Genomic DNA, 56,081 nt, shown 5'->3' on the forward strand with positions numbered 1-56,081 from the left:
CTGACCGCGCGCGCGCGCCCCGGGATCCGCGGATCCCGGGGCGCGCTCGCGCGTGTTAGTCGGTGCCGAACTCGATGGCGGCGTGGTCCAGCAGCTCCTCGTCGGGGGCCTCGCCGCGCGAGGCGATCGCGAGGGCGCCGCCCGAGGGCATCGCGCCGATGAGGCCGGTGGAGGCGGCCTGCGCCGCGCCGATCATCGTCGGGTGGGCGCTGCCGACCATGCCGATCCCGGCGTACTGCTCGAGCTTCGACCGCGAGTCGGCGATGTCGAGGTTCCGCATGGTCAGCTGGCCGATCCGGTCGTTCGGGCCGAACGCCGAGTCCTCGGTCCGCTCCATCGAGAGCTTGTCCGGGTGGTAGCTGAACGCGGGCCCGGACGTGTCGATGATCGAGTAGTCCTCGCCGCGCCGCAGCCGCAGGGTCACCGTGCCGGTGACGGCCGTGCCGACCCACCGCTGCAGCGACTCGCGGATCATGAGCGCCTGCGGGTCGAGCCACCGGCCCTCGTACAGCAGCCGGCCGAGCCGCCGGCCCTCGGCGTGGTAGATCGCGAGGGTGTCCTCGTTGTGGATGGCGTTCACGAGCCGCTCGTAGGCGGCGTGCAGGAGGGCCATGCCCGGGGCCTCGTAGATGCCCCGGCTCTTGGCCTCGATGATCCGGTTCTCGATCTGGTCGGACATGCCCAGGCCGTGCCGCCCGCCGATCGCGTTGGCCTCGAGCACGAGGTCGACGGCGGAGCCGAACTCCTTGCCGTTGATCTGGACCGGCCGGCCCTGCTCGAAGCCGATCTGGACGTCCTCGGTCTCGATCTCGACGGCCGGGTCCCAGTGCTTGACGCCCATGATGGGCTCGACGGTCTCCATGCCGGTGTCGAGGTGCTCGAGGGTCTTGGCCTCGTGGGTGGCGCCCCAGATGTTGGCGTCCGTGGAGTAGGCCTTCTCGGTGCTGTCCCGGTAGGGCAGCCGCCGGTCGGCGAGCCATTCGGACATCTCGGTCCGGCCGCCGAGCTCGCTCACGAAGCCCGCGTCGAGCCACGGCTTGTAGATCCGCAGCGAGGGGTTGGCGAGCAGGCCGTAGCGGTAGAACCGCTCGATGTCGTTGCCCTTGTAGGTGGAGCCGTCGCCCCAGATCTGCACGTCGTCCTCGAGCATCGCCCGCACCAGCAGTGTGCCGGTCACCGCCCGCCCGAGGGGGGTGGTGTTGAAGTAGGTGCGCCCGCCGGACTTGATGTGGAAGGCGCCGCAGGCGAGGGCGGCCAGGCCCTCCTCGACGAGGGCGGCCTTGCAGTCGACCAGGCGCGCGATCTCGGCGCCGTAGGCCTCGGCCCGGCCGGGGACCGTGTGGATCTCCGGCTCGTCGTACTGGCCGATGTCGGCGGTGTACGTGCAGGGCACCGCGCCCTTCTCGCGCATCCAGGCGACCGCCACCGAGGTGTCCAGGCCACCGGAGAAGGCGATGCCGACGCGTTCGCCGACGGGGAGCGAGGAGAGAACTTTAGACATGGTTATGAGTATGCATGATGCTGAATTTTCATGCAACCCGGGGTGGGGGGCGTGTCCACGGGCCGGGACCGCGACCAGGCGCGATGCGCCGCCGCCATGGCGAGCCTCACTCCAGGGCACGCGAAAGCGGGCCGCCCCCGAGTGGGGACGGCCCGCTTTCGATGCAGATCAGACCGCGGACGAGCGGGCGGCCTGCTGCGCGCGGAGCGCGGCGAACATTGGCTTGCGGGACGGCGACTCCGCCAGGCCGCTGTGGAGGACCGCGGTGATGGCGACCGAGGCCGCGGCGTCGTCGGCGGCGGCCACCCCGGCGGCCACCATGTCGAGGATCTCGTTGGCGGCGGCCGACACCAGCTCGGCGTCGGCGGTCTTGGCCGCCCGGGAGAACCCGAAGGCCAGGTCCTTGTCGGCGGTGACGTTCCAGACCGCGCAGGTGTGCAGGCGCGTCCCGTAACCGGTGCCCTCGATCCAGCAGTCGACGGCGTACACGAACGTACGGGCATCGTGGTCCCACAGCAGCTCGGCATCGAGCATGTCCGACAGCGCGGCCAGACGCTGCGCCTTGGGATACTTGGACTCGATGACGGCTGTGGCAGCGTCGCTCGAGAGATAGCTGTAGGTCATCCTTCAACGGTAGCCGCCCCGGTGCGGGTTCCCGCAAAGCCCGGACCGCTCGTTTCGCCGACAAGGGTGGGTGCTTCCTCACCAGAGCCCCCGAAAACGGACACTAGGGCCTCTTGGACCGCATTTGCCCGCCCATCCATCAGGCGCTAGCCGATCACGTCGCAGTAGGGCTGGACGGTCTCGACGATGCTCGGGCCCTGGGCCTCCTCGACGCCGAAGAGCTCGGCGGCGTCGCGGGCGAGCTGCTCCTCGTCGGCGTTGGCCGCGATGTCGCCGCAGATGTCCTGCGCGTTGTGGAGGATCTCTTCGGGCGAGGCGTCGGGGACGATCGCCCACAGGTCGGTGGCGAGGTCCGTCGGGAGCTCGGAGGCGAGCTCGTCGAGGGACGACTCCCAGTCGGGGAGGGTGGGCGCGTCGCTGGGGATCGCGATGCCGCCGTCCTCACTGCAGGCGCTGAGCGCCAGGAGTGCGCCGATGGCGAGTGCGGCGAGGGTTCGTCGTGCCGTCATGGGGTGCTCCGTTCGCGTGATGTGGGGCCACGCTAACAGGCCGGGCCCGCCGAATTGCCCGAACTGCTCCCGGCTGACGCATACGTCACCGCCGCCTCGGCACGGGCCGGACGCCCGCGCCGTTCCGCTTGCGGCCCTGGGCCCGGGACCCCTACGCCGCTTCCCACTCGAAGCCGTCCGCGTCGGTGAACGTGCCTGCGCCGCTGCCGAAGACGATGCGGTGCGAGCCGGAGCCCTCGGGCGGGACGAACGAGGTCTTGGCGGCGAACTTGCGGCTGTAGAGCGAGAGCGACACCGCGTCGCCCGGGGCCTCGAACTCGACGTACTTGCGCCCGAAGGCCTTGGCGACCTTGAGTCCCTTGTCGATGTAGAACTGCTTGGTCGCGGCGACGTCCGCGACGCCGATGCCGACGTTGACCGACTCGACCTCGCGGGTCACAGGGCCGGTCTGCTTCTTCTGGGAGGTGGCGAGCTTCCAGATGTTGCCGAACGGGTCGCGCAGGACCGCGCCGTAGCCCCACAGGCTCTTCTCGGGGGCCTTGATCGCGGTCGCGCCGGCGGCGACGGCGGTCTCGGCGAAGCTGTCGACGGTGCCCGGCTGGGCGACCACGAGGGAGATCGCGAAGCCGCGGAAGCCGCTGCTGGCGTCCTTGGCGGGCCGCACACGCAGCCAGGAGTCCTCGCCCTGGTTGAACGGCACGTCGAACGCGGCGGCGTAGAAGGCTTCGGCGGCGGCGGTGTCCTCGACTTCGAGGGTGACGGTCTCGATGGCGTTCATGGTGTGCTCCTCAACGTTTGCGCTGGTCTTGCTCATGTCACCAACGATATTTCCGAGAGGGCCCCGGCGCTTCTCGATTCCTGACCACTCCCGGGCGGTCCCCGGACGGCGGCCGCTCAGCGGTTGAGGAGGAGCTCGAACAGGTCGAGCCGCCAGGCCGCGTCCCGGGCGACGAGGAAGCCGACGATGCCGAGCACCCAGCCGGTCGTGGAGGCGGCGTTCTTGACCATCCAGTCGTTGATCCGCTGCAGCAGCGGCTCGACGGCGCTGCGCGCGACCAGGCGGGCCCCCAGCAGCAGGAGCGCGGGCAGCACCATCACCAGGCAGTACCCGGCCATGGTGAGCGTGATCCCGCCGGCCCCGATCCCGGCGGAGGTGACCAGGCCGATCGCGGCCAGGTACGGCAGCATCGTGGCGACCTCGATCGTGGCCGCCGCGAGCGCGAGGCCCATGAGCGGCAGCACCGAGGCCCGCGTGCGGGTCGCGCCGTCGCCTTCGCCGGTCTCGATGCCGAGGGCCCGTTCGCGCCAGCGCGCGGTGCGCCCGCTCTCGCCCTGCTGCTTCTTGGAGTCGAAGCGGAAGCTGAGGACGAGCAGGCCGACGCCGAGGACGAGCTGGGTCCACAGTGCGGGCCGGGTGTCGAGGAGGGCGCCGATGTCATCGATGAAGGTGGTGGCGCCGACGGCGATGAGCAGGCCGACGCCGAAGTAGAAGACGGCGATGGTGGCGAGGTAGGCGAGCATGCGGCCGGCCCTGACGCGGCCGGGGGCGAGGAGCAGCCAGATCGGGATGAGGAGCGTGCCGAAGCTGGTCGAGTCGATGAGCGCGAGGGCCGCTAGGGAGGCCGCGAGTGCGAGGTCCATGGTCCGAGCCTAGGGAGGCGCGGGGGCGGGGGCGTCGGTCTCGGGATCGAGGTTTGCGTGGGGGCCTGCATCTTTGGTGGCACGCCGTTGGGTGCGGGCGGGGCCGCGCCGTCCTTGGATACCGCTTTCAGATAGTGTCGGGCGGCGATGCGTCCGCGCCGCGCGGACCCGCCGAAGGAGGCCCTCATGCCCCGGTTCGCCGATCCGGTCGTCGTCAACGACAACGGCGCATGGTGCTGGTTCCAGGACGAGCGCGCGCTCGTCGACCCCGATGCGCAGCAGCTCGTGGTCGGATCGATCGCGGCCGCCGAAGGGCCGGGCGGGAAGGCCCGCTCGGGCAATGTGGAGCTGGCGGTCGTGGACCTGCGCACCGGCTCCTCCGAGATCGTGGTGCTGCACGAGCGGTTCGAGACGGACGACCACGACGTGCCCGCGCTGTGGCGGCGCTCGGACGGGCGCTGGCTCGCCGTCTACACCAAGCACAAGAGCGACGACCTGACCCGTTGGCGCATCAGCGAACCGAACGATCCGACCGCGTGGGGGCCCGAGCGGTCCTTCGACTGGAGCCCGCACACCGGCGGCCGCGGCGTCACCTACTCGAACCTGCGGGCGATGGGCGGGCGCCTGTACTGCTTCGCGCGCGCCGTGAACGACGACCAGTGCGCGCTGGTCTCGGACGACGAGGGCGAGACCTGGGCGTACGCGGGCAAGCTCTTCACCCGCCCGAAGGTCGGCTACGTGAACGGCTACACGCGGTACGCCGCCGCCGGGGACCGCCTGCACCTGGTCACCACCGACCACCACCCGCGGGACTTCGACAACTCGATCTACCACGGGTACCTCCAGGACGGCGCACTCCACCGCAGCGACGGCACCGTCCTGGACCCCCAGGCGCTCGACGGCGAGGCGCCCTCGCAGGAGGGGCTGACGACGGTGCTCGAAGCGGGTTCGCGCTGGGGCGGCGTGCGGATCTCGCACTGCTGGACCACGGACATCCGCACCACCGCGAACGGCGGGGTCGCCGCGATCCTGACCGCCCGCGCAGGTGAGGACGAACTCGTCCTCGACCGGAAGCGGGCGGCGCCGGACCTGCGGTTCTTCTACGCGCGCATGTCGCCCGGCGGCGAGTGGACCGTGAACGAGCTGGCGAAGGCCGGGCCGGGCCTCATGCCGCACGAGGAGGACTACACGGGCCTGGCCGCGATCGACCCGTACGACGCCGGCTCGGTGTACATCTCGACGCTCGTGGACCCGCGCGACGGCGCGGTCCTCCCCCACCGCGAGATCTTCCACGGCCGCGCCGCGGCGGCCGGCCGGTTCTGGGCCTGGACGCCCGTCACCGAGCACTCCGAAGTGGACAACCTGCGGCCGATCGTCGCCCCCGGCGACCCCTCCCGCGCGCCGCTGCTGTGGTTCCGCGGCTCCATGACCGCCTCGCAGCACTACCGCTGCGAGGTCGTGCTCCTGGACCTCCCCAGGGTCACGGGCTGAGGAACGCGCTGAGCGCCTCGGTCAGCTGCCGGGGCGCCTCCTCGGCCATGTGGTGGCCCGAGTCGATGACCGCGGACCGCACGGTCCGCTCGCACCAGGGCCGCCAGATGGCCGCCGGGTCGCCGTAGAGCCGCTCCATGTCGTCGTGCCGCGACCAGATCGCGGTCGTGGGCGCGGCGATGCGCCGCCCGGCCTCGCGGTCGGCCGCGTCGATCACGGGGTCGACGGTGAGGCCGGCGCGGTAGTCCTCGAGCATGGCCCGCACGGTGAGCGGGTTCGTCACGGCCGCGACCATGTCCCGGTGGTTCTCGGCGCCCATCCGCGCCTCGTCCGGCCGGTACCAGGCGAGCGGGTCGGCCGTGATCACCCGCTCCGCGTGGGGTGCGGCGCCGTAGAAGAACCAGTGCCACCACCGTTCGGCGAAGCGCGCGTCGGCCCACTCGAGCGCTTCGAGGATCGGCACGCCGTCGCACACCGCGAGCCGCGAGACGCGGTCGGGGGCGTCGAGCGCGGTCCGGTACGCGACGTAGCAGCCGCGGTCGTGGCCGGCGACCGCGAACGTGTCGTGGCCGAGCGCCGACATGAGCGCCGTGATGTCGGCGGCCATGGTCCGGTCGCAGTAGGCGATGTGCCCGGGATCGGGCTCGGGCTTGGACGAGGCCCCGTAGCCGCGCAGGTCCGGGCAGACGACGGTGTGCCCCGCCGCCGCCAGCGCCGGGGCCACGCGGTGCCAGGTGGCGTGGGTGCGCGGGTGGCCGTGCAGCAGCAGGACGGCGGGCCCGGACCCGCCGGACCGCCCGTGCAGGGTGATCCCGGGGGCGACCGGGACGTCCCATTCGTCGAACCCTGGGAACATGGCCATGCGGTGCCCCTCTCGCCGTCGCGCCCGGATACCCGCGGCGCGGCCGGTCCATGCCCGGCGTTTACACCCGGTTCACACCGCTGCTCTTAGCGTTCGGTCCATGAGACGCATCTTCGCCATACTCGCGGCCGCCTTCCTGGCGGCCGCCTGCAGCGCCGAGCCCGAGGTCGAGACTGAGACCAACGCATCGGGCTGCGACGCCGCGTTCACCACCGCCCTCGGCAGCTGGGCCGACGCCGGGTTCAGCGGCGCGCTCGCGATCGGCGACGGCGCGGACCACGACTGCCGGGCCGCGTTCGGCGCGGCGGACGGGGACACCCCGAACACTGAGGACACCGTGTTCGCGATCGGCTCGATCAGCAAGGCCTTCACGGCCGCCGCGGTCCTCGACCTCGCGGACGCTGGCCGCCTCGCGCTCGACGCCCCGGCAGGCGACCTGCTGCCCGGCTTGGAAGGCCCCGCCGCGGAGGCCACTGTGGAGCAGTTGCTGCTGCACACGAGCGGTCTCGAAGGCGCCTACGCCGAGGACCACCAGCCGCTCGAGCGCGACGAGGCCGTCGCGCGGATCAGCGCCCTGACCTCGGCGTTCGAGCCGGGCACCGACTTCTACTACTCGAACGCCGGCTACTCGCTGCTGGCGCTCATCGTGGACGAGACCACGGGCGACTACCGCGCGTACATGGCCGAGGAGATCCTGCAGGTCGGCGGCGAGCGCATCGGCGGGTTCTGGGACGGCGAGCCCGCCGCACCCGGGCCGCGCGCGGTCGGCATCGTCGACGGGCAGCCCGCGCAGGAGAACGGGGACTTCGCCGGGCCGCACTGGGCGCTCGCCGGGAACGGCGACCTGGCCATGACCGCCGTCGAACTGCGCGACTGGACCAGGGGCCTGTTCACCGGCGCGGTCATCTCGCCGGACGCGGTGGACCTGCTGCTGGGCACCGCTTTCGACAACGGCGACGGCACCATGGAGCTCCCCGGCTGGGTGTCCGTGGGCCCCGAGATGTTCGGCGCTCCGTTCATCACCGCCTCCGGGGGCGGCGGGGACACCGGCCACAACGCGACGGCGGCCTGGCTGCCCGAGAGCGGCACGGCCCTCGCGGCCGCGTCGAACTCCGAGGAGGTCATCGCCGGTGAACTGGTCGAGGCGATCGCCCCGGCGCTCCTCACCGGCGAGCCCATCCCCGCCCCCGAGGGCCGCGCGGAGGTCGATCCCGCCGAGCTCCAAGCGCGCGAAGGCGTCTACACCACCGACGCCGGTGCCACCTTCACCGTCACCGCCATAGAGGACGGCCTCGAGGTCGCGGCCGACGGCGCCGAGGCCGTGGCGGCCCTGTTCGAGTCCGGCGACCACACCGCCGAGGACGTCACCGCCCACGAGGCCGCCGTGCTCGCACTCCTGAACGGCGAGACCGAAGTGGGCCGCGAGGAGCGCGAGGCGATCGAAGCCGACCTCGGCGCGATCGACGGCCTCGAACTCGCCGGGACCGTGGACGCGGACGGCGAACTGCACACGTACGTGCGGATCGATTCGGGCGGCGACACCGTGCTCGCCTGGTACGCGCTGGGCGAGCACGGCGACATCGGCGCCGTCTCGCTCGGGATCGAGCCTCCCGCGTTTACGCTGGTGCCCGAGGGCGACGGTGAATACCGCGGGGCCGACTCCGCCGGGGACGGCGAGGGCGTCCAGGTGGTCTTCGAGGACGACCTGATGACCGTCGAGGGCGCGAACGGCGCCCTCGAAGCCCGCCGCGGCGCATAGGAAGGGGGCGGCGTGCGCATCCTGCTGGTCGAGGACGACCGCGACCTGGGCCCGGTCCTCGCGCTGGGCCTGCGGAACGAGGCCTACGCCGTGGACCTCGCCCAGACCTGTGCCGAAGCCGAAGACCTGCTGTGCAGCAACGACTTCGACGTGGCCTGCCTCGACCTCGGCCTGCCGGACGGGGACGGCCTCGAGCTGCTGCGGCGGCTCGGCGCCGACCCCGCGCTGCGCCGCCCCCGCCGCGTGCTCGTGCTCACCGCCCGCGACGCCGTGGACGACCGGGTCGCCGGGCTCGACGCGGGCGCCGACGACTACCTCGTCAAACCGTTCAGCTTCCAGGAGCTGGCCGCGCGGCTGCGCGCGCTCTCCCGGCGCGCCGACGTCCGCGACGCGGTCCTCGCCGTCGGCGACCTGCGGCTCGACGCCGCCGCGCACCGGGCCTGGCGCGGCGGCGTCGAACTCGACCTGACCCCGCGGGAGTTCTCGATGCTCCGCTACCTCATGCACCACCCCGGGCGCACGGTGAGCGCCGAGGAGCTGCTCGAACACGTCTGGGACGCCAACGCCGACCCGTTCACCGCCTCCGTGCGCGTGATCCTCAGCCGCCTGCGGCGCAAGCTCGGCGAACCCGGCCCGATATCCACAGTGAACGGTGTCGGCTACGTCCTGCGGGCAACGCCGTGATCGGCGCGCTGCGATCCCTGCGCGCCCGGCTCGCGCTCACCGGCGCCCTCGCGATCTACCTGCCGGTGGTGCTCGTCTTCGCGGTGACCTCGATCGACCGGCACGAGGTCACCGAGACCGCCCCTGACGGCACCACCCGCCTGGTCTCGGCCACCGGCGTCGATCCCACCGGGTGGGCGTGGTCCACGGTGATCGCGCTGCTGCCGGTCACGGCGGCGCTCGCATGGTGGTGGTCGGGCCGGGCGGTGCGGCCCTTCGAGCGCATTCGCGAAGCGGCCGAACGCATCGAGGCCTCCGACCTGAGTCTGCGCGTGGGCGGCGGGGAGGGCACCACCGAGGCGATCGGGCTCGCCGCCGCGTTCGACGCGATGCTCGACCGCCTGGAGCGGTCGGCGCAGGTGCAGCGGCGGCTCATCGAGGAGACCAGCCACGAGCTGCGGACGCCCCTCGCGGTCCTGATCACCGGGGCCGAGGTCCTGCTGCGCCACCCCGACCCGGACCTGGCCCTCTACCGGGAGGGCCTGGAGCGCAGCCGGAACGCGGCCGAGCGGCTGCGCGACGCGGTGGGCGAACTGCTCGTCGACGCGCGCGGCAGGGCCCGCGTGATCGACCGCCGCCCCACCGAGATCACGGCCCTGGTCCGCGAGGTCTTCGCCGAAACCGCCGCGTTCGCCGCCTCGCGCACTGTCCGCTTGGAACTGCACGGCGACGCCGCCGAGGCCCCGGTCGACGGGCCGAGTGTGCACCGCGCGGTCGCGAACCTCGTCCACAACGCCGTCAAGCACGCACCTGCCAGTACCGCAGTCGCCGTGGCGGTCGAACGCACGGCCACCGGCATCGCGATCACCGTGAGCGACGAGGGCCCGGGCATCCCCGCGGCCGAACGCGACCAGGTCTTCGAGCGGTTCTGGCGCGGCGACCGCGCCCCGGGCACCGGCCTGGGGCTCCCGATCGCCCGCCAGATCGCCCAGGCCCACGGCGGCGAGGCCGAACTCCTCGACGCCGAGCGAGGCTGCCGGTTCCGGCTCACCTTCCCGATCCGCGAGGGGTGACGAGCGCTGCTCCTGCTCGCGCATGAGCGCGCGTCCCGTTCCGCCGCCTCCGACCGGTTCCGGTGTGAGCAGCCGTTCCCGTTCGGCCCGTTGGGCTTCGGTGCGCTTCGACAGGTCAGGCGGGTGCCGTTCGAGGCAGTCGAACAGGCCGGGGCGCGGCGGGGTCAGCGGGCGCGGCGCAGTTGGGCGAGGAGCGCGGGCCCGGTCCAATCGCGGAAGCCGCCGCGCTCGGCGGCGTGCACGAGCTCGGCGAGGCGGCGGTTGACGGGCGCGGCAAGGCCGTGCTCGGCGGCCAGGGCGACGATCTCGCCGTTGAGGTAGTCCACTTCGGTCGGCCGACCGGCTTCGAGATCGTCCCAAGTGGAGGATCGGGCGTGCGGGTCCATGGCGAGCATGCGCGCAGCGGCGCGGGTGAACAGCGCATCGGGCAGGCCGAGGAGGACGGGGAGCAGTCGCGGGTCGAGCCCGGCGGTCTTGGCGGGGCGGAGGGCGGCCGCCTTGTAGGCGGCGAGGGCTTCGCGCTGGGCGAGGGCGAGGCAGCGGCGGTAGGCGCGCTGCGAGAGTTCGGCCTTGAGCGGCAGGTCCGACAGGGCGTTGATGGCGTTGTTGAGGTTGAGCAGGAGTTTCGCGGCCTGGACGCCGCGGAGGTCGGCCTCGCGGGCGAGGTCGAGCCCGGCCCGCGCGAATGCCGGCGCGAAGGCGTCGAGCGCGGTGTGGTCCTCGACGCCGAGGTCGCCGTCGGTGCCCTGGTGGAAGCGGCCGTCGCCGGTGCGGACCACGTTGAAGCCGACGGTCCCCGCGAGCACCGTGGCCTCCGGCAGGTGCTCGCGCAGGACGGCCGCGTTCCGCAGCCCGTTCTGGAGGCTCACGACGACCGCGCCGGGCGCGAGGTGCGGGGCGAGCGCTGCGGCGGCCTCGGCGGTGGCGGCGGACTTGACGGTGACGAGCACGAGGCCGGCTCCGGCGGCGGCCTCCGGCGCGGTCGCGTACCTGGGCGCATCGAGGCGGGCTGCGGCGCCGTGCAGGTCGGTGAGGGTGAGCCCGTGCGCGGCGACCTCGTCGGCGAGCCGCCGCCGGCCGACGAAGACGACCTCGGCACCGGCCGCCGCGAGCCTGCCGCCGACATAGCAGCCGATGCTCCCGGCACCGTAGACGCAGATCATCCTCGGATGCTACTGCCGCTCATGGTCCTGCGCGAGGCGCGGCCGATGCCGCCTTTTCCGGCCGAATCGTTTCGGGATCGACATCGCTCGTTCAATATGGGGTCATGGGATGACCCCCCTGGCCAGGTGCAATACTCCTCACATATTGCTCGAATCCCTCGGCGCAGAAACTGGAGAGCCGCACATGACCGTCAACCGCAGAACCCTTCTGGGAGCATCGGCCGCCGCGGGGGCGGCCGCTGCCGTCGCCGCCGCCTCACCCGCCGAGGCCAAGCGCACCAAGCGGTACTCCTTCACCGTGATGGGCACGACCGACCTCCACGGCAACGTCTTCAACTGGGACTACTTCGCCGACAAGGAGTACGCCGACGCCGCCGGCAACACCCGCGGCATCGCCCGCATCGCCACCCTCGTCAAGCAGATCCGCGAAGCCAAGGGCCGCAAGAACACCCTCCTCATCGACTCCGGCGACACCATCCAGGGCACGCCCCTGGCGTACTACTACGCCCGCGTCGACCCGATCGCCGCCGAGGCCGGGCCCATTCACCCCATGGCCCAGTCCATGAACGAGATCGGCTACGACGCCGCCGCACTCGGCAACCACGAGTTCAACTACGGGCTCGACACCCTCCGCAAGTTCGAATCGCAGCTCGAGTTCCCGCTCCTGGGCGCCAACACGATCGACGTCGCGACCGGCCGCCCCGCCTTCCCGCCGTACCACATGGTCCGCATGCGCACCGGCTGCGGCAAGGACGTCAAGGTCGCCATCCTCGGCCTCTGCACCCCCGGCGTCACCATCTGGGACAAGGCCTACGTGGACGGCGTGCTCGAGTTCCCGAGCCTGGAGTCCGAGGCCGCGCACTGGGTGCCCAAGCTCAAGGCGATGGGCGCCGATGTCGTCGTCATCTCCGCGCACTCCGGCACCTCCGGCAAGTCCGCCTACGACACCTCCACCGGCCTCGGCGTCGAGAACGCCGCCGCACTCGTCGCCCAGCAGGTCAGCGGCATCGACGCGATCCTCGTGGGCCACTCCCACGTCGAGATCGAGGAGCTGCGCGTCGCCGACCCCGACGGCCGCGAGGTCGTCCTCTCCAACCCGCTCTGCTACGGCCAGCGCCTCACCCTGTTCGACTTCGAGCTGGTCCTCGAGAAGGGCAAGTGGAAGGTCGAGTCCGTGAAGGCCTCGATCCTCAACTCCAACGAGGTGGAGGAGGACGAGCGCATCGCCGAGATCCTCTCCGACGAGCACAACGAGGTCGTCACCTACGTCAACCAGGTGGTCGCCGAGCAGGCCGTGGTCAAGCTGACCACCGTCGAGGCCCGCTACAAGGACGAGCCGATCATCGACCTCATCGCGAAGGTCCAGGAGGACACCGTCAAGGCCGCGCTCGCGGGCACCGAGTACGCGGACCTGCCGGTGATCGCGCAGGCCTCGCCGTTCTCGCGCACGGCCGAGCTCCCGGACGCGAACGTGAAGATCAAGGACCTCTCGAGCCTGTACATCTACGACAACACGCTGGCCGCGAAGCTCATGACCGGCGCGCAGGTCCGGGCGTACCTGGAGTACTCGGCGCAGTACTTCGTCCAGACCCCGGTCGGCGCCGAGGTCGTCGTGGACACGGCCGCGAAGACGGACAACATCACCGGCGCCGAGGGCCGCCCGGACTACAACTACGACTACGTCTCGGGCCTGAGCTACGAGATCGACATCGCCCAGCCGGCCGGCTCGCGGATCGCGAACCTCAAGTACCAGGGCGCGGACCTGGCCGACGACCAGCAGTTCGTGATGGCGGTCAACAACTACCGGGCCAACGGCGGCGGGAACTTCCCGCACGTGGCGGCGGCCCCGGAGCTGTGGAGCGAGTCGATCGAGATCCGCACCAGGATCATCGAGTGGGTGACGGCGAAGGGCCGCCTCGACCCGGCCGACTTCGCCGCGGCCGAGTGGATCCTCACCCGCGAGGGCACGCCGGTCTTCTAAGGGCCGGTGCGGCGCCGCGGCCCGTCGGGCTGCGGCGCCGTTCGCGTTCGCGCCCGCGCAAAGGGCTGTCGCCGCACGGGCGGGACGTGGCAGTATTGCGGTCACCGGGCGGCTTGCCGTCCGGCTAGTTGATGAATCCCAATACGCCCAGGAGTGCACATGGACTTTCGGGAAGAGGCCGCCGCGATCGCGCCCGAGCTGATCGCGCTGCGCCGCGAACTGCACCGGATCCCCGAGATCGGGCTCGACCTTCCGAAGACGCAGGCGGCCGTGCTCGCGGCCCTCGCAGGACTGCCGCTGGAGATCACGCTCGGCCGCACCTCCACGTCGGTCACTGCGGTCCTGCGCGGCGGGAGTCCGGGGCCGGTCGTGCTGCTGCGCGGCGACATGGACGCCCTGCCGGTCACCGAGGAGACCGGCGTGGCGTACACGTCGGAGCACGTCGGCACCATGCACGCGTGCGGCCACGACCTGCACACGGCCGGGCTCGTGGGCGCGGCGAAGCTCTTGTCGGCGCACCGGGCCGAGCTGGCCGGGGACGTGGTGTTCATGTTCCAGCCGGGCGAGGAGGGCCAGGACGGCGCGGGCCACATGATCGCCGAGGGCGTGCTGGAGGCGGCGGGGCGCAAGGCCGATGCCGCCTACGGGCTGCACGTCATCTCGGACATGGTGCCGCGCGGGGTGTTCACGACGAGGCCGGGGCCGATGATGGCCGCATCGTCGGGCCTGTTCGTGAACGTGGTCGGCAAGGGCGGGCACGGGTCGCGCCCGCACGCGACGCTCGACCCGATCCCGGTGGCGGCTGAGATCGTCACGGCGCTGCAGACGCTCGTGACGCGGCGGTTCTCGACGTTCGAGCCGATCGTCATCACCGTGGGGACCTTCCACGCGGGGACGCGGCACAACATCATCCCGGACAACGCGAAGTTCGAGGCGACCGTGCGGACGTTCTCGGCCGAGGCGCTCGACCAGGTCGAGAAGGAATCGGTGAAGCTCGCCGAGGACATCGCGACCGCGCACGGCCTCTCGGCCGAGGTTCGGTTCGACCGCGAATACCCTGCGACCGTGAACGATGCGGACGAGGCGGCGTTCGTGGAGGCCACCGTGAAGGACCTCTTCGGCGAGGCCCGGTACACGGAGATGCCGTTCCCGGTGATGGGCTCCGAGGACTTCTCGCGGGTGCTCGAGAACGTGCCGGGCAGCTACATGTTCTACGGCGCGACGATCCAGGACGACCCGGACGACGCGGCCTCCAACCACTCCCCCAGGGCGGCCTTCGACGACAGCGTCCTCGCCGACGGCGCGGCCCTCCTCGCGGAGCTGGCCGTGCGGCGCATGGCCCGCGGCTAGCAGTTCATGCAAGAGTCTTGGAGGGGCGGTCCGCGCTGCGGGCCGCCCCTTGCGGCGCCTACGGTTCGATGCGTGCGAGCCGACCGGTCTCGAGCGCGACCCAGACCGCGCCGTCCGCGGCGATCGCCAGACCGTGCGGTTCACTGCCGGCCGCCGACAGGTCGTAGCCGCTGACCTGGCCGTCGGCGCTGACGTGTCCGAGGCGGTTGCCGCCCCATTCGGTGAACCAGCAGCCGCCCTCGGCGTCGACCGCCACGGCGTGCGGCTTCGCGCCCTCGCTCAATGCGAAGGCGTTGACCGTGCCGTCCTCGTCGATCCGGCCGATCCGGTCGCCCATGATGTCGGCGAACCACACGCCGCTCGCACCGGCGCTGATGCCGACCGGTGCGGCCCCGTCGAGTCCGAGCGGGATCACCGTGACCGCGCCGTCCGCGTTCACGTGCCCGACCGAAGCGGCGGCGTTGAGCGTGAACCACATGGCGCCGTCCGGTGCGGCCGCGATCGCGGACGGGAAGCCGCCCCGGTGCGGGATCGTGAACCGGGTCAGTTCCCCATCCGGTCCGATTCGTCCGATGTGGTCGGTGGCGGTCTCGGTGAACCACACCGCGCCCGAGCGGTCGACCGCGATGCCGTACGGCCCCGCGCCCTCCGCCAGCCGGATCTCGGTCGGCTCGCCGTCAGCGCTGTCGTCGCCAACGCCGATGCGGCCGATCTTGTCGGTCTTGTACTCGGTGAACCAGGCCGCGCCGTCCGGAGCGACGGCGACCACAGTGGGCTGCGAGCCGGCCTCCAGCCGGTGATACCGCGGCTCGCCGCCTTCGGCGAGGTGCCCGACCTGGGCGCCCTCGGCGACGGTGAACCAGGTCGACCCGTCCGGTCCGAAGGCGATCCCGTACGCGCCCTTGGCGACTTCGATAGTCCGCATCAGACGATGCCCTTCGCTCGCAGGGATTCGGCGATGGCCGCGATGCCGGCCGGGGTGCCGGACATGATCGTGCGCGCATGCTCGGTCACGACCGCGACGGGCCAGTCCCACCACGCCGCGTCGAGCATCAGGGCGGTGCCCGCCGCGTCGAAGCGGCGCTTGACCGGCTTCGCCGGGTTGCCGCCGACGATCGTGTAAGGCTCCACATCGGCCGTCACGACCGAGCCGGCGGCGACGATCGCCCCGTCGCCGATGCGCACCCCGGGCATCACGAGGGCGTTGTAGCCGATCCACACGTCGTTGCCGACCACGGTGTCCCCGCGGGACTCGACGCCCTGCAGCAGATCGGCCGTGCGGTCGGCCCACTCGCCGCCGAAAATCGTGAACGGGAAGGTCGAGACACCGGTCATCAGGTGGTTCGCCCCGGCCATGATGAAGCGCGTGCCGGCGGCGATCGCGCAGTACCTGCCGATGACGAGCCGCTCGGGCCCGTAGGCGTAGAGCACGTTCCGGGTCTCGAACTCGTCGGCCGCGTCCGGGTCGTCGTAGTAGGTGTACTCGCCGACCGTGATCCTGGGGTCCTTCACGAGCGGTCTGAGGAAGACGACCCGCGGAAAGGCCGGTATCGGGTGCAGCGTGTGCGGGTCGGGAATGGCGTTCGTCATCGCTCCCTCTCTGTCGCAACGAGTCGGCACCGAGTCGGGTGGAACCGGGCCGCTCAGAGCGTTCGATGATAACGAACGGCGGCCGGCGGGACCCCCTTGTGTCCCGCCGGCCGCCGAAGAGGCCGGTCCCTGCTCGCCGCTAGCCGGCGGCACCGGCGACGGCGAAGATCACCGCCGCGCCCGCGAAGCCCATGAGGCCGATGGTGGTCTCCATGACGGTCCAGGTCTTCAGCGTGGTCTTGACGTCCATGTCCAGGAACCGCCCCACGAGCCAGAACCCGGAGTCGTTCACGTGGCTCACCATGACCGACCCGGCGGACATCGCCAGCACGATCGCGGCCAGCTCGACCGCGTTGTAGCCGTTGCCGGCCACGATCGGCTGCACCAGACCCGCCGCCGTCGTCAACGCCACGGTCGCCGAGCCCTGCGCGACGCGCAGCGCGGTCGCGATGAGGAAGGCCGCCACGACCACCGGCAGGCCGATGTCCGAGAGTGCGCCCGAGAGCGCGTCGCCGATGCCGCTGGCGCGCAGCACGCCGCCGAACATCCCACCGGCGCCGGTGATCAGGATGATCGCGCAGACCGGGCCGAGCGCATTGTCGAGCAGGTCCTCGACCCAGGCGCGGGTGCGACCGCGCCGCTCGCCGAGCACATAGGACGCCACGAACACGGTGACGAGCAGCGCGATCGGCGTCGAGCCGAGCGCCCGCGCCACGGTGAACCAGGTCGCCTCAGCGTCGACCCAGCCGGCCGACCCGGCCGTGTTGAGCCCGGTGTCGAAGAAGATCATCAGCAGCGGGAGGAGCAGCAGCAGGATCACCGTGCGGGCCCGGGGCGGATTCTCGGCGTCGTCGGCCTGCGGCCCGCCGGAGAGCACGTCGGGCACCGGCAGCTCGATGCGCTTGCCGACCCACAGGCCGAACAGGTAGCTCGTGACGTACCAGGTGGGGATGGCGATCAGCAGGCCGAGCGCGACCACGAGGCCGACCTCGGCGCCCAGCAGCGTGCTCGCCGCGACCGGGCCGGGGTGCGGCGGCACGTAGATGTGCATGACCGAGAACGCGCCCGCGGCGGGCAGGGCGTACTTGAGGACGCCGCCGCCGAGGCGCCGCGCCACCGCGAAGATGATCGGCAGCATGACGACGAGCCCGGCGTCGAAGAAGATCGGGAACCCGAAGATCAGCGAGGCCACGCCCAGCGCCAGCGGGGCGCGCCGCTCACCGAACTTCGCGATGAGCATGTCCGTGAGCGCCTTCGCGCCGCCGGAGACCTCCACGAGCCGCCCGAGCATCGCACCCAAGCCGACGAGCAGGGCGACGTTCGCCAGTGTCGCCCCGAACCCGCTGGTGAGGGTCGGGATGACGTACTGGGCCGGGATGCCCGTCGCGAACGCGGTCAGCACCGAGACGGTGATCAACGCCAGGAACGCGTGGACGCGCAGCCAGATGATGAGCACGAGCAGCAGCGCGACGGCTCCGGCCGCGATCCCCAGGAGCGGTCCTGCTCCGAGGGTCTGTGTCCATTCCATTTCCATGATGGGTGGAAAGCTCCTTTGCTTCACGGGGTGTACTTCGGGCGGGGGCACCGGCGCGCTAGAGGCCGGGGGCTGAAGGGCGACCTCTCGACGTCGAGGTCGAGAGGTCGAGTTTTGGAGGCTGAGTCTTAGAGGTCGAGTCTTAGAGGTCGAGGTCGGCCACGACGCGGTCGACGATCTGGTCGGGGGAGGCGGCGACGTCGACGGTGACACCGTCCTCGTCGTCGCCGAGGGGCTCGAGGGCGGCGAACTGGGAGGCGAGCAGGCTGGGCGGCATGAAGTGCCCGCTGCGGGAGGCCAATCGCTCGCCGATGACCTCGCGCGTGCCGTGGAGGTGGACGAAGTGGACGCGGGCGCTGGCGCCGCGCAGCACGTCCCGGTACTCGCGCTTGAGCGCCGAGCAGGTGACGACGGTGCCCTGGCCCGCCTGGTCCTGCGTGCTGATCCAGTCCCGGAGCGACCGCAGCCACGGCCCGCGGTCGGCGTCGGTGAGCGGGATCCCGGCGCTCATCTTGGCGATGTTCGCCTCAGGGTGGAACTCGTCGGCCTCGGCCATGGGCCAGTCGAGCCGCTCGGCCAGGAGCCTCGCCACGGTGCTCTTGCCCGAGCCCGAGACCCCCATGACCACCAGACAGGTAGTCGCCATGGACCCCTCCTCATCGAAAGGTAGTACGTAATGAACGGAAAGGTAACACCAATTGCACTGCCATGCAAACCCGGACCGTATAGGATTCGGGGATGGGAGACAGGCATGGGGATACCCCGCATCCGCAGCATCGGCACCAGGCCGCGGCATGATCGAGCGGCGCAACCGGTCCGGCGCTAGCCTCCACGACCCCGTCCTCGAGAAACTCGGCATGGAGATCGCCGCCGGCGAGCTCCCGGCCGGGCACGTCCTCACCCTCGACGCGATCCAGGAGCGCTTCGGCATCTCCCGCACCGTCGCCCGCGAGGCCATGCGCATCCTCGAGTCCATGGGCCTGGTCGAATCCCGCCGCCGCGTCGGCATCACCGTCCGCCCCATCGCCGAGTGGAACGTCTTCGACCCCAAGGTCATCTGGTGGCGCCTCTCCGGCCCCGACCGCGGCGCCCAGCTGCGCACGCTCACCGAGCTCCGCATCGCCGTGGAACCCCTCGCCGCCGGTGCCGCGGCCCGCGCCGCCACCGCGGCCCAGCGGGCCCGCGTGGTCGAGCTCGCCGCCGTCCTCCGCAGTCTCGGCGAAGCGGCCGACCTGACCGAGTTCATGGAACGCGACGTCGAGTTCCACGCACTCCTCTTGCAGGCCAGCGGGAACGAGATGTTCGGCGCGCTCGCCGACGTGGTCGCCGCGGTCCTGCGCGGCCGCACCCAGCTCGGGCTCATGCCCCACAAGCCGGTCCCCGAGGCCATGGACCTGCACGACGCGGTTGCGGCGGCGATCGCAGACGGCCGTTCTGCCGAAGCCGAGGCCGCCATGCGGGCGCTCCTGGTAGAGGTCCGCACCGCGATGCTCCCGGGCTGAGTCCCGGCCCTGGCCCCCGCGCCACTCTGCACCGAGATCCTCACCCCGGCGAGGCCGGTGCCATGTGACATGGCACCGCAGCGCGGGTCCTGTGCCATGTGACACGGCACTGCGGGCGCGGCGTTGCCCCGCGCGACGACTTCCTTCGTGCGCATCGCCACACCGGACCGTTTGCAACTTGCTGTAGTACATCACGCGTCACATACCCAGAAAGGTATTCACGACACCCGGACAGCAAGCAGCAGACCGAAACCAGCCGCGATCCCTTGTGGCGCATGCACCCCGCGCAGGCGAGCCGACCGCGTCCGACCGGACCGTATTTGGGCGGCGACACGGCGTTTCTCCTGGTCTGACCAGTGAAGCACGGTCAGTAACCGCATAGCATGTGCCACAACACCGCCCCGGCTCACAAGGCCGCGACACCACCGCAGATCGGACCAGCCATGCCCGAGTTCGCACCAGTGCGATTGCCGCACTACGACGGCCAAGGCCCGCACTCGCTCCTCGCCGATGTCGCCGCCTGGACCGGCTCCGAGCCGATGCACCGGCTCCTCGCCCTCTTCGGCGGCAGCCTCCCCGGCACCGGCACCGCCGAGGACCTGGCCTACCTCGAGGCCTTCTCCGCCGACCACTGGGACTTCCGCGCCGGCCGCGAACGCCACGAGACCGCGCCCGAGCCGCTCACCCCCGAGCATGAGCACACCGCCACCCAGGCGGCCCTCGCCCTCGGACTCGGGGCCGCGGCGACCCCGCGCCTCGCGCATTACACGCACGTCCTGGTCCTCGGCGGCCTCGTCGCCTCCTGCCTGTTCCGCACCCGCTTCGCCGCCGAACTCCTCGAGAGCGGCATCAGCGCCGAGCACGTAACCGGCGTCGGCGGCTTCCGGCCCCTCGGCGAACGCGACCTCGAATCCGCGGCCCTCAGCGGCATCGACTGCGGCGGTTACGAAGTGGACGCCATCGAAGCGAGCCTCAAGCGCGCCTTCAACATCACCGGCGACCCGCTCGTCGACGAGGGCGGCGACCCGCTCCGCGACCCCGGCCGGGCCTGGAAAGTGGCGACCTACACGGCCGGACCGGCCACCATCAGGGCCGTCGCCGCGCCGTCCTCGCAGCCCGGCCGCCGCCGCGCCGACACTGTGGACACCTGCCGGTTCTGGGCCGACCGCGTCGCCGATCTCGCCCCCGGCGACAGCGTCCTCGTCGTCACCTCCGCGCCCTACACCGCGTTCCAGCACTGCGATGCGATCACCCATATGGGACTCCCCTACGGCTGCACGGTGGACACCGTCGGCGTCGACCCCGCCACCCTCCCCGAGGCGCACTTCCGCAAGCACCACACCGCGAGCGGCTACCTCCAGGAGGTCCGCTCGGCCATCCGCTCCATGCGCCAGCTCTACCACACCGCCCACGCCACGGCCCAGACCCCGATCCGCCCCGTCGAATCCGCGATCGGACGGCGTTTAACGCTCGACGATCGGCGCAGGCGACAGCGCCGCTCGCAGGACCGGTGAACGCAATCGCCGGCGCACCGAGATCGGTGCGCCGGCGACAGCAAATACATCTACGCCGATATATCTCATGAATTTCAATCGGCCGCGCGCACTGTTCGAATCGTGAACGGCACGGCAGTGTCGGGCCCCGATGCCAGGGTTGGAACCGGGGGCCCATCGCATCGGCAATAGCGCCTTCGGCGACCCCTGAAAACGGCGGAGCCGGGACCGCCTGGGGACGGTGCCGGCCCCGCCGTCAGGGGGCCCCTTGGGGGGTGCTCAGTGGCCGTTGGCGAGGAACCTCGTGTAAGCGGGAATCGTCAGGAACGTCGGGTACGCCTCGCCCAGCGCGCATTCGGTGAAGACCGCGAGCGCGTCGTCGAAGCGGTCGCCCTCGAAGCGCTGCATGCGCTCGAACTCGTCCTTGAGCAGCCGCTCGACCCAGCCGCGCGTCACCGTGCGCCCGTCGCCCGTGGTCGACCCGGCGTTGATCCACTGCCAGATCTGCGAGCGCGAGATCTCGGCGGTCGCGGCGTCCTCCATGAGGTTGTTGATCGCCGCCGCGCCGATGCCGCGCAGCCACGACTCGATGTACCGCACCCCGACTTCGAGGTTCTTGCGGATGCCGGCCTCGGTGATCTCGCCGGGCGTGGCGGCCACGTCGAGCAGGGCCGCCGCGTTCGGCACGACGTCCTCGCGCAGCTTGTCGATCTGGTTCGGCAGGCCGCCGAGGGTCTCGTCGAAGACGGCCATGGCCACGGGCACCAGGTCGGGGTGGGCCACCCAGGAGCCGTCGAAGCCGTCGTCGGCCTCGCGGTTCTTGTCGGCCCGCACCTTCTCCAGCGCGACCGCGTTCGCCTCGGCGTCCTTGCGGCTGGGGATGAACGCGGCCATGCCGCCGATCGCGGAGGCGCTGCGCCGGTGGCAGGTGCGCACCAGCAGTTCGGTGTAGGCGCGCATGAACGGCGCGGTCATGGTCACCTGGTCCCGGTCGGGGAGCACGAAGCGCGGTCCGCGCTCGCGGAAGTTCTTGATGACCGAGAAGATGTAGTCCCAGCGCCCGGCGTTCAGCCCGGAGGAGTGGTGGCGCAGTTCGTACAGGATCTCCTCCATCTCGAACGCGGCGGTGATCGTCTCGATGAGGACCGTGGCGCGGATGGTCCCCTGCGGCACGCCGAGGAGGTCCTGGGCCATGACGAACACGTCGTTCCACAGCCGCGCCTCGAGGTGCGACTCGAGTTTCGGCAGGTAGAAGTACGGGCCGCGGCCGAGTTCGATGAGCCGGCGCGCGTTGTGGAAGCAGTACAGCCCGAAGTCCACGAGGGAGCCGGCGACGGGGACGCCGTCGACCCGCACGTGCAGTTCGGCGAGGTGCCAGCCGCGCGGGCGCACGATGATCGTGGGCAGGTCGGTGAGGGCCTCGCCCTTGAGCCGGTACTCCTTGCCCTGCGGGCTGGTGAAGTCGATGCGCCGCTCGATGGCGTCGCACAGGTTCACCTGCGAGTCGATCACGTTGTGCCAGTTGGGCGTCGAGGAGTCCTCGAGGTCGGCCATCCAGCATTTCGCGCCCGAGTTGAGGGCGTTGATCGTCATCTTCCGGTCGCAGGGGCCGGTGATCTCGACGCGGCGGTCCTCCAGGCCCGGGGCGAGGGTGGCGACGCTCCAGGAGAAGTCGTCGCGCACCTCCTGCGTCTCGGGCAGGAAGCCGGGGTCGACGCCGTTGCCGATCTTGATGCGGCGTTCCTGGCGCAGTTGCAGCAGCTCCTGGCGGCGGGGCGCGAAGGCCCGGTGGAGGGCGGCGACGAACGTCAGCGCCTCCGGGGTCAGGATCTCGTCCTGGCGGTCGACGGCGGGCCCGTTGACCGCGATGCCCGTGTCGTTGCGGGTCTCGGTTGTGGTGACCACGTGGTTCTCCTCAAGTGGCGGTGCGGGAGCCGGCCGGAGCCGGCTCGTCGCAGCGGACTGGTCGCAGGGCAGCTAGTGGAATTGTCCCGCCTCGGTCGAGCCCGCGAGCGCGAGCGTCTCACTTTGGGGGTTGAGTGCGGCGGTGACGCGGTCGAAGTAGCCGGTGCCGACCTCGCGCTGGTGCTTGGTCGCGGTGTACCCGCGCGCCTCGGCGTCGAACTCGCGCTCCTGCAGGTCCACGTAGGCGGTCATGCCTTCGCGGGCGTAGCCGTGGGCGAGGTCGAACATGGAGTGGTTGAGGGCGTGGAAGCCCGCCAGGGTGATGAACTGGAAGGTGAAGCCCATGGCGCCGAGTTCGCGCTGGAATTTGGCGATGGTGTCGTCGTCCAGGTGGCGCTTCCAGTTGAAGGACGGCGAGCAGTTGTAGGCGAGCATCTGGTCGGGGTGCTCGGCCTTGATCGCTTCGGCGAACGTGCGGGCGGCGTCGAGGTCCGGTGTGCCGGTCTCCATCCACAGCAGGTCGGCGTACGGCGCGTAGGAGATGCCGCGGGCGATGCACGATTCGATGCCGCCGCGCACCCGGTAGTACCCCTCGGGGGTGCGGTCGCCGGTGAGGAACGGGCGGTCCCGTTCGTCCACATCGGAGGTGAGGAGGGTGGCGGCCTCGGCGTCGGTGCGGGCGATGATGAGCGTCGGCACGTTCTCGACGTCGGCGGCGAGCCGGGCGGCGTTGAGCGTCCGCACGTGCTGCGAGGTGGGGATGAGCACCTTGCCGCCGAGGTGGCCGCACTTCTTCTCGGAGGCGAGCTGGTCCTCCCAGTGCACGGCCGCCGCGCCCGCCCCGATCATGGCCTTCATGAGCTCGAAGGCGTTGAGCGGGCCGCCGAAACCGGCTTCGGCGTCGGCGACGATGGGCACGAGCCAGTCCTCGACGCTCTGCGTCCCTTCGGAGGCCTCGATCTGGTCGGCGCGCATGAGGGCGTTGTTGATGCGGCGCACCACCTGCGGGACCGAGTTGGCCGGGTAGAGCGACTGGTCGGGGTAGGTCTGGGCGGCGAGGTTCGCGTCGGCGGCGACCTGCCAGCCGGAGAGGTAGATCGCGTGGAGGCCGGCCTTGACCTGCTCGACGGCCTGCCCGCCGGTCATCGCGCCGAGCGCGTGGGTGTACTCGCCGTGGGCGGCGTCCTCGGTGAGCCGGGACCAGAGGCGCTCCGCCCCGCGGCGGGCGAGGGTGTGCTCTTCGGTGACGCGGCCGCGGAGGCGGACCACGTCGGCGGCGGTGTAGTCGCGGACGGTGCGGGCCCAGCGCGGGTCGGTGGCCCACTCGTGGGCCAGCCGTTCGGCGGCGAGGTTCGCTTCGCGGTCGCGGTTCGTGTCGTTCATCGTCGGCTCCGAGCATTCGGGGCCGCAGCAGCGGCCATTACTTGCAGGTAACAACAATCTTTCACTTGTATCCACGCCTGAGTAGCGGTTTGCGGTGGAAAGATCGTCAGTTCTTCGCAATACTGGGGAAATGACGAACCTGCCCGCGAACGCCCCCGGCCCCGCCACGGCCCCCGCCCAGAGCAGCGCCCGTGGCAGCGGTAACCCGACCGCCGCCGTGCGCCCCAAGGACGCCCGCACCGCCGAGAAGAACGGCGGTTCCGCCGATCCTGGCGCCGCCCGCCGCCCCTGGGGCGCGGGCGAAGCCGCCGAACTCGCCGCCGACGACGCCTCGGTGGACCTCATCAGCCTCGGCAAGCAGATCCGCCACCTGCGCAAGCAGCGCGAGATGAGCCTCGACGACCTCGGCGCGGCCGTCGGCTCCGCCGCCTCGCAGCTCTCCCTCATCGAGAACGGCAAGAAGGAGCCGAAGCTCTCGATGCTGCGGGCGCTGGCCCGCGCCCTCGGCGTCTCCTCGGACGAACTGCTCGGCGCGGAGCCGCCCAACCGCCGCGTCGCGCTGGAGATCGCGCTCGAGCGCGCCCAGCGGAGCGCCCAGTACCAGGCGCTCGGACTGCCGAACGTGAAGCCCTCAGGGCGCACCCCCACCGAGATCCTCGAGGCGCTCGTGGGCCTGCACAAGGAGGTCGAGCGCCAGGTCAACCTCCACACTGCCACACCGGAGGAGGCCCGGAGGGCCAATACGGAGCTGCGCCGGCGCATGCGGGACAAGGACAACTACTTCGGCGACATCGAGGCCGAGGCCCGGACCCTCCTCGCCGGCGTCGACTACGCGGGCGGCCCGCTCTCGCAGCACCAGATCGCCGACCTCGCCGCCTACCTGCGGTTCACGCTGCACCACGTGGACGACCTGCCGCACTCGACCCGCTCGGTCACCGACCTCAAGCACCGCCGGATCTACCTCACGCAGGTCGGCACCGGCTCGCACGACCCGCGCACCGTGCTGCTCCAGGCACTCGCGAGCCATGTGCTGCAGCACGAGGTGCCCCGCACCTACCTGGAGTTCCTGGGCCAGCGCGTGGCGACGAACTACCTCGCCGCGGCGCTGCTCATCCCCGAGTCGAGCGCCGTGGCGTTCATGCGCCAGTCGATGACGGGCAAGGAGATCGCGGTCGAGGACCTGCGCGACAACTTCGCGGTGTCCTATGAGGCGGCCGCGCACCGCTTCACCAATCTGGCGACCCACCACCTGGGCATCCGGACCCATTTCCAGAAGGTCCACAAGTCCGGGATCATCTTCAAGGCGTACGAGAACGACGACGTGGCGTTCCCGGCCGACCCGACCGGCGCCATCGAGGGGCAGCCGATCTGCCGCTACTGGACGAGCCGCCAGGTGTTCGACGTGCCCGACAAGTTCAACGCGTTCAACCAGTACACGGACACGGCGACGGGCACGTACTGGTGCACCGCCCGCACCGAGCGCAGTGCCGACGGCCTCTTCTCGTTGAGCATCGGCGTCCCGTACGAGTCCGCGAAGTGGTTCCGCGGCAAGGAGACCAAGGCCCGCTCGGTCTCCAAGTGCCCGGACCCGGACTGCTGCCGCAACCCGCCGCGGGTCCTCGCCGACGCCTGGTCGGGACAGGCCTGGCCCACCGCCCGCGCCGCCAGCTCCCAGCTCGCCGCGATGCCGATCGGCTCCTTCCCCGGCGTCGACGAGACCGAGGTCTACCAGTTCCTGGAGCGCCATTCGAAGGACTAGCCGCGACCCGTGTCGGACCCCCGTGTCAGGGTTGGAACGGGGGACCCATCAATGTCCGATTTGCGTAGACGCTCCGTTCACGTTGCTCCTACCGCGCTCACCATCGCGGTCGGCGCGGGGTCACGCGCTCTCGTCCTCTTCGAGTCCCACGGCGCGGCGCAGCTCCGCGCGGCGGTCCTGCATGTCGACCTTGCCGGGCTCGTCCGAGAGCTGCTGCATGACGTCGGCGAGGCCGCTGGCGATGGCGTTGAGCTTGTGCTGCAGGGCCGCGTCGTTCCGCGATTGGGTGTTCTGCAGCAGGGCGACCATGAGGAACGTGATGATCGTGGTCGTGGTGTTGATGATCAGCTGCCACGTGTCCATTTGGAGCCAGATGATCGTCGGCGCCCAGATCAGCACCACCAGGATGCATATCGAGAAGAACGGCGCGCGGGCGGCGAACTCGGAGGCCTTCGTGGCGAAACGGTCGAACCAGCCCAGCCGGGTGTCGACGTCTCTCGGCATGGTCGCTGTCGGTCGCTCGTTCTCGTGCTCCTTGGCTTTCATACCGGGGCGTTTTCCCAGTCCGGGCCCTTGTCAAACATGTGTACGCCGCGCCGCAGGCCAACCGGGCCACAAGGGATCCGGCGGGCGGTGTCGGACCGCGCAGCCCGAACATGTCAGGTTCAGGCCGTGCCTTGCGGTCCGTCCGTCGCCCGCCGGTGACGGCGGTCGAGACGGCACCGCGCGCACGGGCCGCCGTGGGCGGCCCTGTGCGCGCGGACGCGTCGCTAGCTCCTGGCGGGCCACACCGGTTCGTCGCCGTGCCAGACGACGCCCTTGTTGCGGCACAGGCAGAACGGGTGGCCGATCGGGTCCGTGTAGACCCGGAAGCCGTATCCTTCGGGCCCGGTGTTGTCCTTTTGCAGCGTCGCACCGAGGCCGGTGAGGCGGCGCTCCTCGGCGTCGATGTCGTCCACTTCGAAGTCGAGGTGGTACTGCTTGGGGTGCTCGCTGCTCGGCCAGGTCGGCGGCCGGTACTCGTCCACGCGCTGGAAGGCCAGTTCGATCTCGCCGAAGACGATGCCCGCCCAGTCGCCGTCGCTGCCGTCCTTGACCGGCCGGCCGGTGACCTCGGAGTAGAAGCCCGCGAGCGCCATCGTGTCCGGGCAGTCGATGATGAAATCGGTGAGTCGCAGCATCAGCCGATGATGTCACAACGCCGCCCCGCGGAACAGCCCTCCTGAAACTCTTTCAGGTCGGATGCGGTGGCGGCCTTGCGGAGCCGCGACGAGCGGCTGCACGGGCCGAGCGCGAGCCGCGCGGCGGGCTCCTGAGGCGCGGGGATACTGGGGTGATGCGCGCCGGTCGTCTCGTCTCGATGCTGCTCCTGCTGCAACAGCACGGGGGCATGACCGCCGAGCGCCTGGCCGGGGAGCTCGGCGTCTCGGTCCGCACGGTCTACCGGGACGCCGAGGCCCTTGCCGCCGCGGGCATCCCGATCTACGGCGAGAGCGGCCACGCGGGCGGGTACCGGCTGCTCGAGGGGTACCGGACGAAGCTGACCGGTCTCACCGAAGGCGAGGCGGAGGCGCTGGCGCTCTCCGGCGTCCCGGCCGCCGCGACCGACCTGGGCCTCCAGACCGAACTCGCCGCGCTCGAACTCAAACTCTCCGCCGCGATGCCGCAGGCCCAGCGGGAACGCGCCGAGGAGGCCAGGCGGCTGTTCCACCTCGACGTCGTGGGCTGGTTCCGCCGCGCCGAGCCGGTGCCGTTCCTGGCGCTCGTCGCGAACGCCGCGTGGGAGCGGCGGCGGCTGCACGTCACGTACTCGCGCTGGGCGGAGCCGAAGGAGATCGAACGCGAGCTGTGCCCGCTCGGCCTGGTGCTCAAGGGCGGCCAGTGGTACCTGGTGGCGACCGCGGCATCCGGCCCGGCCCGCATGTACAAGGTCACGAACCTGCTGGCGGCCAGGAAGACCGAGCAGACGTTCGAGCGCCCCGAGGACTTCGACCTCGCGGCGTGGTGGTCGCGGCAGCTCGACGACTTCGACGCCCGCCGCTACCGCGGCGAGGCCCTGGTGCGGTTCTCGCCCGAGGCGGTCGCGAAGGCCCCGGACAACCTCGACGCGGACTCGGTCGCGGCCATCGCCGAGGGCACCGTCGATGACGAGGGGTGGACCATCGCCACCGTCCCGATCGAGACCCACGCCCACGCCGTGGGCGAACTCCTGCGCCTCGGCGGCCTCGAGGTGCTCGAACCCGAGTCCCTCCGCGCCCTCATGCGGCGGCGCGCCCTGGAAGCGGCCGCCCTGCACGCCTGACTCCGACCAGCATGGTGAGGGCCGTCGCGGCGAACGCCACCGCGCAGACCGCGCCGAGCACGTAGAACCCGTAGCGGATGTGCGTCGTGTCCGCCACCCACGCCACCACCACGGTCATGCCCGCCGAGAGGCCCAGGCCGACCGCGTTGACCGCCCCGAACACCCGGCCGGCCCGAACGTCCGGCACCGCCGCCAGCAGCAGCGACCGCAGTCCGACGCGCGAGAGGCCGATCAGGAACGCCGCGGGCGGGATGCAGACGAGCAGCGCCGCCAAGTGGATCGGGAACACGAACGAGAACAGCGCGCACCCGAAACCGCCGGCGAGTGCCGTCCGCAGCTGCCCGAAACGCCTGCTCACCTTGGGATAGCAGGCGGCCGCGACGCAGAACCCGAGTCCCGCCAGCGCGTCGACGAGCCCGTAGACCCCCGCGCCGCGCCCGAAGCCCTCGTAGACCAGCACGATCAGGGTGGTGTTGCTGACCATCGTCATGACCTGGCAGACCGCGTAGAGGAACCCGAGCCGCAGTAGCGGCGCGCCCTGCGCATCCTTCGCTTCGGCGGCCGTCTCGACGACTGCCGGTGCGCGCGGGGCGCGGCGCAAAACCCAGAAGACACAGGCCGAGGCCAGGAAGGTCGCCCCGTTGAACACGAACAGCGGCGTGGTGCCGACGAAGTGGATGAGGAACCCGCCGATGGAGGCGGCCAGGAGCGTGCCGATCTGCAGCGCCATCTCGTAGTGCGCGCTGAAGCGGGCGACGCGGGCGGGGTGGACGCGTTCCTTGATGAGCGCGTTGCTCGCGGGCATGAACATGGCCGCGAGGAGGGCGAGGGCGAAGGCGGTGCCGTACGCGACGGGGCCGGGGTCGCCGCCTGCGAGCATCCAGACCGGCAGGACGAGTGCGGCGGCGGCGCTGGCGAGGTCGGCGATGAGGCAGAGGGTGCGGCGGTCGAAGCGGTCGGCGAGGGTGCCGAACCAGAGGGAGAGCAGGGCGGGCGGGATCGAGACGGCGATGAAGAGCCAGCCGACCGCCAGGGCGCTCTCGCCGGTGGTGAAGACGAGGATGGCGGAGGCGACGAGCTGGATGCCGTTGCCGAGGCTGGTGATGAACGTGGCGGGCAGCAGGAGCCGTTCGGCGCGGCCGGCGCGGGGCGGCGCGGTGTCGTAGTCCGGAGCGTGGGCGGTGATCGTCATGGAGGGCAGTGTGCGCGAGGTCCACTGACATCTCATGTCAGTGAAGTGTCGTGGGGTCGGTCACAGCGCTCGGCCGCGTCTCGAGCAGTGCGGGCGAGTCGCTCAGCGCAGGCGGGCGCGGAGGTGCTCCCCGGCAGCGGCGTACATGTCGGGAAGTTCGGGGAGCAGGGTGAGGGCGGCCTCGATGCGTTCGCGGGTCGCCCTCGGGTCGTGGCGGACGGCTTCGAAGGCCGCGGTCGCGCTCATGGGGGCGAGCCGGAAGTGCCAGCCGGGGTGCGCGTGGGTGGGCGCGTAATGCGCCGTCAGGGTCTCGATGGGGGCCAGCGGCGCGCCGACGCGGTGCAGGAGCGGCGCGAGGCCGTACCGCGCGACGCTCTCGCAGATCTCGCGGGCGGTGGCCTGGTTGCGGTGGTGGGCGTCGTGGACCTCGTAGACCACCGCGTAGGCGAGGGAGCGCTCGCGTTCGGTCGCCGGGCCGGGATGCGGCACGTCCCACCAGAGCGCTTCGACGGTGGCGGGGCTGATCTCCGGTCGCTGCAGTGCGTCCTCGGCCGAGGTGGCGACGGCCAGGCGGACGGCGCCGAGGGCGACGACGCTCTCCGAGTACCGGCGCAGGTACCGCAGTCCGCGGGCGGCTTCGGGTTCGGCCGCCTCGGCGTCCCGGCGCATCTGCTCGGCGGTCGGCCCGTCGGTCCACGTGTACGTCCATGCCCCGGTGCCTGGGTCGTGCTCGATCTCGACGGGTGCGGAGCAGGCGGCGGCGAGTCGGCGGAGCCGTGCTTCGCGGTCCGGGAGGGCGGCGGTCATGGTGACATCCCATCATGTTCGGCGACCGCCGGACCGAGGGGAGGGAGGGACGCCCGGCCGGAGGTCCGGCCGGGCGTGGTCGTTCGTCTACTGCTGCTTGATGCGGACCATATTGCCCGCCGGGTCGCGGAAGGCGCAGTCGCGAATGCCGTACGGCTGGTCGGTGGGCTCCTGGACGACTTCGGCGGTCTCCTGGAGCTTCGCGAAGACCTCGTCGAGGTTCTTGGTGGAGAGGTTGATGGAGGCGTAGGTGCCCTTGGCCATCATCTCGGCGATGGTCGCCCGCTCCTCGTCCGTGATGCCGGGGTCGGCGGCCGGCGGGTGCAGGACGATGGAGACGTCCGGCTGCCCGGCGGGCCCGACGGTGATCCACCGCATGCCCTCGTAGCCGACGTCGCCCCGGACCTCGAAGCCGAGCACGTCCCGGTAGAACTCGAGAGCGGCCTCAGGGTCGTTCTGCGGCAGGTATGCCTGGTAAATGTTGATGTCCATGCCGGCAACCCTATTTCTTGCCGCCCGCGCTCGCTTCTCGATTCCTGATCGGTCTGCTGATCTGCTTCGAGACGCACGCGGGGATGCCCTCGGTCGCGTCGGCGGCCTTCTCCTTGTAGACGCTCGGCGGCATGCCGACGAGCTCGGTGAAGCGCGTGCTGAACGTGCCGAGCGAGGACGATCCGACCGCGAAGCACACCTCGGTGACGCTCAGCTCGCCGATGCGCAGCAGCGCCATCGCGCGTTCGATGCGCCGCGTCATGAGGTAGGAGTACACCGATTCGCCGTACGCGGCCTTGAACTCGCGGCTGAGGTGCCCGGCCGACATGTGGACGCCGTGCGCGAGGGCCTCGACGTTGAGCGGTTCGGTGTACTCGCGGTCGATGCGGTCGCGCACGCGGCGCAGGAGCGCGAGGTCGCGCAGGCGCTGTTCGGGGATCGATCGGCTGGTCACGAGCAACATTCTGCCACCGCGCGCCGACAGGGGCCAGGAGCGACGCTCGAAGCGGGACGATCCGGATGCCGGGCGGCGGCGAACCGAGAGCGGGGAACCGCCGCGATGCGATCGCGGCGCACCAGCCCGCTGCCCACTGCGCAAGGCGCACAACAGCCCTCAGTAGCGCCGACTACAGCGGTGCGCGTGGTCGCGTCGCGGCCACGCGCACTCGGTCCGTCACGGTGCCGGGGTCAGGCCCCGACGTACTCGGCGAGGTGCTCGGCGGTCAGGGTCGAGCGGTCGGCGACCAGGTCGGCGGGGGTGCCTTCGAAGACGATCCGGCCGCCGTCGTGGCCCGCGCCGGGGCCGAGGTCGATGATCCAGTCGGCGTGGGCCATCACCGCCTGGTGGTGCTCGATGACGATCACGGTCTTGCCGGAGTCCACGAGCCGGTCGAGCAGGCCCAGGAGGTGGTCGACGTCGGCGAGGTGGAGGCCGGTGGTCGGCTCGTCGAGGATGAGGACGCCGCCCTTCTCCCCCATGTGGGTCGCGAGCTTGAGGCGCTGGCGCTCGCCGCCGGAGAGGGTGGTGAGCGGCTGGCCGAGGGTGAGGTAGCCGAGGCCGACGTCGGCGAGGCGGTCGAGGATCTTGTGCGCGGCGGGGGTCTTGGCCTCGCCGTCGCTGAAGAACGCCTCCGCTTCGGCGACGGGCATCGCGAGGACCTCGCTGATGTCCTTGCCGCCCAGGCGGTATTCGAGCACGGCCGCCTGGAACCGCTTCCCGCCGCATTCCTCGCATGTGGACTCGACGGTGTCCATGATGCCGAGGTCGGTGTAGATGACGCCGGCGCCCTTGCAGGTGGGGCAGGCGCCTTCGGAGTTGGCGCTGAACAGGGCCGGCTTCACGCCGTTGGCCTTCGCGAAGGCCTTGCGGATGGGGTCGAGCAGCCCGGTGTACGTGGCGGGGTTGCTGCGGCGCGAACCGCGGATGGCGCCCTGGTCGATCGTCACCACGCCTTCGCGCGGCGACACGGACCCGTGGATGAGGGAGCTCTTGCCGGATCCGGCGACGCCGGTGACGACGGTGAGGACGCCTTCGGGGATGTCGACGTCGACGTCCTGGAGGTTGTGGGAGTTCGCGCCGCGCACTTCCAGCTGCCCGGTGGGTTTGCGCACGTCGTCCTTGAGTTTGACGCGGTCGTCGAGGTGGCGGCCGGTCACGGTGTCGCTCTTGCGGAGTCCTTCGACGGTGCCTTCGTAGCAGATGGTGCCGCCGCCGGTGCCCGCGCCGGGGCCGAGGTCGACCACGTGGTCGGCGATGGCGATCGCCTCGGGCTTGTGCTCGACGACGAGCACGGTGTTGCCCTTGTCCCGCAGCTGGATGAGCAGGTCGTTCATACGCTTGATGTCGTGCGGGTGGAGGCCGATGGTGGGTTCGTCGAAGACGTACGTGACGTCGGTGAGGGAGGAGCCGAGGTGGCGGATCATCTTGGTGCGCTGCGACTCGCCGCCGGAGAGCGTGCCGGTGGGCCGTTCGAGCGAGAGGTAGCCGAGGCCGATGTCGGTGAAGGAGTCGAGCAGGTGCTGGAGGCCGGCGAGGAGGGGCGCGACGGTGGGCTCGTCGAGTTCGCGGACCCATTCGCGCAGGTCGTTGATCTGCATCGCGCAGAGGTCGGCGATGTTCTTGCCCTTGATCTTCGAGGAGAGCGCCTCGGGGGCGAGGCGGGTGCCCTCGCAGTCGGGGCAGGTCTGGAAGACCACGGCCCGCTCCACGAACGCGCGGACGTGCGGCTGCAGCGAGTCGATGTCCTTGGAGAGCATCGACTTCTGGATCTTGGAGATCAGGCCTTCGTAGGTGAGGTTGACGCCGTCGACCTTGACCTTGGTGGGCTCCTGGTAGAGGAGGGTGTGGAGTTCCTTCTTGGTGTACTTGCCGACCGGCTTGTCCATGGGCAGGCCCGCGCCGGCGAAGACGCGGCCGTACCAGCCGTCCATGCTGTAGCCGGGCGCCTTGATCGCGCCCTCGTTGAGCGAGAGGGTGTCGTCGTAGAGCGCGCCCATGTCGAAGTCGTTGACGCGGCCCATGCCCTCGCAGCGCGGGCACATGCCGCCGAGGCGGTTGAAGGTGGCCTTCTTGGCGGTGGTCTTGTCGCCGCGCTCGACGGTGATCGCGCCGCTGCTGCTCACCGAGGGGACGTTGAACGAGTAGGCGTTGGGCGAGCCGATGTGCGGACTGCCGAGCCTGCTGAAGAGGATGCGCAGCATGGCGTTGGCGTCCGTGGCGGTGCCCACGGTGGAGCGGGGGTTGGCGCCCATCCGCTCCTGGTCGACGATGATCGCGGTGGTGAGCCCTTCGAGGCGGTCGACCTCGGGCCGCGCCATGGACGGCATGAACCCCTGCACGAACGTCGAGTAGGTCTCGTTGATGAGCCGCTGCGACTCGGCCGCGATGGTGCAGAACACGAGCGAGCTCTTGCCGGAGCCGGAGACGCCGGTGAACACGGTCAGGCGGCGCTTCGGCAGCTCGACGCTGACGTCCTTGAGGTTGTTCTCGCGGGCGCCGATGACGCGGATGAGGTCGTGGCTGTCGGCGTCGTGCCTGTCGGAGTGGTTCGCGGCTCTGCTCATGATCGCCACTTTAGACGGGGGGTACGACACCCGCTTCTCGAATCCTGACCGGCCCGGGCTCGCGCGTGCGACCTGCGGCGACGCTAGTGGGCGGTGAGCTTGGCGACGCGCTCGGGCGTCGGCCACTTGACGTCAGTCGCCCAGCCGGCCCGCTCGAGGAGCCAGATGATCCGGGCGGAGGTGTCGATCTGTCCGCGCTTGACGCCGTGGCGGGCCCAGGTCTGGTCGGCGTGGTGGGAGTTGTGCCAGGACTCGCCGCCGGAGAGCAGCGCGAGCGGCCAGAAGTTCGCGGCCCTGTCGCGGCTCTTGAAGGGCCGCTCGCCGATCATGTGGCAGATCGAGTTGGTCGACCACGTGGCGTGGTGCAGGGCCGAGACGCGGACCAGGCTCGCCCAGAAGAACGCGGTGGCCGCGCCCGTCCAGGACATCGTGATGAGGCCGCCGAGCAGCGCCGGGAGGAAGAACGTCGCCACCGTCCACACCCAGAACAGCCGGTCGACCATGACGAGGTCGCGGTCGCGGCGCAGGTCCGGCGCGAAGCGCTCTTCGTTGGTGGTGTTGCGCGGCTGGAACATCCATCCCATGTGGGCGTGCCAGAAGCCCTTGCTCAGGGCCCAGGCGGAGGTCCCGTGGAGCCACGGCGAGTGCGGGTCGCCCTCTTTGTCGGAGAACGCGTGGTGGCGGCGGTGGTCGGCGACCCAGGTGATGAGCGGGCCCTGCACCGACATGCTGCCGAGGATCGCCAGCGCGATCTTCACGGGCCGGTTCGGTTTGAACGAGCCGTGGGTGAAGAGGCGGTGGAAGCCGACGGTGATGCCGTGGAGGGTGAGGAGGTAGAAGCCGACGCTGAGGGCGATGTCGGTCCAGCTGAGCAGGCCTGTGGTCCACGCGAAGGGGACGGCGGCGGCGAGCGCGGCCATCGGCACGAGGAGGAAGAGGTAGATGAGGGATTGGCGCCCGGCGTCGCGTACGTCGCCGTGGACGGGTTTGGGCCCGGCCTGGGCCGGGGTGGGGCCCGTCTGGGTGATGGTGGCCATCGCGCGGCCTCGCTTTCGATTCGTCCGACCGTGCAATCGTCGTCGCGTGCGAGCGCGTGCGCAGTGGGGCGGACGGGTGCTTTTCGGGCCGATGATGCCCCGCGCCACAGGGGGCGTAGGCCCTCCAGGCGCTTCGGCCGTGTCGCCGGGGCCTCAGTTGCCTTCGAGGTAGGCGAGGACGGCGAGGACGCGGCGGTTGTCGTCTTCGGACTGGCCGAGGCCGAGTTTGCGGAAGACGTTCGCAGAGTGCTTGCCGACGGCCTTCTCGGTGATGTAGAGGCTGGCGGCGATGGCGGCGTTGGTGCGGCCTTCGGCCATGAGGCCGAGGACTTCGAGCTCGCGGGGGGTGAGGGCGTCGAGCCGGTTCTGCTGCCTGCCGAGGAGGCGGGCGACGACCTCGGGGTCCATGGCGGTGCCGCCGGCGGCGACGCGGCGCAGGGCCTCGATGAACTCGGCGACGTTGGAGACGCGGTCTTTCAGGAGGTAGCCGACGCCGCCGCGGCGGTCGCCGAGGAGTTCGCGGGCGTAGAGCTGCTCGACGTACTGGGAGAGCACGAGGATCGGCAGGGCCGGGATGTGGCGGCGGGCCTCGATGGCGGCGCGCAGGCCTTCGTCGGTGAACGTCGGCGGGAGGCGGATGTCGACCACGGCGACGTCGGGCCGGTGCTTGAGGAGGGCGGCGGCGAGCGCGGGCCCGTTGTCGACCGCTTCGACCACGTGGAAGTCGTAGGCCTCGAGCATGCGGGTCAGGCCGTCGCGCAGGAGCGAGTGGTCTTCGGCGAGGACGACGTCCATCTTGCACCCCTTGTTGTTCAGATCGGTCGTTCGCGCTGCGATGGTCGGGGTCGGCGCCCCGTTCGACGTGTCCCGCGGCGGTGGCGTGTGACCTGGCACCGGTGCGGTGCCGCTGTGCCCGGCGCGGCTGCGGTCTATCCGGTTCAGGACGGGTACGGCCTGGCCACATTATGGGCGGCGTCGAGGTCGACCGGGGCGGCGGGGATGGTCATGGTGACGACCGTGGGGCCCCCTTCGGGGCTGGAGAGGTCGACGGTGCCGTCGAAGGCGGCGAGCCGGCGGCGCACGCCGTCGAGTCCGCCGCCGGAGGCGAAGCTCGCGCCGCCGACGCCGTCGTCGCGGACTTCGATGACCACTTGGCGGTGGTCGCGGTTGACGACGACGTGCACCTGGGTGGCCTCGGCGTGCTTGGTGATGTTGGTGAGGATCTCGTTCGTCGCGAAGTACGCGGCGGCCTCCAGCGGCGGAGGCAGCTTGCCCACGAGCCGGTCCACAACGGACACGGGGAGCGGGTGGTCGAGCGCCATCGCCTGCAGCGCACCGGTGAAGCCCCGGTCGGCGAGCACCGGCGGGTGTATGCCGCGGACGAGCTGCCGGATCTCCTCGAGCGCGTCGGAGCAGGCCTGGCGGGCTTCGCCGACGAGCGCGGCGGCCTGCTTCGGCCGGTCGTTCGAGAGCAGTTCCTCGGCCATGCCCAAGGTGAGGCTGAGGGCGGCGATGCGGGCCTGCGCGCCGTCGTGGAGGTCTCGTTCTATGCGGCGCAGCTCGGCGGCGGCGTGGTCGGCGGTCTGGTCGCGCGCGTGGCGCAGCTCGGAGACCCGCTCGGTGAGCAGTGCCTTCGCGGTGGGGCCGAGCAGGAGCACGCCGAGGTGCGCGTACCAGCGCAGGAGCAGTTCGCCCCAGCGCCACCAGGCGACGCCGCACGCGAGCGCGAACGGCACGAGCATGAGGGTCTTGGCGGGGGTGTCGAAGTCGTAGAACCCGAAGTCGTTGACGAACGGGCTCGGCGAGGCGTGGAAGACCGTGGCGAGCAGCAGGGGCTGCACCAGGTAGTACACGGCGATGCCGAAGACCCCGAGGTAGAGCAGGTTCACGATGAACCCGAGGGTCGCGTCGATGGCGAGCCACGCGAAGTCGCGCCAGGTGGCGGCCTCGCGGATGAGCCACAGCGCCTGCTGGTCGAACCGGCCCTTCGCGCGGGGCTGGTACGGGACGGGGATGTGGACGCCGAGCTGCTCGCCGATGACGCGCCGCTGGGTGTTCGCCCAGAAGCGGATGGCGAGGAGGACGAAGACGGCGACGGGGATGCCGATCCAGAAGACGACGAGCACCCCGGTGACGATTGCCGCGGCCAGAAGCGCCCCCGCGACGAGCGTGAGGCTGAATCGCAGGACCGACCAGCCCGGAAGGGCCAGTCGCCGCGTGATGGGATTGGCCGGTATCGACATGGTGCGGCAAGCCTACCTGCTGCTTTTCGGCCCTCAACGCCGCTGCCTGCGGCGCGACCGCCGCGGCTGCGCCGGTCGCTACGCTGGGGCCTGCTTTTCCATTATCGCTGAGGGGGACCGGTATGGGCGAGGGAACGTGGGCGCTGGTCACGGGCGCTTCCGCGGGTCTCGGCGCGGCCTTCGCGCGGCAGCTGGCGGCGCGCGGGCACCACGTGGTCCTCGTGGCCCGGTCGGAGGCGAAGCTGGAGGCGCTGGCGGCCGAGCTGCGCTCGGCGCACGGCGTGCAGGCGCGGGTGGCGGTGCAGGACCTGGCGGTGGCCGGCGCGGCGGAGCGGATCGCGGAGGCCCTGGCTGGCGCGGGGATCGCGGTCGAAGTGCTGGTGAACAACGCGGGGATCGGCACGTTCGGGCGGGACGCGGAGATCGCCGCTGACTACAACCGCGATGTGGCGATGGTGAACGTGGTGGCGGTCGCGGACCTGGTGCAGCGGTTCCTGCCGGGGATGGTCGCGCGCGGTTCGGGGGCGGTGGTGAACGTGGCGTCGATGGCGGGGTTCCAGCCGCAGCCGTACATGTCGCTGTACGCGGCGACGAAGGCGTTCGTCGTGAACTACAGCCTGGGGTTGTGGGTGGAGGTGCAGGGCACGGGCGTGAAGGTGCTCGCGGTGTGCCCGGGGCCGGTGGACACGGACTTCCCGATCGCCAACGGCATCAAGTACGACGAGCGGCGCCTGGGCTGGCTGCTGGCCGACCCGGAGGCGATCGTGCGGCAGTCGCTGCGGGCGCTCGACCGCGACAAGGGCTATGTGGTGCCGGACTGGAAGAACTGGCCCGAGGCGCATCTGCTGCCGCGCCGCCCGAGGCGGCTCATGACCCGCCTGATCGGGCTGGTGCTGCGCCGCTTCGCGGACTACCAGCACCGCTGACACCGGCGCCGACTCCCGTGCGCGAACGCCCGTGACCTCCCACCCACCACCCCCCACCCACCACAAGAGGGGAAGGATCGTAGGCCCAGCGTCCCGCGCGGGTACGACAAGAACGGGCCTCCGCAAGCGAAGTGTCACCCGAAAGAGCGCGGCTCAGGCGCACCCGCACGTCACTCGACGACGCGGGCGATCGAGAGGCCGTCGTAGCCCTTCACGCCCACGGTCTGCATGACGGTCCCCTCCAAGCGCGGGTCGGCCGCGACCTTCTCCAGATAGGACCGCACGCCCTGCACGTTCGGGTCCCGGCTGAGCCCGTCGGCCACGGCCCCGCCGCGCACCACGTTGTCGGCCACGATGAGTCCGCCGGGCCGCGTCAGCTGCAGCGACCAGTCGAGGTAGTCGGGGTACCCGCCCTTGTCCGCGTCGATGAAGACCATGTCGAACGGCTCGCCGCCCTCGGCGGCCAGCTTCGGCAGGCTCTCGGCGGCCGCGCCTACGCGGATCTCGACGATCCCCACGAGCCCGGCGCGGGCGATGTTCCCGCTCGCGACCTCGGCGTGCCGCGGGCTGTACTCGAGGCTGACGAGGTGGCCGTCCTTCGGCAGGGCCCGCGCCATCCAGATCGCGCTGTAGCCGCCGAGCGTGCCGATCTCCAGGACGCGCTTCGCACCGAGCGTCTTCGCCAGCAGGTACAGGAGCTTGCCCTGGGCGGCCGAGACCGAGATCGGCGGCAGGCCGGCGCGCTGGGCCGCGGCGGTCGCCTCGGCGAGGGTGTCGTCCTCGCCGACGAGCAGCGACGAGAGGAACGCATCGACTTCGGTCCACTGGCTCTGGCCCATGGTTCGCCCCTTCCAAGGAGTCCGAGAACGTCGGTCAAACGCTATCACCGCCGCGCCGCCTGATTCACGTCCATATTTTCAGGGATTCGCAACCGAGTCGTAACGCCGTTTTGCGACTGGGCGGACTGGCGGCCGGGAATAGTACCGCTAAAGAGTGAAGGACGTTGTTGTAATTACGACATAGAACGATGATTGACCGCGGTCTTTTGTCAGAATTTGCCCCCTTATCAGGGGAACGCGCCGGTCTCGGTCTTGCGGATCATCGTACGACGCAACGGCTTGAATGATAGACCTGAATCACGACTTGTTCGCGGCCGAAGTTCCGGACCTCCGGTGCGGCGGCGGATTGGAATGACGACCGGCTTCGGGGGGAGCCGGTCGCACACTGGGGGGTAACGCTATGAGCATGGCACGATCGGCGACAGTCGATATCGGCACCACCATGCGGCTCGTCGCACCCGATTTCGCGACGGTGAGTGTGCGCGCGAGCCTGCGCTACGACCCGGACGATCCCTACGCCGTCTGCGTCATGTTCCACCCCGACGGCACCGACGCCGACCAGGTGGCCTGGTCCTTCTCGCGGGAGCTGCTCGCGAAGGGCCTGGAGGAGCCCACGGGCATCGGCGACGTCCGGGTGTGGCCCTGGACCACCCCTCGGGGCGAATCGGTCGCGCTGGCCCTCTCCTCGCCCGACGGGAACGCGCTCTTCGAGATCAACCGCGGCGTCGTGCAGCGCTTCCTCCGCCGGGCCTACAGCCTGGTGCCGCGCGGCCGCGAATCCGGCTACGTCGACATGGACACGACCCTCACCAAGCTCCTGGCCGGCGGGGTCTGACCCGCCGACCTGCCACCAGCGAGCGAAAGGGCGGACCGGGAAGACCCGGCCCGCCCTTCGCCTGCCGGCCCGGTCCCGCGTCCCTCGCGACCCGTCCGCCTGCACCCCGACCTGAGCACCGCTCCCCCGCCGCGCCTCATTCCGGACGGTTCCCGGCGGGCCCGCCGATGAGGAACGGCGCGCCGACCCCCTCGTAGACCAGATGCGCGACCAGGCCCTCGGCGGCGTGCGGCAGGTTGTGGCAGTGGTCCATCCAGATCCCGGGGTTGTCGGCGACGAACGCGATCTCGAACTCCTCGCCATCGCGCACCTCGAGCGAGTCGACCCACCAGGGGCTCCCGGTCGCGGCGACGTCGTCGCGCGCGAGCACCACGGCGTGGTGGCCGTGCAGGTGCATCGGATGGGCCTCGCCGCTGTCGTTCGCGATGCGCATCCGGACGACGTCGCCGTACGCCACAGTGAACATCGGCACCTCGGGGGTCATGGCGCCGTTGACGGTCCACCAGAACCCGGGCTTGCCGTCGAGGAATCCCGGGCGGCGCCCGATCCTGAACTCGAACTCGCGGTCCGGGGCCGCGGCGGCGAGTCCGACGGGCGCCTTCGTTCCATAGTGGAGCAGATCGAGGACGTCGTCCGGCGGCTTGGAGGCCGCGGCGCCGCCCTCGCCCACGAGCAGGGCCGCCCCGCTGAGGTTGACGCGGACGACGCCGCTCTCGGGCACGGTGAACACGAGGTCGATCCGTCCGCCCGCGGCCACTTCGACGGCCGCCCCTTCGACCTCGGCGGGGCCGTGCAGGTCGGTGCCGTCGACGGCGGCGACGCGGAACGGCGCGCCGTCGACCCAGACCGGCATCACGCCGAAATCGGTGTTCACCACGCGGACGCGGACCGTGTCTCCCGGCTCGGCCGCCACCCGGTCCTCACCGTCCCGGCCGTTCACGGTGCGCCGTCCGCCGTAGAGGTGCGCGAGCGCGAGCGCCTCCACCTCGGCGCCGGCACCGGCCGCCGGGGTGATGACGAGGGGGCCGAGGAGGCCGCCGAGGACCTGCTCATGGGAGACCTGGTGCGAGTGGTACCAGAAGGTGCCGGCCTGGTCGGCGACGAACCGGTAGACGAACGACTCGCCGACGCCGACGGCGTCCTGGGTGACGCCCGCGGCGCCGTCCATGGCGCCGGGCACGTCGACGCCGTGCCAGTGGAGGGTAACGCCGTCGGGCACGCTCGCGTTCTCCAGGGTCACCTCGACGAGCTGGCCCTGCACCGCGCGGATCGCAGGGCCCGGCGAGGAGCCGTTCAGGGTGTAGCCGTCGAACTCCCGGCCGGACGCGAGCGTGAAGCGCTCTTGTGCGGCGGTGAGCGTGAGGCGCACGTCCGCTTCGCGGTCGGCCGGGACGGTGAGCTCGTCGACCGGGATCGTGGACGCGGCGCCGCCGGGCGCCCCGCCGCCGTGGTCGTGGCGGCCCATGTCCGCGACCGAGTAGGCGTCGGGCACCAGGCTGGCCTGCCAGAACCAGGCGATGGGCGCGATGACCGCGACGGCGGCGGCCACCGCGACGAGCGTCTTCGCGCGTCTACTGAGGCGCATTCCCGACCGCGGGCTCCGGGGCGGGCCGCTTCGCGCGGAAGCCGGCCATGAACGCGGTCCCGTAGACCGCGAACGCGACGATGCCATGGAAGAGGCCGAAGATCGCGGCTTCGTGGCCGAAGAGGCCGAGGAAGATCTGCAGGGCGACCCAGAGGAGGAGGATGACGGCGAAGCGGATGCCGCCCTTGATCTTCGCGAAGAACGAGACGATCAACAGGAGTAGGGCGAGGACCGGGATGATCATCATGCCGTTGATGCCGTGGAGCATGAAGCCGACGGCCTCGTCGAAGGGCACGTCCTCGCTCTCCAGGACGGCCGAGTCGAGGACGCCGCCGTCCTGGACCCAGATGTAGAGGCCGGCGATGGCGTAGGCCATGAATGCGGCTTGGAGCGCGACCTCGGCGGCGATGACGTAGGCGAGGATGCGGTAGACGACTCTCATGCGGATGCCCTCCTGCTCAGTAGGCCCGTTGGCCGGCTGCACGAAGTGAAGATAAACACACCGAGAGTGATCTATGTCGGAGAAAGCGCGGAGCCGCGCCCGGTTTCCCGGGCGCGGCCCTGTTGTACGCGGGTGCGCGGGGGTCAGGAGCGCAGGAGCGCCGCCGTCTGCGAGGCGATCTCGCCCTCTTCGTTGGTCGGAATGACCATCACCGTGATCGGCGACTGCGGAGTCGAGATGACCGGCCCGCCCGCCGCGTTCGCGGCCTCGTCGAGGTGCACGCCGAGCGCCACGAGCGACCCGAGCGCGCCCGCGCGCACCTCGGCGCTGTTCTCCCCCACGCCGGCAGTGAACGCGATCGCGTCCGCCCCGCCGAGCGCGGCGATGTACGAGCCGATGTACTTGCGGATCCGGTAGCAGTAGATCTCCAGGGCGATCTGCGCCGCCCTGTCCCCTGCCTCCGCGGCCGACTCGACCGCGCGCATGTCGATCTGCCCGGTCAGGGCGAGCATCCCCGACTCCTTGTTCAGCGCCGCGTCGAGGTCCTCGAACGAAGCGCCGGTCCGGCGGTGCATGTGGAAGACGATCGCCGGGTCGATGTCGCCCGAGCGCGTCCCCATGACCAGGCCCTCGAGCGGCGTCAGCCCCATCGACGTGTCGATCGAGCGGCCCCGCTCCACAGCGGACACCGAAGCGCCGTTGCCGAGGTGCGCGACGATCACGTTGACTTCCTTGGGGCTCTTGCCGAGCAGCTCGGCGGCCTTGCGGGAGACGTACGCGTGCGAGGTGCCGTGGAAGCCGTACCGGCGCACCCCGTGCTCCTCGCGCCACGCGCTCGGCACCGCGTACAGGTGCGCCCGCTCGGGCACCGTCGCATGGAACGCCGTGTCGAACACCGCCACCTGCGGGAGCTTCGGGAAGAGCTTGCGCGCCACCTGGATGCCCTCCAGGTTCGCCGGGTTGTGCAGCGGCGCGAGCGCCGACAGCGCCTCGATGGCCTGCTCGACCTCGTCGTCCACGACCACCGGCTGCACGAACCGCTCGCCGCCGTGCACCACTCGGTGCGCGACCGCGATCAGCCCGGCCCCCGAGAGCGGAGTCCCGTGCTCCTCGAACGCCGCGACCATCGCCTCGAGCCCCGCGGCGTGGTCGGCCAGGTGCGTCGTCGACTGGTGCTGCTCGCCCGCGTGCCGGTGGGTGAGGACCGACTCGGCCTGCCCGATGCGCTCGATCAGCCCCGAGGTCGAGGCCTCCAGGGTCTCGCCGTCGACCAACTGGTACTTGATCGACGAGGACCCGGAGTTGATCACCAGGACCGGTGCGCTCATGGCATTCCTTTCTCGCGCGCGGCCTCCGCGGACGCGGGCCCGCCGGGGCCCGGGTGTTCGCGGGCTCAGGCGGGCTGGCTCGCCTGGATGGCGGTCAGCGCGACGGTGTTGACGATGTCAGGCACCGTGGCGCCCCGCGACAGGTCGTTCACGGGTTTGCGCAGGCCCTGGAGCACCGGACCCACCGCGATCGCCCCGGCGGAGCGCTGCACGGCCTTGTACAGGTTGTTGCCGGTGTTCAGGTCGGGGACGATGAAGACCGTGGCCTTCCCCGCCACCTGCGAATCAGGGAGCTTCGTGCCGGCGACGCCGGCATCGGCGGCGGCGTCGTACTGGATCGGACCCTCCACCGGGAGGCCCGGCCTGCGGGACCGGACGATCTCGGTGGCCGCCCGGACCTTGTCCACGGCTTCGCCGTGGCCCGAGGTGCCGGTGGAGTACGAGAGCATCGCCACGCGCGGTTCCACGCCGAACTCGATGGCGGTGTCAGCAGAGGATAGCGCGATGTCGGCCAGTTGCTCCGCATTGGGGTTCGGGTTGACCGCGCAGTCCCCGTACACGAGGACCCGGTCCTCCAGGCACATGAAGAACACCGAGGAGACCACGGCCACTTCGGGTTTCGTCTTGATGATCTCGAACGACGGCCGGATCGTGTGGGCCGTGGTGTGCACCGCGCCCGAGACCATGCCATCGGCCATGCCCGTGTGCACCATCATCGTGCCGAAGTAGGAGACGTCCGCGACCGTGTCGTAGGCCTGCTCGAACGTCACGCCCTTGTGGGCGCGCAGCTGCGCGTACTCCTTCGCGAAGCGCTCGCGGATCTCGTGGTCGCCGGGGTTCATGATCGAGGCCCGGCCCAGGTCGACGCCCAGTTGCGCGGCCTGCGAACGGATCTCGGACTCCTCGCCGAGGAGCGTCAGGCGGGCGACGTCGCGCCGCATGAGGATCTCGGCGGCCTTGAGGATGCGCGGCTCCGCGCCCTCGGGCAGCACGATGTGCTTGTCGAGGGCCTTCGCGCGCCCGATCATCGCGTGCTCGAACATGACCGGCGTGACCACCGTCGGCTTCGCCAGCGCGAGCCGGTCGAGCAGGTCCTCGCCGTCCACTCCGGCGGCGAAGTCCTCGAGGGCGCGGGTGATCTTGCGCTGGCCGCCGGCGGCGAGCGAGCCGGAGACGTCGCCGACGAGGTTGGCCATGTCGAAGGTGTCGTGCTGGACGAGGGCGATCGGCAGGCGCGAGTCGAGGCCGGCGACGATGTCGAGGATCTGCGGTTCGGGCCGGATGCCGCCGGTGAGGAACACGGCCGAGAGGCTCGGCGTGCCTTCGGCCTGGTGGGCGGCGAGGAGTCCGAGGAGGACTTCGGAGCGGTCGCCGGGGAGGATGACGGCTTTGTCGTCGGCGAGGCGGGTGAGGAGGTTGGGGAGGGTCATGGCGGCGACGACGACGTCGCCGACGGTGCGGGTGAAGACGTCGGGGTCGCCGGAGATGAGGGTCGCGTCGGCGGCCTCGATGAGTTCGCCGACGGTGGGCGCCACGACGACCGGGTCTTCGGCGATGACGCCGGTGCCGGGGTGCGAGGCCTTGACCAGTTCGATGTCGGCGGGGTCGACGCGGTTGGCGATGGTGCCCAGGACCGTGGCGTGGTCGGCCTCGGCTTGGGCGGTGCCGAAGCGGAGGGCCGCGGCGATGTCGGCGGGGTGCTTGCGGTGCCCGGTGACGACGAGGAGCATCGGCGCGGCGAGGTTCACGGCGATGCGGGTGTTGAAGGTGAACTCGACGGGGGCGCCCACATCGGAGTAGTCGGAGCCGACGACGAGGACGACGTCGTTCGCGTCGGCCAGCGCGTGGTAGCGCTCGACGATCTGGGTGAGGGCGGCGTCCGCGTCGGCGCGGACGTCGGCGTAGGTGACGCCGACCGAGGCCTCGTAGGGGCTCGGGAGGCGGTACTGGTCGCGGAGGAGGGTGATGATCGGGTCGCCTTGGAAGGCGGCGTCCGTCGTCAGTCCGAGCGGGGTGGTGTTGGGCGACGGGAGTGCGTGCTCGTCGCGGACGATGGGGCGGAAGACGGCTACGGAGCCGGCCCGCCGGGTGAGCAGGTCCATGACGCCGACCGCTACGGCGGACTTGCCGCTGCCGGGGTCGAGACTGGCGAGGTAGAGACTTTGAGCCACGGCTCCAACGCTATCCACCCCGTGCGAGCCGCGCAGCGGATCTGCGCGGCGGCTCACCTGTGAGCTTGGGCGTGTCCGCCGGCCCCTGGTCGCGTGCCTGCCATCCCTATCCCCCACCCGCCCGGGGAAAGGTAGTTCCCACATTGCCGCGGGGGTGCGACAGGAACGCGGCCCCGCCGCGGGCATGTCGCCCGAAAGCGTGAGCGACCGCGAGCGGGCCTCGCAGGGGAGCGCGTCCTCGCGGACTCCCGGAAGCGCGGACTCGCGGACTCGCGGACTCGCGGACTCGCGGACTCGCGGACTCGCGGACTCGCGGACTCGCGGACTCGCGGACTCGCGGACTCGCGCCGAAGGCTCGGCCCGGTGGAAGGTCGCTTTCGAGCCGCCCCGGCCGCGGCGCGGCCGGGGCGGTCTCGTCGTTCTCAGTCGGCGAAGCCGCCTTCGGGGACCGGCTGGGGCGGCGGGGTGCCGACGTAGCGGGCGCGCGGGCGGATGATCTTGGAGTCGCGGGCCTGCTCGAGGATGTTGGCGCTCCAGCCGACCACGCGGCTGGTGGTGAACGTGGGCGTGAACATCGTGCGCGGCACGCCGGCGAGCTCCATCACGACGCCGGCGTAGAACTCGACGTTGGTGTAGAGCTTGCGTCCCGGTTTGACCTCGGCGAGGATCTCGATGACCCGTCGTTCGACGGTCTTGGCGAAGTCGACGATGTCGCCGTCGAGTTCGTCGGCGACGTCGCGCAGGTGCAGCGAGCGCGGGTCGTCGGTCTTGTAGACGGCGTGGCCGAAGCCCATGATGCGCCGTCCGGCCTCGAGTTCGCCGCGGATCCAGTCGTCGATGTTCTCGGGCGAGCCGATCGCGTCGAGCGCGTCGAGTGCGCGGGCGGGTGCGCCGCCGTGCAGTGGGCCCGAGAGCGCGCCGATCGCGCCGACCAGGGCCGCACCGAGGTCGGCGCCGGTGGAGGCGATGACGCGGGCGGTGAAGGTGGAGGCGTTGAAGCCGTGGTCGATGGTGAGGATGAGGTAGTGCTCGACGGCGCGCGCGGCGGCTTCGGAGGGCACCTCGCCGGTCATCATGTAGAGGTAGTTGGCGGCGTAGCCGAGGTCTTCGCGCGGGTCGAGGGGTTCGAGGCCCTGGCCGATGCGCCACATGGCGGTGAGGATCGTGGGCGTGACGGCGCAGGCGAACAGCGCGTCGTCGGCGCGGGCGGCCTCGTCGATGTCGAGCACGGGTTTCATGGGCCGGGCCGCGCACGCCGCGGAGAGCGCGGTGCGCAGGCCGTCGAGGGGTGAGGAGCCCTTGAGGTGGGGCAGCAGTTCGCGGAGCGCGGGGGTGAGCGTGCGGTAGGGCGCGATCTGGGTCTTGAACTCGTCGAGCTGGGCGCGGGTGGGAAGCGCGGCGTGGGTCATGAGGTACCAGACCTGCTCGAACGAGCAGCGCTGGGCGAGTTCGACGGCGTTGTACTGGCGGTAGTGGTAGAAGCCCTCTTCGCCGCGCACGTCGCCGATCTCGGTGTCGGCGACGATGACTCGGTCCAGGCCTTTGGGGACTTCGATGAATTCGGTCATTGGCTACTCCTCGTCCGGCACGCCTGTGGGCCGCCTGGTGACGCTTGCTGTCGCGATCGCCGCTCCGGTTCGCTTGTCAGCCTACGGGATTTCATGCCGCCGGGACCCGAACGGCCGCCGGGTAGCGCGCGTCACCGCACAGGCGGCGACGGGTCCGTCGCGGACGCGTTTTAGAGTAGACCCCCTGCCCGACAGCAGGGCCGACACCGCGAGCCGCCGGTTCCCTCCCTCCATGGCCCGCAGGCGATCGCGCGAACAGGACACCCCGAACGAGGATTGCCCGTGGACTCCGGAACGCTCATCGCCGGCCGCTACCGACTCGACCGCGTCATCGCCTCCGGCGGGATGGGCGCGGTGTGGCGGGCCGAGGACGAGCGGCTGGACCGCACGGTCGCCGTGAAGGTGCTGCACGCGGGCCTGGACGGCGCGCAGCGGCCGCGTGACCGCTTCGAGCGCGAGGCGAAGACCCTGGCGAGCCTGAAGGGCCCGGGGTGCGTGGAGGTCTACGACTTCGGTGAGGAGCCGGACGGCGACCGGACGGTCGTGTACCTGGTGATGGAGCTCGTCGACGGCGTGTCGCTCGCGGAGCTGCTGCACCGGGAGGAGCGGCTGGACCCGGCCCGGACGATGCGGATCGTGGCCGAGGCCGCTGAGGCGCTCGCGGCCGCGCACCGGCGCGGGATCGTGCACCGGGACATCAAGCCGGGGAATATCCTCATCGACGCCGACGGCCGGGTGAAGGTGGTGGACTTCGGGATTTCGCTGTTCGCGAACCGGTCCCGGCTTACGCCCAGCGACCAGGTGCTGGGGACGGCGCCGTACGTCTCGCCGGAGCAGTTGCGGGACAAGGGCGTCACGGGCGCGTCCGACCTGTACTCGCTCGGGGCGGTGGCCTACGAGTGCCTCACGGGGACGCCGCCGTTCGACGCCGCGGACCCGGCCGCGGTGATCCACGGGCACCTGTACTCCGAGCCGCCAGCGCTGCCCGCCGACGTGCCGGCCGAGGTCGCCGGGATCGTCTCCCGCTCGCTGTCGAAATCCCCTGAGGACCGCTGGGAGTCCGGTGACGTCCTCGCCGCGGCGGCCCGGGCGGCGACGACCGGGGAGCATCCCGCCGCGACGCCGCCCGTGTACGGGTCGTCGCCTGCGGTGTCGCCGGTCGATGGGGGTGCTGCGCAGGCGCGCACCGCGGGCGTCCCGCTGCCGGCCTCGCAGGCGTTCGCGCCTCCGGTGACGCCGCCCGCGCAGCCCGCAGTGGTCGAGCCGCCCGCCGAGGACCCGCGCAAGCGCCGCCGGATGGTGCTCATCGGCGCCGCGGCCGTGCTGGCGCTGACGGTGATCGCGGTCGTGGCGTTGAACCCGTTCTCCGGCGACGGGAACGTCGCGGGCGACGACGACACCACGTCCACTCCCACGGCGTCGGCCTCGGACCCGGGTTCGGCCGCCGCACAGGAGCCTTCGTCGTCCGTCAGCGCCGCACCCACCGAGTCCGCGGAGCAGACCTCCGCCGCGGAGGACGAGGGCGGCACGGAAGGCGGCGGCTCCGAGCCCGAAGGCAACACCGGCGGGAACGAGGACGACGAGACCCCGGACGGCGACGAGACCGTGAAGGAGGGCAGCGGCCCGGTGCCCGACGTGACCGGCGAGACCACGTTCGCCGCCCGCGACAAGCTGAACGGCGAAGGCTTCTCGAACGTCGTCGCCGAGGTCGGCTACTACTACATCCGGCCCGAGCCCGCGCACTGCACGGTGATCCAGCAGAGCCCGGGGTCCGGCGAGACCGCCGACTACAGTGCGCAGATCACTGTGTACTTCCACGAGCGCACCGCCGAGGGCACGAGCTGCCTGCTGTGACCGGGCGGGTCCGGTGGATCACCGCCCCGGGGCGGCGAACGGGTTGACCGGCCGGGCCCCGGCCTGAATGATTGAGTGCGCGACCGGTAGAACATTCGGGACACGGTCGCTCGACGGGATTGGGATCAAGGTGGACGAAGGAATCAGCTCCGCGCCAGGCGTGGTGATCGGGGTGCTGCTCATCCTCGCGGCGGTCATGTGGTTCTCCCCTGGCGCCCGGCACAAGTTCCGCAAGGCCACGCTGTGGCTCGTGATCGCGGCGGTCGCGTTGATCATCATCTTCGAGCTGCTCAAGGGGACCCAGCAGACCTGATCCGCCCGCTTGTTCGACGCCCGGTCGCCCGTCGGCCGGGCGTTTTCGCTGCCCAGCGCCCATGTTCGCGGACCTCGAGAAAAATCCGCCCTCGTAGTGGAACAGATCGTTCCGGTCTGTTATAGTGGAATCAAGCGTTCCGTTCCACTGAATCACCGAGAGCCCGGAGGCATCCGTGACCTTCACCGCCGAAACCCCGACCACCGAGGCCGCGCCCGCCCGCGCCGTCTCCCCCGCCATCGCCGAGACCGCTTCGGCCGCAAGCGAAGCGCCCGCCACGTACCCGCGGCGCTGGCTCGGGCTCATCGCGATCCTCGCGACGACCCTCCTCAACCTGCTCGACGCGTCGATCGTCAACGTCGCCGCCCCCGCGATCCGCACCGAACTCGGCGGCACCGCCTCCCACATCCAGTGGCTCGCCGCCGGGTACACCCTCGCCCTCGCGATCGGCCTGCTCACCGGCGGACGCCTCGGCGACATGTTCGGCCGCAAGCGGGTCCTGATGATCGGCCTGGTCGGCTTCCTCGCCGCCTCGCTCGCGTGCGGCGCCGCCGGCTCGATCGAGCTGCTGCTCGCCGCCCGCCTCGTGCAGGGCGCCTTCGCCGCGGTGATGGTGCCGCAGTGCTTCGGCCTCATCCGCGACCTGTTCGGTCGCGACATGGGCAAGGCGTACGCGGTCTTCGGCCCGCTCATCGGCCTCGCCTCGATCGCCGGGCCGATCGTGGCCGGACTCCTCGTCGACGCCGACCTCTTCGGCTCCGGCTGGCGCTCGATCTTCCTCATCAACCTGCCGCTGGGCATCGCCGCATTCGTCCTGGGAACCAAGGTCCTCCCGGCCGGGGCCCCGCAGACCCGCGGCCTCAAGCTCGACCTGGGCGGGGCGGTCATCGCCGCCGTCGGCATGAGCCTCCTGCTCGTCCCGCTCGTCGAAGGCCGCGAACTCGGCTGGCCCGCCTGGTCGATCGCGATGCTCGTCGCCTCGGTGCCGGTGCTCGCCTACTTCGTGCGCGGCCAGATCAAGCGCGCCCGCTCGGGCAGGACCGCGCTGATCGAGCTGAGCGTGTTCGCCAAGCGCTCGTACACCTCCGGCATCGCGTTCGTGGTCGTCTTCTTCGGCTCGGTCACCGGCTTCTCGCTCGCGGTCGGCCTGTTCCTCCAGCTCGGCCTGGGCTTCGGCCCGCTCAAGGCGAGCCTGGCGATGGCCGCCTGGGCGGTCGGCGCCTTCATCGGCTCCGGCGCCAGCGCGGGCCTCGCCCCGAAGCTCGGACGCGGCGTGCTGCACCTGGGCCTCGCGATGATGACCGCCTCCCTGGTGGTGCTGTGGCTCCAGTTCGGTGCGGACTCGGCGCCGGGCGCCTGGGCGCTGTCGCCGGCGTTCCTGTTCTACGGGATCGGGATGGGCATGATCTTCGTGCCGCTGTTCGGGATCATCACCGGCGAGCTGGAGGACCACGAGGTCGGCTCGGCTTCGGGGCTCCTGGAGTCGTTCCAGCAGGGCGCGGCCGCGCTCGGTGTCGCGGTGCTGGGGACGGTGTTCTTCGGCCAGTTCGCGATCGGCAGCGGCGCGGCAGAGGCGATGGGCGCTGCCCGGTGGGTCACGGGGCTGACCGTGGGCCTGACGGTGGTGGCGTTCCTGGTGGCCTTCGGGTTGCCGAAGCAGGCGAAGGCCGAGCACTGAGTTGTTGCGTTCGGACCGGTCGGGCCCTCGCGGGCGCGGCCGGTCGAAGGCGTACTGGAGAAAGGTGCAACAGAATGAATCGCTCTGTTCCGGATAGGATGCCGTCATGACCGACAAGCCGCTCAGCGGGCGCAAGGCGCAGGCCGCCCGCAACGACACGCTCATCCTCGAAGCCGCCCACGAGGTGTTCGTCGCCAACCCCGAGGCGCCGATTGCGGAGGTCGCCAAGCGCGCCGGGGTGGGCATCAGCGCGCTGTACCGCCGCTACCCGAGCAAGGAGGACCTGCTGCGCAAGCTGTGCGGGGACGGCCTGGCGCGGCATGTGGAGCTGGTGCAGGAGGCGGTCGAGGCCGAGGGCGACGTGTGGGAGGCGTTCTGCCACTTCATGAGGGAGGTCGTGGCGGCCGACACGGCGTCGATCACGGTCAAGTTGGCGGGGACGTTCACGCCGACGCCGGACATGTTCGCGGCTGGAGTGGCGGGGGCCGAGCTGAACGACGCGCTCATGCGGCGGCTGCACGGCGCGGGGGTGATCCGCGAGGACATTGCGATCGGCGACATCATCATGATCACCGAGTCCCTTGCCTCGATCGCCATCGGCGACGCCGCGCGGACCCGCGGGGTGCGGCTGCGGATCCTGGAGCTGTACCTGCAGGCGCTGCGGGCCCCGGGCCGCGGCCCGCTGCCGGGCACGCCCGTGTCCGAGGAGGAAATGGGAGTCCGCTGGATTCCCAGGAACGCCAAGGCCTAGCGAACCGCCCCGGCGGGCGGCTCAGCGGGGATTGCCGGCGAGGAGGCCGGCGAGTTCGCGGAACTCCGGGTCCCCGGTCATGTTGGCCAGCATCCCGAGCTGGCGGATGTGGATGGCGTGGTATTTCGGGGACTGGGCCTTCGGGTTGTCCTGGATGCGCATGCCGTACCAGGACACCTGGCCGGGGACGTGGAGGTGGGGCACGTACCGGAGGACGGTCGCGGCGGCCCGGTTGAAGAGCGCGAGGGCGTCGGCGTGCTGCGTCGCCTGCCAGTAGTCGTAGAGCCCGTACATGGCGAAGATGTGGCCGTTGAGGACTCGCATCGGCTCGACGTCCCCCGCGTACTCCTCCAACCAGGTGTACCCGTCCGGGTCGGTGAAGGTCACCCATTTCGGGGAGGACTCGTCGTGGAGGGTCGCGAAGACGCCGTGGGCGGCTTCGAGCCAGTAGGGGTCTTCGGTGGCGGCTTGGAGTCGGGTCGCGAGCGAGAGGAACAGCCCCTGCGCCATTGCGGAGCGCCACGGCGCGTGGATGGTGTTCGCGACGTCGCCGTGCAGCGAGAAGTCGAAGCCGTATTCGAGGACCCAGCCGTCGGCGGCGTGCTTGAGCAGGTCGCGCGCGTTCACGTCTGCGAGGAACATCTTGCCGAAGTCGTCCGTTGCGGCGTACTCGCCCAGCAGGGAGATCGCGAACTGGGTCTGCACCACCGGGTGGCGAAACCGCACGCGGCCGCGCTTCCAGACATGGATGCCGTTGTTGTCGGTCTCCGCGGGGATCGCGACGCTCCGCGCGTACGGGTCGAACCCGGCGTTGAGCTCGAGGTAGGTCGTGGAAACGTGAGCATGCGGCATGTAGGAGACTTCCGTCGAGAATGGAATGTGCCGGCCGGGATTCATCCGACGAGGGCAGAATACGACGGTGTTCCGCAGCCCTGGTGTACGCGACATGAACAGGAAACGAAAAAGGCCCGGCCCGAGCCCGCCCCGATGCCAGGGCGACGAAGACCCCGGGCAGTGGAAAAGCCCGGCGTCCGCCCCGAGCCTGCCCCGCTGCCCGGGCAGCGAAAAAGCCCGGCATCGCTGCCGGGCTTCTCGATCTGGAGCGGACGACCGGGATCGAACCGGCGACCTACACCTTGGCAAGGTGTCGCGCTACCAACTGCGCTACGTCCGCATTGCTCCCGGTGTTGACCGGGGAACGGTGATTACTTTAGCGCATCGTTCACCGGGCCTTGATAGGGCCTTGGGACCGATTGGGGCGCGGCTCACGCCTGCGCCGCGCCCGCCCCGGTCACCGCTCGGACTGCTCGGCCTCGCCCAGGCCGAGCATTGCGAGCGCTGCCGCGTCGAGCCCTTCGATCGCGACCTCGTGCTTGCGGTGGGCCTCCCAGTCCTCGCGTGAAAGCCGCCAGCGGTTGTCCTGGCGGCGCACGCCGTTCAAGACCTTGTGGTCGATGCCGTCCGCCCGGTAGCCGAGCTTGCGCGAGACGCCCTCCGAAGGCCCGTTGCCCTCGAACGAGGCGCTGAGCGCGAAGTCGGCGCCGAGCCCGGTGAAGACGAAGTCGAGCACGGCCGCGCGCATCTCCGTCCCGATGCCCTGGCCGTGGTGCGCGCGCCCGAGCCACGAGCCGGTGGTGGCCTCGCGCGTCACCTTGATGTCGGCGGCCCCGACCTCCTGCATGCCGACGATCTCGCCGTCGTGGATCACCACGAGCGGCAGCATCCACCGCTCGGGGGTGATGCCCGCGATGACGCCCATCTGGTGCTGCAGGGTCCGGCGGCCGCGTTCGACCGGTTCGCATTCGGTCCACGGCACTACGAACGGCATGAAGTCCGGGTCGTGGATGCCGGCGGCGGCCTGGTCGGCGAGCGCGACGAGGTCGTCGAGGTCGGGCAGGCGCAGTTCGAGGCGTTCGGTGCGCAGCCGGAGCCGGTAGACCGGCAGGTAGTCGGCGAGTTTCACGATGGTTCCTTCCCGAGGCCGAGCATGTCCAGTACGTCGTCGTCAAGGCCTTCGATGGCGACCTCGTGCTTGCGGTTCGCCTCCCAGTCCTCGCGGGAGAGCCGCCAGCGCTGTTCGGTGCGGCGGACGCCTTGGACCACCGGGTGTTTGATGCCGTCCTCGCGGTAGCCGAGGCTGCGCGAGACGCCGGCCGACGCGGCGTTGCCGTCGTAGGAGCCGCTGGTGGCGAATTCGGCGTCGAGCCCGGCGAACGCGAAGTGGAGGACGGCCGCGCGCATCTCCTTGCCGAGTCCCTTTCCCTGGTGGGCGCGGCCGATCCAGGAGCCGGTGCTGACCTCGCGGGTCACGGTGAACTCGTGGCCCTTGATGTCCTGCACGCCGATCGGTTCGCCGTCGCGGAAGACGTAGAACGGGAGGGTCCAGGCCTGCTCGTCCCAACGGCCGATGGCGCGGTGGTACCAGAGGGCGACGCCGCGGGCGACCTGCTTCGGCTCGGCGGCGGTCCACGGGATGCCGAACGGCATGAAGTCCGGATCGTGGACGCCCGCTACGGCGACCTCGGCCAGCTCGGCGATCTCGTCGAAGGTCGCGGGCAGGCGCAGTTCGAGGCGTTCGGTTCGGAGTCGCAGCCGGTAGACCGGCAGGTGGTCGGCGAGCATGACCAGATTCTTCAGGTTCGGTGCCCGGGAGGGCAATCGGTTTACCGCCGACCCCTGGGTTTGCGTGCACCGCCGACATGTGTCAGACTTTTCTGACATACGACAAGGATGGTTTACATGGAGCCCGAGGAGTTGACCGGCGCGGCCCTGCTCGCGGCCTGCTCGGCTCTGGCGAACCCGCACCGCCTGCGCATCCTCGGAGCGCTCGCGGACGGGCGGCAGTACGTGAGCCACCTGGCCCGCCAGCTGGGGATGAGCCGCCCGCTGCTCCACATGCACCTGCAGAAGCTCCAGGCCGCGGGCCTGGTGACGGGGTCGCTGGAGCTCTCGGAGGACGGCCGGGCCGTCAAGTACTTCGAGGCGGTCCCGTTCACGCTGCAGGTCTCCCCGCAGATCGTCAAGGCGGCGCTGCCGACCCTGCCCGCACCGGGCGACCAAGGAAAGGAAACAGATTTATGTCCATGGGACAAGCCGGGATGCTGTTCGTATTCGGATTCGCCTTCCTGATCGCCGCGATCGTGATCGTCTCGATGCTGGTCTGGGCGTCGACCAAGAAGGCGCAGGCGTCGGCCGCCCGCGAGGCGAACTACCGGGAGCTGGCGGCGAAAGCCCGCGAGGACTCGGCGGAGATCAAGGCCTCCCTCGCGGAGCTCAAGGGCCGCTTGGCGTCCGTGGAGCGGATGCTCAAAGAGGTCGACTGACCGCCGAGCCGGCGCACGCGAGGAATTCCCGCGAATCACGGTTAAGCCGCGCCTGATACGGCACCCTCGGACGCATGGACACGACCCGATCCGGCCTCGCCGCCAAGCCGCTCGACAACGAAGCGCTCGCCCGCATCGACGCCTACTGGCGGGCCGCGAACTACCTCACCGTCGGCCAGATATACCTGCTCGACAACCCCCTGCTCCGGGAGCCGCTGCGCCCCGAGCACGTCAAGCCGCGCCTGCTCGGCCACTGGGGCACCAGCCCCGGCCTCAGCCTGATCTACGCGCACCTGAACCGCTGCATCACCGCCCGCGGCCTCGACATGATCTACGTGACCGGCCCCGGCCACGGCGGCCCCGCGATCGTCGCCAACACCTGGCTCGAGGGCACCTACCCGGAACTGCACCCGTCGGTGAACCACTCCGAGGAGGGCATGAAGCGGCTGTTCCGCCAGTTCTCCTTCCCCGGAGGCATCCCCTCGCACGTCGCCGCCGAGGTGCCCGGCTCGATCCACGAGGGCGGCGAGCTCGGCTACGCGCTCTCGCACGCGTTCGGCGCCGCGTTCGACAACCCGGACCTCACCGTGGCCTGCGTCGTGGGCGACGGCGAGGCCGAGACCGGCCCGCTGGCCGGCTCGTGGTTCTCCAACGTGTTCCTCAACCCCGTCTCGGACGGCACGGTCCTGCCGATCCTGCACCTCAACGGCTACAAGATCGCCAACCCGACGGTCTTCGCGCGCATCTCCGACGAGGACCGCATGTCGTTCTTCCGCGGCGTCGGCTACGAGCCGTTCCTCGTGGAGGGCGACGACCCCGCGAGCGTCCACCAGCTGATGGCCGCCACCCTGGACGCGTGCTTCGACCGGATCGCCGAGATCCGCGCCGACGCCCGCCGCAGTGCCAATGGGACGCCGGTCCGCCCGCGCTGGCCGATGATCATCCTGCGCACCCCGAAAGGCTGGACGGGACCGACCGAAGTGGACGGCGTGCCCGTCGCGGACACGTGGCGCGCCCACCAGGTGCCGCTCTCGGCCGTGCGCACGAACCCCGAGCACCTGGCGATGCTCGAGACGTGGATGCGCTCGTACCGGCCCGAGGAGCTGTTCGACGCCACCGGCAAGCCCGTGCGCGAACTGCTCGACCTGCATCCGCAAGGCGCGCAGCGCATGAGCGCCAACCCGCACGCGAACGGCGGGCTGCTCCTGCGCGACCTCGTGCTGCCCGACTACCGCGAGTACGGCCAGGAGACCGAGGGCCACGGCCGCACCGTCGGCGAGGCCACGAAGGTCCTCGGCAAGTGGCTGCGCGACGTCATCGGCGCCAACCCGGACCGGTTCCGGCTCTTCGGGCCCGACGAGGTCGAGTCGAACCGGCTCGGCGCGGCCTTCGAGACCACCGATCGGCAGTGGCAGGCCGACATCTACCCCACGGACGAGCACCAGGCCCCGCACGGGCGCGTCATGGAGACCCTCTCGGAGCACCTGTGCGAAGGCTGGCTCGAGGGGTACCTCCTCACCGGGCGGCACGGCCTGTTCACCAGCTACGA

At 71.0% G+C, this 56,081-nt stretch carries 51 protein-coding genes and 1 tRNA gene (1 of these 52 running past the window's edge); 19 read left to right on the forward strand and 33 right to left on the reverse strand.

All coding sequences use genetic code 11. The features are described 5' to 3' along the window. Positions 1 to 55: 55 nt before the first annotated feature. The 5 genes from argG to AB0I03_RS21090 form a co-directional block, all read right to left on the reverse strand. Positions 56 to 1,501, reverse strand: a complete 1,446-nt coding sequence (argG, locus tag AB0I03_RS21070) for an argininosuccinate synthase (protein WP_360415370.1) — start codon at positions 1,499 to 1,501, stop codon at positions 56 to 58. A 168-nt stretch (positions 1,502 to 1,669) separates the two neighbouring features. After that, complete coding sequence (locus AB0I03_RS21075) at positions 1,670 to 2,125, reverse strand: hypothetical protein (protein ID WP_360415372.1); 456 nt, start codon at positions 2,123 to 2,125, stop codon at positions 1,670 to 1,672. A gap of 146 nt (positions 2,126 to 2,271) precedes the next feature. Further along, entirely contained in the window at positions 2,272 to 2,634 is a 363-nt protein-coding gene (locus AB0I03_RS21080; protein WP_360415374.1) for a hypothetical protein, read from the reverse strand. A 151-nt stretch (positions 2,635 to 2,785) separates the two neighbouring features. Next, on the reverse strand, positions 2,786 to 3,412 hold the full coding sequence (locus AB0I03_RS21085; RefSeq protein ID WP_360415673.1) for a VOC family protein: 627 nt from the start codon (positions 3,410 to 3,412) through the stop codon (positions 2,786 to 2,788). A 116-nt stretch (positions 3,413 to 3,528) separates the two neighbouring features. Then, complete coding sequence (locus tag AB0I03_RS21090; RefSeq protein WP_360415376.1) at positions 3,529 to 4,275, reverse strand: GAP family protein; 747 nt, start codon at positions 4,273 to 4,275, stop codon at positions 3,529 to 3,531. Between the two features lie 186 nt (positions 4,276 to 4,461). Between AB0I03_RS21090 and AB0I03_RS21095 the strand changes: the two genes are divergently transcribed. After that, the gene (locus AB0I03_RS21095; protein WP_360415378.1) at positions 4,462 to 5,766 is read left to right on the forward strand and encodes a BNR-4 repeat-containing protein; all 1,305 of its coding nucleotides are present in this window, start codon (positions 4,462 to 4,464) and stop codon (positions 5,764 to 5,766) included. Here AB0I03_RS21095 and AB0I03_RS21100 read toward each other — a convergent pair. After that, positions 5,756 to 6,622, reverse strand: a complete 867-nt coding sequence (locus tag AB0I03_RS21100) for an alpha/beta hydrolase (RefSeq protein ID WP_360415675.1) — start codon at positions 6,620 to 6,622, stop codon at positions 5,756 to 5,758. The two genes, AB0I03_RS21095 and AB0I03_RS21100, sit on opposite strands and share 11 nt — an antisense overlap. Positions 6,623 to 6,728: 106 nt before the next feature. On the opposite strand from AB0I03_RS21100, the gene AB0I03_RS21105 reads away from it, so the two are divergent. Genes AB0I03_RS21105 through AB0I03_RS21115 form a run of 3 tightly spaced genes read left to right on the forward strand, consistent with a single transcriptional unit; the run spans position 6,729 to position 10,123 of the window. Further along, positions 6,729 to 8,387: a serine hydrolase domain-containing protein gene (locus AB0I03_RS21105; protein WP_360415380.1), complete on the forward strand. Its 1,659-nt coding sequence runs from the start codon at positions 6,729 to 6,731 to the stop codon at positions 8,385 to 8,387. Positions 8,388 to 8,399: 12 nt separating this feature from the next. Beyond that, positions 8,400 to 9,071 carry a response regulator transcription factor gene (locus tag AB0I03_RS21110; RefSeq protein ID WP_360415382.1) on the forward strand — a complete coding sequence of 224 codons (672 nt, stop codon included), beginning with the start codon at positions 8,400 to 8,402 and terminating at the stop codon, positions 9,069 to 9,071. Further along, the gene (locus AB0I03_RS21115) at positions 9,068 to 10,123 is read left to right on the forward strand and encodes an ATP-binding protein (protein ID WP_360415384.1); all 1,056 of its coding nucleotides are present in this window, start codon (positions 9,068 to 9,070) and stop codon (positions 10,121 to 10,123) included. Before AB0I03_RS21110 ends, AB0I03_RS21115 begins: the two co-directional genes overlap by 4 nt. A gap of 164 nt (positions 10,124 to 10,287) precedes the next feature. Here the strand turns inward: AB0I03_RS21115 and AB0I03_RS21120 are convergent, their stop codons facing one another. After that, positions 10,288 to 11,286, reverse strand: a complete 999-nt coding sequence (locus AB0I03_RS21120) for a 2-dehydropantoate 2-reductase (RefSeq protein WP_360415386.1) — start codon at positions 11,284 to 11,286, stop codon at positions 10,288 to 10,290. Positions 11,287 to 11,470: 184 nt separating this feature from the next. Between AB0I03_RS21120 and AB0I03_RS21125 the strand changes: the two genes are divergently transcribed. Then, positions 11,471 to 13,267: a 5'-nucleotidase C-terminal domain-containing protein gene (locus AB0I03_RS21125; RefSeq protein WP_360415388.1), complete on the forward strand. Its 1,797-nt coding sequence runs from the start codon at positions 11,471 to 11,473 to the stop codon at positions 13,265 to 13,267. Between the two features lie 159 nt (positions 13,268 to 13,426). After that, positions 13,427 to 14,617, forward strand: a complete 1,191-nt coding sequence (locus AB0I03_RS21130; protein WP_360415390.1) for a M20 family metallopeptidase — start codon at positions 13,427 to 13,429, stop codon at positions 14,615 to 14,617. A 58-nt stretch (positions 14,618 to 14,675) separates the two neighbouring features. Here AB0I03_RS21130 and AB0I03_RS21135 read toward each other — a convergent pair whose 3' ends face one another. From AB0I03_RS21135 to AB0I03_RS21150, 4 genes are all read right to left on the reverse strand, one after another. Beyond that, positions 14,676 to 15,542: a virginiamycin B lyase gene (locus AB0I03_RS21135; RefSeq protein ID WP_360415392.1), complete on the reverse strand. Its 867-nt coding sequence runs from the start codon at positions 15,540 to 15,542 to the stop codon at positions 14,676 to 14,678. Further along, on the reverse strand, positions 15,542 to 16,207 hold the full coding sequence (locus tag AB0I03_RS21140; RefSeq protein WP_360415394.1) for a CatB-related O-acetyltransferase: 666 nt from the start codon (positions 16,205 to 16,207) through the stop codon (positions 15,542 to 15,544). Before AB0I03_RS21140 ends, AB0I03_RS21135 begins: the two co-directional genes overlap by 1 nt. Before the next feature lie 139 nt (positions 16,208 to 16,346). Then, positions 16,347 to 17,744 carry a GntP family permease gene (locus AB0I03_RS21145; protein WP_360415677.1) on the reverse strand — a complete coding sequence of 466 codons (1,398 nt, stop codon included), beginning with the start codon at positions 17,742 to 17,744 and terminating at the stop codon, positions 16,347 to 16,349. Positions 17,745 to 17,883: 139 nt separating this feature from the next. After that, on the reverse strand, positions 17,884 to 18,387 hold the full coding sequence (locus AB0I03_RS21150) for a gluconokinase (protein WP_360415396.1): 504 nt from the start codon (positions 18,385 to 18,387) through the stop codon (positions 17,884 to 17,886). 148 nt (positions 18,388 to 18,535) lie between these two features. Here AB0I03_RS21150 and AB0I03_RS21155 point away from each other — a divergent pair, with 148 nt between their 5' ends. Then, positions 18,536 to 19,243, forward strand: coding sequence for an FCD domain-containing protein (locus AB0I03_RS21155; protein ID WP_360415398.1), 708 nt, complete (start codon positions 18,536 to 18,538; stop codon positions 19,241 to 19,243). A gap of 443 nt (positions 19,244 to 19,686) precedes the next feature. Beyond that, complete coding sequence (locus AB0I03_RS21160) at positions 19,687 to 20,757, forward strand: hypothetical protein (protein WP_360415400.1); 1,071 nt, start codon at positions 19,687 to 19,689, stop codon at positions 20,755 to 20,757. Positions 20,758 to 21,015: 258 nt separating this feature from the next. On the opposite strand, the gene aceB is transcribed toward AB0I03_RS21160, so the two are convergent. Continuing rightward, entirely contained in the window at positions 21,016 to 22,641 is a 1,626-nt protein-coding gene (aceB, locus tag AB0I03_RS21165) for a malate synthase A (protein ID WP_360415402.1), read from the reverse strand. Between the two features lie 72 nt (positions 22,642 to 22,713). Further along, positions 22,714 to 24,024 (reverse strand): isocitrate lyase, encoded by a 1,311-nt coding sequence (aceA, locus tag AB0I03_RS21170; RefSeq protein ID WP_360415404.1) that lies wholly within the window; start codon positions 24,022 to 24,024, stop codon positions 22,714 to 22,716. 130 nt (positions 24,025 to 24,154) lie between these two features. Here aceA and AB0I03_RS21175 point away from each other — a divergent pair, with 130 nt between their 5' ends. After that, positions 24,155 to 25,783, forward strand: coding sequence for a helix-turn-helix domain-containing protein (locus tag AB0I03_RS21175; protein ID WP_360415406.1), 1,629 nt, complete (start codon positions 24,155 to 24,157; stop codon positions 25,781 to 25,783). Between the two features lie 120 nt (positions 25,784 to 25,903). Here the strand turns inward: AB0I03_RS21175 and AB0I03_RS21180 are convergent, their stop codons facing one another. Beyond that, entirely contained in the window at positions 25,904 to 26,329 is a 426-nt protein-coding gene (locus AB0I03_RS21180) for a low affinity iron permease family protein (RefSeq protein ID WP_360415408.1), read from the reverse strand. A gap of 224 nt (positions 26,330 to 26,553) precedes the next feature. Continuing rightward, the gene (locus AB0I03_RS21185; protein ID WP_360415410.1) at positions 26,554 to 26,964 is read right to left on the reverse strand and encodes a VOC family protein; all 411 of its coding nucleotides are present in this window, start codon (positions 26,962 to 26,964) and stop codon (positions 26,554 to 26,556) included. A 155-nt stretch (positions 26,965 to 27,119) separates the two neighbouring features. Here AB0I03_RS21185 and AB0I03_RS21190 point away from each other — a divergent pair, with 155 nt between their 5' ends. Continuing rightward, positions 27,120 to 28,085: a WYL domain-containing protein gene (locus tag AB0I03_RS21190; RefSeq protein WP_360415412.1), complete on the forward strand. Its 966-nt coding sequence runs from the start codon at positions 27,120 to 27,122 to the stop codon at positions 28,083 to 28,085. Here the strand turns inward: AB0I03_RS21190 and AB0I03_RS21195 are convergent. From AB0I03_RS21195 to AB0I03_RS21230, 8 genes are all read right to left on the reverse strand, one after another. Continuing rightward, complete coding sequence (locus AB0I03_RS21195; RefSeq protein WP_360415414.1) at positions 28,042 to 29,277, reverse strand: MFS transporter; 1,236 nt, start codon at positions 29,275 to 29,277, stop codon at positions 28,042 to 28,044. The genes AB0I03_RS21190 and AB0I03_RS21195 overlap by 44 nt on opposite strands. Positions 29,278 to 29,379: 102 nt before the next feature. Continuing rightward, on the reverse strand, positions 29,380 to 30,084 hold the full coding sequence (locus AB0I03_RS21200; protein ID WP_360415416.1) for a hypothetical protein: 705 nt from the start codon (positions 30,082 to 30,084) through the stop codon (positions 29,380 to 29,382). An 87-nt stretch (positions 30,085 to 30,171) separates the two neighbouring features. Beyond that, the gene (locus tag AB0I03_RS21205; RefSeq protein WP_360415418.1) at positions 30,172 to 30,576 is read right to left on the reverse strand and encodes a VOC family protein; all 405 of its coding nucleotides are present in this window, start codon (positions 30,574 to 30,576) and stop codon (positions 30,172 to 30,174) included. A gap of 10 nt (positions 30,577 to 30,586) precedes the next feature. Next, positions 30,587 to 31,039, reverse strand: coding sequence for a helix-turn-helix transcriptional regulator (locus AB0I03_RS21210; protein ID WP_360415420.1), 453 nt, complete (start codon positions 31,037 to 31,039; stop codon positions 30,587 to 30,589). Between the two features lie 224 nt (positions 31,040 to 31,263). Continuing rightward, on the reverse strand, positions 31,264 to 33,639 hold the full coding sequence (locus AB0I03_RS21215) for an excinuclease ABC subunit UvrA (protein WP_360415422.1): 2,376 nt from the start codon (positions 33,637 to 33,639) through the stop codon (positions 31,264 to 31,266). A gap of 83 nt (positions 33,640 to 33,722) precedes the next feature. Beyond that, the gene (locus AB0I03_RS21220; RefSeq protein WP_360415424.1) at positions 33,723 to 34,676 is read right to left on the reverse strand and encodes an acyl-CoA desaturase; all 954 of its coding nucleotides are present in this window, start codon (positions 34,674 to 34,676) and stop codon (positions 33,723 to 33,725) included. Between the two features lie 153 nt (positions 34,677 to 34,829). Continuing rightward, positions 34,830 to 35,471, reverse strand: coding sequence for a response regulator transcription factor (locus tag AB0I03_RS21225; protein ID WP_360415426.1), 642 nt, complete (start codon positions 35,469 to 35,471; stop codon positions 34,830 to 34,832). Between the two features lie 143 nt (positions 35,472 to 35,614). Continuing rightward, the gene (locus AB0I03_RS21230; protein ID WP_360415428.1) at positions 35,615 to 36,919 is read right to left on the reverse strand and encodes a sensor domain-containing protein; all 1,305 of its coding nucleotides are present in this window, start codon (positions 36,917 to 36,919) and stop codon (positions 35,615 to 35,617) included. Between the two features lie 122 nt (positions 36,920 to 37,041). Here AB0I03_RS21230 and AB0I03_RS21235 point away from each other — a divergent pair, with 122 nt between their 5' ends. After that, on the forward strand, positions 37,042 to 37,845 hold the full coding sequence (locus AB0I03_RS21235) for an SDR family oxidoreductase (protein WP_360415430.1): 804 nt from the start codon (positions 37,042 to 37,044) through the stop codon (positions 37,843 to 37,845). 170 nt (positions 37,846 to 38,015) lie between these two features. Here the strand turns inward: AB0I03_RS21235 and AB0I03_RS21240 are convergent, their stop codons facing one another. After that, positions 38,016 to 38,684 carry an O-methyltransferase gene (locus AB0I03_RS21240; protein WP_360415432.1) on the reverse strand — a complete coding sequence of 223 codons (669 nt, stop codon included), beginning with the start codon at positions 38,682 to 38,684 and terminating at the stop codon, positions 38,016 to 38,018. 400 nt (positions 38,685 to 39,084) lie between these two features. Between AB0I03_RS21240 and AB0I03_RS21245 the strand changes: the two genes are divergently transcribed. Next, positions 39,085 to 39,519, forward strand: a complete 435-nt coding sequence (locus AB0I03_RS21245; protein ID WP_091043033.1) for an SsgA family sporulation/cell division regulator — start codon at positions 39,085 to 39,087, stop codon at positions 39,517 to 39,519. A gap of 136 nt (positions 39,520 to 39,655) precedes the next feature. Here the strand turns inward: AB0I03_RS21245 and AB0I03_RS21250 are convergent, their stop codons facing one another. The 5 genes from AB0I03_RS21250 to AB0I03_RS21270 all read right to left on the reverse strand — a co-directional run bounded on the left by AB0I03_RS21250 (position 39,656) and on the right by AB0I03_RS21270 (position 46,613). Beyond that, positions 39,656 to 41,104, reverse strand: a complete 1,449-nt coding sequence (locus AB0I03_RS21250; protein WP_360415434.1) for a multicopper oxidase family protein — start codon at positions 41,102 to 41,104, stop codon at positions 39,656 to 39,658. Next, the gene (locus AB0I03_RS21255) at positions 41,091 to 41,546 is read right to left on the reverse strand and encodes a hypothetical protein (protein WP_360415436.1); all 456 of its coding nucleotides are present in this window, start codon (positions 41,544 to 41,546) and stop codon (positions 41,091 to 41,093) included. The genes AB0I03_RS21250 and AB0I03_RS21255 overlap by 14 nt, the downstream gene beginning before the upstream one ends. A gap of 143 nt (positions 41,547 to 41,689) precedes the next feature. Further along, positions 41,690 to 42,874 carry an acetate kinase gene (locus AB0I03_RS21260; protein ID WP_360415438.1) on the reverse strand — a complete coding sequence of 395 codons (1,185 nt, stop codon included), beginning with the start codon at positions 42,872 to 42,874 and terminating at the stop codon, positions 41,690 to 41,692. 65 nt (positions 42,875 to 42,939) lie between these two features. Beyond that, a complete protein-coding gene (gene pta, locus AB0I03_RS21265; protein WP_360415440.1) occupies positions 42,940 to 45,045 on the reverse strand; it encodes a phosphate acetyltransferase in 2,106 nt (701 codons plus the stop codon). Between the two features lie 422 nt (positions 45,046 to 45,467). Beyond that, complete coding sequence (locus tag AB0I03_RS21270; RefSeq protein WP_360415442.1) at positions 45,468 to 46,613, reverse strand: citrate synthase/methylcitrate synthase; 1,146 nt, start codon at positions 46,611 to 46,613, stop codon at positions 45,468 to 45,470. A gap of 282 nt (positions 46,614 to 46,895) precedes the next feature. Here AB0I03_RS21270 and AB0I03_RS21275 point away from each other — a divergent pair, with 282 nt between their 5' ends. The 4 genes from AB0I03_RS21275 to AB0I03_RS21290 all read left to right on the forward strand — a co-directional run bounded on the left by AB0I03_RS21275 (position 46,896) and on the right by AB0I03_RS21290 (position 51,209). Next, positions 46,896 to 48,467: a protein kinase gene (locus tag AB0I03_RS21275; RefSeq protein ID WP_360415444.1), complete on the forward strand. Its 1,572-nt coding sequence runs from the start codon at positions 46,896 to 46,898 to the stop codon at positions 48,465 to 48,467. A gap of 130 nt (positions 48,468 to 48,597) precedes the next feature. Then, positions 48,598 to 48,780 (forward strand): hypothetical protein, encoded by a 183-nt coding sequence (locus AB0I03_RS21280; protein WP_360415446.1) that lies wholly within the window; start codon positions 48,598 to 48,600, stop codon positions 48,778 to 48,780. Positions 48,781 to 48,955: 175 nt separating this feature from the next. After that, positions 48,956 to 50,458 (forward strand): MFS transporter, encoded by a 1,503-nt coding sequence (locus AB0I03_RS21285; protein WP_360415448.1) that lies wholly within the window; start codon positions 48,956 to 48,958, stop codon positions 50,456 to 50,458. 106 nt (positions 50,459 to 50,564) lie between these two features. Next, positions 50,565 to 51,209: a helix-turn-helix domain-containing protein gene (locus AB0I03_RS21290; protein WP_360415450.1), complete on the forward strand. Its 645-nt coding sequence runs from the start codon at positions 50,565 to 50,567 to the stop codon at positions 51,207 to 51,209. Positions 51,210 to 51,230: 21 nt separating this feature from the next. On the opposite strand, the gene AB0I03_RS21295 is transcribed toward AB0I03_RS21290, so the two are convergent. The 4 genes from AB0I03_RS21295 to AB0I03_RS21310 all read right to left on the reverse strand — a co-directional run bounded on the left by AB0I03_RS21295 (position 51,231) and on the right by AB0I03_RS21310 (position 53,831). Continuing rightward, a complete protein-coding gene (locus AB0I03_RS21295) occupies positions 51,231 to 52,061 on the reverse strand; it encodes a D-glucuronyl C5-epimerase family protein (RefSeq protein ID WP_360415452.1) in 831 nt (276 codons plus the stop codon). A 246-nt stretch (positions 52,062 to 52,307) separates the two neighbouring features. Next, positions 52,308 to 52,383: transfer RNA gene (locus AB0I03_RS21300), tRNA-Gly, on the reverse strand. Between the two features lie 117 nt (positions 52,384 to 52,500). Next, entirely contained in the window at positions 52,501 to 53,172 is a 672-nt protein-coding gene (locus AB0I03_RS21305; protein ID WP_360415454.1) for a GNAT family protein, read from the reverse strand. Beyond that, on the reverse strand, positions 53,169 to 53,831 hold the full coding sequence (locus AB0I03_RS21310; RefSeq protein ID WP_360415456.1) for a GNAT family protein: 663 nt from the start codon (positions 53,829 to 53,831) through the stop codon (positions 53,169 to 53,171). Before AB0I03_RS21310 ends, AB0I03_RS21305 begins: the two co-directional genes overlap by 4 nt. A gap of 117 nt (positions 53,832 to 53,948) precedes the next feature. On the opposite strand from AB0I03_RS21310, the gene AB0I03_RS21315 reads away from it, so the two are divergent. The 3 genes from AB0I03_RS21315 to AB0I03_RS21325 form a co-directional block, all read left to right on the forward strand. Continuing rightward, the gene (locus tag AB0I03_RS21315) at positions 53,949 to 54,338 is read left to right on the forward strand and encodes a winged helix-turn-helix domain-containing protein (RefSeq protein ID WP_360415458.1); all 390 of its coding nucleotides are present in this window, start codon (positions 53,949 to 53,951) and stop codon (positions 54,336 to 54,338) included. Further along, entirely contained in the window at positions 54,287 to 54,532 is a 246-nt protein-coding gene (locus AB0I03_RS21320; protein ID WP_360415460.1) for a hypothetical protein, read from the forward strand. The genes AB0I03_RS21315 and AB0I03_RS21320 overlap by 52 nt, the downstream gene beginning before the upstream one ends. A gap of 74 nt (positions 54,533 to 54,606) precedes the next feature. After that, positions 54,607 to 56,081, forward strand: partial view of a phosphoketolase family protein gene (locus tag AB0I03_RS21325; RefSeq protein WP_360415462.1) — the 5' portion only. It continues 910 nt past the right edge of the window; 1,475 of the gene's 2,385 nt are visible here — the first part of the coding sequence; the start codon lies at positions 54,607 to 54,609; its stop codon lies off the right edge, out of view.

The organism is Glycomyces sp. NPDC021274, from assembly GCF_040641195.1.
Lineage (GTDB): Bacteria > Actinomycetota > Actinomycetes > Mycobacteriales > Micromonosporaceae > Glycomyces.

Bases quoted from the DNA above. Each gene is read 5' to 3' on its own strand.
- AB0I03_RS21180 (WP_360415408.1), bottom strand. From the start codon at position 26,329: ATGAAAGCCAAGGAGCACGAGAACGAGCGACCGACAGCGACCATGCCG.
- AB0I03_RS21140 (WP_360415394.1), bottom strand. From the start codon at position 16,207: ATGACGAACGCCATTCCCGACCCGCACACGCTGCACCCGATACCGGCC.
- AB0I03_RS21290 (WP_360415450.1), top strand. From the start codon at position 50,565: ATGACCGACAAGCCGCTCAGCGGGCGCAAGGCGCAGGCCGCCCGCAAC.
- AB0I03_RS21230 (WP_360415428.1), bottom strand. From the start codon at position 36,919: ATGTCGATACCGGCCAATCCCATCACGCGGCGACTGGCCCTTCCGGGC.
- AB0I03_RS21155 (WP_360415398.1), top strand. From the start codon at position 18,536: ATGATCGAGCGGCGCAACCGGTCCGGCGCTAGCCTCCACGACCCCGTC.
- AB0I03_RS21260 (WP_360415438.1), bottom strand. From the start codon at position 42,874: ATGAGCGCACCGGTCCTGGTGATCAACTCCGGGTCCTCGTCGATCAAG.
- AB0I03_RS21150 (WP_360415396.1), bottom strand. From the start codon at position 18,387: ATGGCGACTACCTGTCTGGTGGTCATGGGGGTCTCGGGCTCGGGCAAG.
- AB0I03_RS21080 (WP_360415374.1), bottom strand. From the start codon at position 2,634: ATGACGGCACGACGAACCCTCGCCGCACTCGCCATCGGCGCACTCCTG.
- AB0I03_RS21255 (WP_360415436.1), bottom strand. From the start codon at position 41,546: ATGAGAGTCGTCTACCGCATCCTCGCCTACGTCATCGCCGCCGAGGTC.
- AB0I03_RS21245 (WP_091043033.1), top strand. From the start codon at position 39,085: ATGAGCATGGCACGATCGGCGACAGTCGATATCGGCACCACCATGCGG.
- AB0I03_RS21210 (WP_360415420.1), bottom strand. From the start codon at position 31,039: ATGTTGCTCGTGACCAGCCGATCGATCCCCGAACAGCGCCTGCGCGAC.
- AB0I03_RS21225 (WP_360415426.1), bottom strand. From the start codon at position 35,471: ATGGACGTCGTCCTCGCCGAAGACCACTCGCTCCTGCGCGACGGCCTG.
- AB0I03_RS21320 (WP_360415460.1), top strand. From the start codon at position 54,287: ATGTCCATGGGACAAGCCGGGATGCTGTTCGTATTCGGATTCGCCTTC.
- AB0I03_RS21120 (WP_360415386.1), bottom strand. From the start codon at position 11,286: ATGATCTGCGTCTACGGTGCCGGGAGCATCGGCTGCTATGTCGGCGGC.
- argG (WP_360415370.1), bottom strand. From the start codon at position 1,501: ATGTCTAAAGTTCTCTCCTCGCTCCCCGTCGGCGAACGCGTCGGCATC.
- AB0I03_RS21160 (WP_360415400.1), top strand. From the start codon at position 19,687: ATGCCCGAGTTCGCACCAGTGCGATTGCCGCACTACGACGGCCAAGGC.
- AB0I03_RS21195 (WP_360415414.1), bottom strand. From the start codon at position 29,277: ATGACGATCACCGCCCACGCTCCGGACTACGACACCGCGCCGCCCCGC.
- AB0I03_RS21295 (WP_360415452.1), bottom strand. From the start codon at position 52,061: ATGCCGCATGCTCACGTTTCCACGACCTACCTCGAGCTCAACGCCGGG.
- AB0I03_RS21200 (WP_360415416.1), bottom strand. From the start codon at position 30,084: ATGACCGCCGCCCTCCCGGACCGCGAAGCACGGCTCCGCCGACTCGCC.
- AB0I03_RS21075 (WP_360415372.1), bottom strand. From the start codon at position 2,125: ATGACCTACAGCTATCTCTCGAGCGACGCTGCCACAGCCGTCATCGAG.
- AB0I03_RS21240 (WP_360415432.1), bottom strand. From the start codon at position 38,684: ATGGGCCAGAGCCAGTGGACCGAAGTCGATGCGTTCCTCTCGTCGCTG.
- aceA (WP_360415404.1), bottom strand. From the start codon at position 24,024: ATGAACGACACGAACCGCGACCGCGAAGCGAACCTCGCCGCCGAACGG.
- AB0I03_RS21220 (WP_360415424.1), bottom strand. From the start codon at position 34,676: ATGGCCACCATCACCCAGACGGGCCCCACCCCGGCCCAGGCCGGGCCC.
- AB0I03_RS21190 (WP_360415412.1), top strand. From the start codon at position 27,120: ATGCGCGCCGGTCGTCTCGTCTCGATGCTGCTCCTGCTGCAACAGCAC.
- AB0I03_RS21105 (WP_360415380.1), top strand. From the start codon at position 6,729: ATGAGACGCATCTTCGCCATACTCGCGGCCGCCTTCCTGGCGGCCGCC.
- AB0I03_RS21270 (WP_360415442.1), bottom strand. From the start codon at position 46,613: ATGACCGAATTCATCGAAGTCCCCAAAGGCCTGGACCGAGTCATCGTC.
- AB0I03_RS21215 (WP_360415422.1), bottom strand. From the start codon at position 33,639: ATGAGCAGAGCCGCGAACCACTCCGACAGGCACGACGCCGACAGCCAC.
- AB0I03_RS21090 (WP_360415376.1), bottom strand. From the start codon at position 4,275: ATGGACCTCGCACTCGCGGCCTCCCTAGCGGCCCTCGCGCTCATCGAC.
- AB0I03_RS21125 (WP_360415388.1), top strand. From the start codon at position 11,471: ATGACCGTCAACCGCAGAACCCTTCTGGGAGCATCGGCCGCCGCGGGG.
- AB0I03_RS21185 (WP_360415410.1), bottom strand. From the start codon at position 26,964: ATGCTGCGACTCACCGATTTCATCATCGACTGCCCGGACACGATGGCG.
- AB0I03_RS21315 (WP_360415458.1), top strand. From the start codon at position 53,949: ATGGAGCCCGAGGAGTTGACCGGCGCGGCCCTGCTCGCGGCCTGCTCG.
- AB0I03_RS21100 (WP_360415675.1), bottom strand. From the start codon at position 6,622: ATGTTCCCAGGGTTCGACGAATGGGACGTCCCGGTCGCCCCCGGGATC.
- AB0I03_RS21085 (WP_360415673.1), bottom strand. From the start codon at position 3,412: ATGAACGCCATCGAGACCGTCACCCTCGAAGTCGAGGACACCGCCGCC.
- AB0I03_RS21135 (WP_360415392.1), bottom strand. From the start codon at position 15,542: ATGCGGACTATCGAAGTCGCCAAGGGCGCGTACGGGATCGCCTTCGGA.
- AB0I03_RS21250 (WP_360415434.1), bottom strand. From the start codon at position 41,104: ATGCGCCTCAGTAGACGCGCGAAGACGCTCGTCGCGGTGGCCGCCGCC.
- AB0I03_RS21205 (WP_360415418.1), bottom strand. From the start codon at position 30,576: ATGGACATCAACATTTACCAGGCATACCTGCCGCAGAACGACCCTGAG.
- AB0I03_RS21130 (WP_360415390.1), top strand. From the start codon at position 13,427: ATGGACTTTCGGGAAGAGGCCGCCGCGATCGCGCCCGAGCTGATCGCG.
- AB0I03_RS21310 (WP_360415456.1), bottom strand. From the start codon at position 53,831: ATGCTCGCCGACCACCTGCCGGTCTACCGGCTGCGACTCCGAACCGAA.
- AB0I03_RS21095 (WP_360415378.1), top strand. From the start codon at position 4,462: ATGCCCCGGTTCGCCGATCCGGTCGTCGTCAACGACAACGGCGCATGG.
- AB0I03_RS21235 (WP_360415430.1), top strand. From the start codon at position 37,042: ATGGGCGAGGGAACGTGGGCGCTGGTCACGGGCGCTTCCGCGGGTCTC.
- AB0I03_RS21175 (WP_360415406.1), top strand. From the start codon at position 24,155: ATGACGAACCTGCCCGCGAACGCCCCCGGCCCCGCCACGGCCCCCGCC.